We start from the raw sequence: 57,671 nt of genomic DNA, 5'->3' as shown, positions 1-57,671 counted from the left end.
ATGAAGACTCACCAGTTTACTGGAATTCCGGTGGCACACGCCTGCCTGATCCAGCCAGGGGCGACGACGGTGTCGTAAATAGGGGAATAGGGTAAGCAGTCCGGCAACGAGTTGGAGGAATGGCATGGCGGCTGCAACGCCGGGGAAGCGTGGCCGTCAGGGTGAATGACAATTCGGCGTTCCATAAAGCAACAAATGCTATAGAGCACGCTTAAAAGTTGCTTAGATTAATCTTTTTGAATTGCAATGGATGAGGATTGATACCAGAATCGGGATATTGCCCAACGCCAATTTTCCGAGAGTTTGCCGTGTCCGTTTCGTCCCGCCTCCGCAACCTTGCCGCCGTCCTGACCGCAGTACTGTCGTGTGCCATGCTGGCACCGTCCGCCGGGGCGCAGCAGCTGCCGCTCGATTCGCGCCTGAACGAGCAGATCGTGATGGTGCCCGCGGGGCCGCGGATGAACGTGAAGCTCGAGACCACGCTGTACAAGCCTGCCGGCGCCGGTCCGTTCCCGCTGCTGATCATCAACCACGGCAAGTCGCCGGGCAATCCGCGCGCGCAGTCGCGCGACCGTTTCGTCTACATGGCCACCCAGTTCGTGCGGCGCGGCTATGCGGTGATGGTGCCGATGCGCACGGGCTTCGCGCACTCGGGCGGCACGTATTCCGACTTCGGCTGCAACATGAAGGCCAACGGTTACCAGCAGGCCGGCGACATCGCCGACGTGGTGGCCTATGCGCGCGAGCAGGCGTACATCGACCCGGACCGCATCGTCATCGCGGGGCAGTCGTATGGCGGGCTGGCCAGCGTTGCGCTGTCCACGCAGGACCTGCCGGGCGTGCGCGGCATCATGAACTTCGCCGGCGGCCTGAAGGTGCACGGTGGCAGCTGCGACTGGCAGCAGTCGCTGGTGGGCGCGTTCGCCGAGTTCGGCCGCAAGAACCGCATCGAAACGCTGTGGATGTATGGCGCCAACGACAGCTATTTCGGCCCCGCGCTGGTGAACCGCATGTACGACGCGTTTGCCGCGAACGGCGGCAAGGTGCAACTGGTGGCCTACGGCCCGTTCAAGCACGATGCGCACACGATGCTGGGCAGCCGCGACGGCCAGCAGGTATGGCTGCCGGAAGTGGAACGCTTCCTGCGCCAGGTGGGCATGCCGACCGATCAGGTGTATGCCGTGGCCGAGCCGGCGCCGCAGCCGCGCACCAATTACGCATCGCTCGACGACGTGGCGGCCGTGCCGTTCCTGCCCGAAAAGGGGCGCCAGCAGTACAAGGCGTTCCTGACCAAGCAGACGCCGCGCGCATTCGCCGTGTCGTCGTCCGGCGCGTGGGGCTGGGCCGAGGAAGGCGAAATGCCGAACGAACGCGCCCTGGCCGCCTGCCAGGCCGCCAGCCGCGAACCGTGCAGGCTGTATTCGGTCGATGACTATGTGGTGTGGGGCGAAGTGACCGAGCAGCCGAAGGACACCATGACCGGCCGGACGGAGTAATTCACCAGCTGAGTTCGTGTTGTCGGACTACAGTCCGACAACACGAGCTCGACCGTCAGCCGCGCGAGGGAATGGCCTTCCGCGCGCTCCGATCGTAATGGCTGAGCCCGTGTCCCGGTGCCAGGCAGTCGGACTGCAGTCCGACAACACGGGCTGGACCGCAGTCGCAGCGGTGCGCGGCGGCCGAGTGTCATGCTGCTACCATGGCAACATGTGTGGACGATTCGATCAAAACGACATCGCGCGGCGCTATGTTGCCGCGTTCGGCTGGGCCGACGCCGTCTATGACAGCGAAGCCCGCCCGACCTTCAACGCGGCCCCCGGCACCTACCGGCCGGTGCTGCATCTCGTCGACGGCAAGCTGCATGTCGACGACCTGCACTGGGGCTACCGGGCCTCGTGGGCGGCGGAAAAGCTGCCCGTCAGCGTGAACGCGCGCCTCGAGAAACTCACCAGCAGCTACTGGAGCCGCCTGATGAAGGGCGGCCGCGCCGTGGTGCCCGCGAGCGGCTGGTATGAATGGACCGGCGCAAAGGGCAAGCGCCAGCCCTGGCACATCCACCGCAAGGACCGCGAGCCGCTGTTCATGCTGGCCCTGGCCGATTTCCGCCCGCTGCGCGACGGCAACCCGGAGAACAAGGCCGAATCCGGCTTCGTGCTGGTGACGGCCGATGCCGAGGGCGGCATGGTCGACGTGCACGACCGGCGCCCGGTGGTGCTGAGCGCGGCCGATGCGGCCACGTGGCTGGATCCGGACCTGCCGCGCGAACAGGCCGAGATGCTGGCGCGGCAGATGGCGCTCGGTCCGGAAGCGTTCGAGTGGTACCGCGTTACCACCGATGTGAATTACGCGGGGCGCGACGGCGAGCACCTGGCCGCGCCCCTGTCCGACGAGGGCGATGAATGAGCGGCAAGGCGAAGGCGGGACATGTCACGGTGCGCGGCGCGCGCGAGCACAACCTCAAGAATGTCGACCTGGAGATCCCGCGCGACGCGCTCGTCGTGTTCACGGGCGTGTCCGGCTCCGGCAAGTCGTCGCTGGCGTTCGGCACGCTGTATGCCGAGGCGCAGCGGCGCTATCTCGAATCCGTGTCGCCGTATGCACGGCGGCTGTTCCACCAGATGCCGGTGCCGCAGGTGGACGAGATCGAAGGATTGCCGCCCGCCGTCGCCCTGCAGCAGCAGCGCGGCACGCCCACCACGCGCTCCTCGGTCGGCAGCGTGACCACGCTGTCGAACTCCCTGCGCATGCTGTACTCGCGGGCCGGCAACTATCCGCCCGGCCAGGAACTGCTGTACGCCGAATCGTTCTCGCCGAACACGCCGGAAGGCGCCTGCCCGCAATGCCACGGGCTGGGCCGCGTGTACGAAGCCACCGAAGCCTCGATGGTGCCGGACGATTCGCTGACGATCCGCGAGCGCGCCGTCGCCGCATGGCCCACGGCATGGCACGGCCAGAACCTGCGCGACATCCTCGTCACGATGGGCTACGACGTCGATACGCCGTGGCGCGACCTGCCGAGGAAAACGCGCGACTGGATCCTGTTCACCGACGAGCAGCCCACCGTGCCGGTGTATGCCGGCCTCACGCCGGAGGAAACGAAGCGCGCGCTGAAGCGCAAGGAAACGCCGAGCTACCAGGGCACGTTCACCGGCGCGCGCAAGTATGTGCTGCAAACCTTCGCCAACACGGAAAGCGCGTCGATGAAGAAACGCGTGGCACGCTACATGGTCAGCACCGAATGCCCGGCCTGCCGCGGCCGGCGGCTGCGGCCCGAGGCGCTCTCGGTCACGTTCGCCGGGCAGGACATCACGGAGCTGGCGCAACTGCCGCTGCAAAGGCTGGCCCGCACCATGGCGCCGTATGCCGACGGCACCGCGAAGGTGGGCGCGAAGGAAAAGGCCGCGCACCCGGAAAAACTGATCGTCACGCAGCGCATCGCGCAGGACGTGATGGCGCGGCTCGACGTGCTGCTGGACCTGGGCCTGGGATACCTGGCGCTGGACCGCGGCACGCCCACGCTGTCGCCGGGCGAGCTGCAGCGGCTGCGGCTGGCCACGCAGGTGCGCTCGAACCTGTTCGGCGTGGTCTACGTGCTGGACGAACCGTCGGCCGGCCTGCACCCGGCCGACACGGTGGCGCTGCTGCGCGCAATGGACCGGCTGAAGGCGGGGGGCAATTCGCTGTTCGTCGTCGAGCACTCGCTGGACGTGATCCGCCATGCCGACTGGCTCGTGGACGTGGGGCCGGCGGCAGGCGAGGGCGGCGGCCACGTGCTGTACAGCGGCGACCCCGCCGGCCTGCGGGCCGTGGAAGCATCGCAGACGAGGCGCTACCTGTTTCCCGCATCCGCGCCAGCGGCGCGCGAACCGCGTGCGCCGCAGGGCTGGCTGAAGCTGGCCGGCGTCACGCGCAACAACCTGCACCGGCTGTCGTGCGATTTCCCGCTCGGCGTGTTCAGCACCGTGACGGGCGTTTCCGGGTCGGGCAAGTCGAGCCTCGTCAGCCAGGTGCTCGTCGACCTGGTGGTGCGCGCGCTGGGCCATGAACCGGAAACCGAAGCGGAGGAAGGCGACGAGCTGGAACAGCAGGCCCCGGCCACCCTCGAGGGCAGGATCACCGCCGGCCTGGAAGGCATCCGCCGCCTGGTGCGCGTCGACCAGAAGCCGATCGGCCGCACGCCGCGCTCCAACCTCGCCACCTACACGGGCCTGTTCGATCACGTGCGCAAGCTGTTCGCCGAAACGAAGACGGCGAAATCGCGCCGCTACGATGCCGGCCGCTTCTCGTTCAATGTGGCCAAGGGCCGCTGCGACAATTGCGAGGGCGAAGGTTTCGTGATGGTGGAGCTGCTGTTCCTGCCCAGCGTGTATGCGCCTTGCCCGGTGTGCGGCGGCGCGCGCTACAACGCGAAGACGCTGGAAGTGACGTACCGCGACCGCAACGTGGCCGAGGTGCTGGCGATGACGGTCGACGCGGCCTGGGAATTCTTTGCCGAGGAACCGGCGCTGCGCCGCGCGCTGGACGTGCTGCGCGACGTCGGCCTCGGCTACCTGCGGCTGGGCCAGCCCGCCACCGAACTGTCCGGCGGCGAGGCACAGCGCATCAAGCTGGCCACGGAGCTGCAGCGCGCGAGTCGCGGCAGCATGCTGTATGTCCTCGACGAGCCGACGACGGGGCTGCACCCGGCCGACGTGGAACGGCTGGTCGCGCAACTGCACAAGCTCGTCGATGCCGGCAACACGGTGATCGCCGTCGAACACGACATGCGCGTGGTGGCGGCCAGCGACTGGGTCATCGACATCGGCCCGGGCGCCGGCGAGGAGGGCGGCCGTATCGTGGCCGCGGGCGTGCCGGCGGCGGTGGCCGCGGCGGCGGACAGCCGCACGGCCCCTTACCTGCGCAACTTCCTGAAGAACCGTCACAGCCAGCCGTGAGCGGCCGCATAGGCCGCCACGGCCAGCGCCGCGCTGGCCCAGATCATCGGCCGCACGGCGCCTCGCATGCTGTACGCCAGCACGGCGCTGGCACGGTGCAGCCGCACCAGCGCCACCACGGCCAGCAGGTTCTGGGCCGCCACCACGAGGTTCAGCAGCATGGCGGCGGCCAGGCACCAGGCCGCCGTATCGGCACGGCGGTGCGCGTCGCCTGCTGCCAGTTCATCGCTGGCCAGCGCCACCAGCGCGCCATGCGCCACGGCGAGCACCAGCCCGTACAAGGTCGTGTTCACGAAACGAGGCTGGAAGTGGCGGGCGCGAAATTGCGGCACGAGCGCGAGCACATGCAGCGCGATCGCCAGGATCACGCCCATGCGCAGCGGTCCCGCAATCTCGGTCAGCAGGGTGGCATTCATTGCGGTCACTCCCCGGTGCCCCGGATTGTTCCAGCGTGGCGCGGCTTGCGACGTGATATCGCAACGAAATATCGCGCAACGTAACATCGCGCAACGTAACATCGCGCAACGTAATTTCGCGCAACGTAATATCGCGCGACGCGATATCGCATGACGTGATGCCGCAATTCGATGCCGCAAGGAGCTTGACGCCGAAGCGCCGCATTCGCCGGGACGGGGCGCTCAAACCGGCTGGGTCGCATGCGTTCGACCATAACGGCGATCACGAACGGTCGGCGCACGATAGCGCCTATTCGCGTTGTCGAGCCGTGCACGTTTGATCGAGATCATGCTTGCTCATTCCAACACACGTAGCCTTGTCACTCGCGCCACATTAGGTGGTGTGATTCCCGGATCACCCCGTATTTTCCGGTCATTCTTTTGGCTCACTTACTATAAAGAGGCAACCATGTTTCCTTTTTCCCAGAGTATTACGCCCGCTGCCAAGAACCACGTCCAGGCCCAGGTTGCGTACTTCAACGACTTTTCCCGTTCGGTGTTCCAGTTGGCCCAGCAGATCAACGAAGTGAACCTGCAACTGGCCCAGACGTGGCTGGAGGACCTGGCTTCCACCAGCCAGGCCGTGATCACGGCGGGCAAGCCGACCGAGGTGTTCGCAGTCACGGCCTCGCGTGCGCAACCGGTGGCGGACCGGTTCAGGGCTTACCAGCAACAACTGTCGAAGATCACGGCGGAAGGCCAGACCAGGCTGATTCGCGTGGCGGGCGAGCATGCTGATGAAACGGCCCGTGCCGCGCGCGAGTTCACCGACGAAGTCACGCGCGTGACGTCCGAGGAAACCGAGCGCACGCTGCGCCAGCAGCACGACACGATGCGCCAGCTGGCCAACCCGCTGGACAGCATGGTGGACAGCGCCACCCGCCAGGCCCGCGCCGCGATGGGCAACGGCCTGGACCTGGCCAACCAGGCCGCGCAGGCTGCCCAGGCCGCCACGCGAACCGCCGCCGGCCAGCAGCCGCGCAAGGAAGGACATCCGTCCTGAGCCGCTAAACCTGGCGGCGCACGCCGCCGCTTTGGTACGCCGGCACTCCCATGCGACACGCCGGCACGCCGGGCGCTACACTCGCGGTTCTATCGATGAGCATGGAGCGTCCGGATGGGAGACTGGATCGATTTATTGCAGTGGCCGGCCATGGCCGCATCGCTGCTGGCGGCGTGGCTGGTGGCGTCGCAGCGGCCGGGCCGGCGCCTGGCCGGTTTCATTGTTTTCCTGGTCAGTAACGCGATGTGGATCACCTGGGGCGTGCATGACGATGCCCGGGCATTGATCGCGTTAAACTGCTGCCTTGCCGCCACCAATGTCCGTGGCATCGTCAAGAACCGCAACGCACAGGAAAATTCATGACCGACCCCTTGCACACCGTTTGCCCCCACTGCGACGCCGTCAACCGCGTGCCGCCGGAACGGCTCGGCGAAGCGCCCACGTGCGGCAAGTGCCAGGCTTCGCTGTTTACCGGGCAGCCGGTCGACCTGTCCGGCGCAAGGTTCCTGAAGCATATCGAACGCAGCGACCTCCCCGTGCTGGTGGATTTCTGGGCGCCATGGTGCGGTCCATGCCGCAGCATGGCGCCGTTCTATGCCCAGGCCGCCCGGCAGCTGGAGCCGCGGGTGCGCGTGACGAAGGTGGACACGGAAGCGAACCAGGACATCGGCGCGCGCTTCGGCATCCGCAGCATTCCCACGCTGGCGCTGTTCCACGCCGGGCGCGAAGTGGCACGCCAGCCCGGCGCGATGGACACGAGCGGTATCCTGGCGTGGGTGCAACGGCACCTGCCGCACTAAGCGAGCACTGATGGGTATTTAGTAAATTAAAAAGTTTACATATTGTCGGGTTCGCCGTATAGTCGGCGCATGAACCATCTTCTCCTGCTCACGGCGGCTTGCCTGCTGGCGCTGCTGTCGACCGTCGGCGCTTCGCTGCCGTATCCGATCCTGCCGCCGTTGTTCGCCTCGGGTGCCGCGAACGGCCTCAACGCGTTCCTGGGCCTGCCACCGAAGCTGCTGTTCGGCATCGCGCTGGCCATCAATCCCGTTGGCCTGCTGATCGGTGCCACCTTGCTGGGGCCGTTGTCGGACCGCTACGGCCGCCGCCCCCTGCTGCTCGGCACCGCGTTCGGCGCCGCCGCCGGCCATGCGCTGACGGCATACGCGCTGGTGCTGGAATCGTATCCGCTGTTCATCGTGGCGCGCTTCGCGACCGGCCTGCTGGAAGGCAACGGCTCGATCTGCCGCGCGCTGATCGCGGAAAAATTCACGGGGGCCGAGCGGGCACGCGGCCTGTCGCTAGTGAACGGCGCCTTCCACCTGGGCTGGCTGGTGGGGCCGATGCTGGCCGGCCTCACGCTCGGCTTCGGCATCGTGGTGCCGTTTGCCGCCGCGATCGGCGCGCTGCTGCTGGCCGGGCTGCTGGCGGCGCTGGCGCTGCCGCGCGAGCCGGCGTCGCAGGAAACCACGTCGCTGTGGCAGGTGGCACGGCACCGCCATGCGCTGAACCTGCTGCGCCATGGCGAGCCCCGCACGCTGTTCTTCATCCAGCTGGCGGGTTTTTGCGGCGTGGCCGCGTTCTACGAGTTCTATCCGCTGTGGCTGGTCGAAGAGGGCCACTACGATGCGGCCCGCATCGCGCTGATCAACATGGCCATGTGCGGCATCATGACCGCCGCGTCGGTGGTGGCGGGGCGCATGATGGGCCAGTGCTCGGGCGCGGAGTCGCTGCGCATGGCCGGCTGGTTTGCCTGGGGCATCGCGCTCGCGGTCGGCTGCGTGGCGGCCGGCAATCTGTGGATGGGGCTGGCGGCGATCACGCTGTTCGGCATCCCGAACGCCTTTTTCAACGCGACCGTGCAGCCATGGGCCGCGGAGCGTTTCGCCGAACACGGACAGGGCGCAGTGATGGGCCTGATGTCGACGACGTTCTGCCTGGCCACGATCCTGATGGCGCTCGTCGGTGCCGTGCTGGTCCTGGTCGATACCCGTCTCGTGCTGGCGGTGGGCGCCGCGGCGAGCCTGTGGGCCGGCTGGCGCCTGCATGGCTGGCGCCGCGAGCTGGCACCGGCCTTGGGCACCATTCGTTGAAAGGAATTCATTGATGAACACGTCCGAGCGCATCCTCTTCCTGCTCAAGACGCGCGGGCCGAAAACGGCGCAGCAGCTGGCCGACCTGCTGGAACTGACGTCGATGGGCGCACGGCGCCACCTCGAGGCGGCCGAGGAAAAAGGGCTCGTGGCCTTCGAGGACGTGGCCGAGAAAGTAGGGCGCCCGGCGCGGCGCTGGCTGCTGACCGATGCCGGCCACGCCCGCTTCCCGGACCGCCATGCCGATCTCACCGTGGCGCTGATCGACCAGGTGCGCACGCTGTTCGGCGACGAGGCGATGGACCGGCTGATCGTCTCCCGCGAAGCCGCCAGCGAAGCGTTCTATCGCGACACGATCGGCACCGCCACCGCCATGTCCGAGCGGGTGGCGGCGCTGGCCCATGCGCGCGACGTGGAAGGCTACATGGCCGAGGTGGAAACGCAGCCGGACGGCAGCCTGCTGCTGGTGGAAAACCACTGCCCGATCTGCGCCGCCGCCCGCAGCTGCCAGCAATTCTGCCGCTCCGAGCTCGACGTGTTCCAGCGCGTGCTGGGCCCCGGCTGCAATGTGGAGCGCACCGAACACCAGCTCGCCGGCGCACGGCGCTGCGCCTACCGCATCGTGCCGGCGTAATTGCGGCAAGGCCCCGTTACGCTGCGCCCGAATTCCGTCCCGTCGTGTACAGTAGTAAAAACACAACGGAGGATCACCATGCCACTGGAAGATGAGGAACGCCGCAGGTTCGTGGCGGAAGTCTGGAAACGCTACGAGGAAGTGCAGAACTGGGCCATCGCCAACTGGCCCGACACCGAACACCGGCTGTCGACGAGCGATTTCGTCGAAGGCCGCAAGGAAATCCTCGGCCTTGGGCTGCCGCCCGAGCAGAAGCTGAAGCAGGAGCCGCAACGGTCCGGCGATCCGGCCGCGCCGGAGCCGGAAGATGGCGGCCCGCAATACCTGGATGTGACGCCGGCCCCGTGGCCGTAACGATTGCGTGAGGGCGCTGGCCGGATCAACCGGATCACCCGCGCCGTGCGGGAATCCAGCACAGCAGGCTGACCACTAAACAGCCCCGCAGTTCCCCTTATTGCCGCCGTGGGGGGGGCTGGGCCGGATCACCCGCGCCGTGCGGGAATCCAGCACAGCAGGCTGACCACCAGGCAGCCCCGCAGTTCCCCTTACTGCCGCCGTAGGGGGGCTGGGCCGGATCACCCGCGCCGTGCGGGAATCCAGCACAGCAGGCTGACCACCAGGCAGCCCAGCACCCCACAGGCCAGCTTGAACGCGCTGTCGAACAGCAGCGGCGCAACGAGTCCCGACACGAGCGCGAACAGCGTCATCTGGATGAACGACTGCAGGGAGGCGGCCAGGCCGCTGTTGTCGGGGAACAGGTTCATTGCCAGCAGCGACAGCGGCGGCATCGCCAGCGCCAGTGCCAGCGAATAGAAGAACAGCGGCAGCACGGCCCACGGTACCTCGGCCGGGAAGAAATACGTGTACGCCACGTTGGCCAACGCGGCGGCGGCCATGCCGCCGTAGCTCATCCAGACCAGCTGCGCCTGCGTGCGGGAGCGCGCCAGCTTGCCCGACAGGCCCGAGCCCACCACCATGCCCGCCACCAGCGGAATGAACAGCCAGCCGAACGCCGTTTCCGGCAGGTGCAGGATGTTCATGATGAAGTAGGCTGCCGAGCCGATATACAGTGCGAAGCCGCCGAACGCCACGCCCAGCGCGGCCGACAGCAGCAGGAAGCGGCGGTGGCGCAGCACCTTCAGGTAATTCGCCGCGATCGGTTTCAGTTCGAACGGATGGCGTTTTTCGTGCGGCAGGCTTTCCGGCAGCCAGCGCCACACGGCCACGAACATCACCACGCCGAACAGTGCCAGGAACCAGAAGATCGAGCGCCAGCCCATCGACACCTGCAGCCAGCCGCCGATGATCGGCGCGAGCGCGGGCGCCAGCCCGAACACCATCATGATGTGGCCGAGGATCTTCTGCGCATCGGCGCCTTCGAAGCGGTCCTGCACGATCGCGCGGCCGACCACCGTGCCGGCGCCGGACGACAGGCCCTGCAGCACGCGGCAGAGCAGCAGGAAGCCCAGCGAGCCGGCCAGCGCGCCGCCCACCGAGGCGATGACATAGGCCACCAGCGACCACAGGATCACCGGCCGGCGGCCGAGCGTGTCCGACAGCGTGCCGTAGAACAGCATCATGAACGCGAAGCAGAACAGGAACAGCGACAGGGTCTGCTGGATCGCGATCGGCGTGGCGCCGAACTCGGCGGCGATCGCGGGGAACGAAGGCAGGTAGGTATCGATGGCCAGCGGCCCCACCATCGTCAAGCCGGCCAGCAGCACCGTCAGCAGGATATTCATGGAAAGAGTATCGTTATTGTTTTTCGGGCGCGTATTGTACGCCAGCCCTGCGATGGTTGCCGCGCCCGCCGCACAGGCCCCGACCGCATGGCCGGTCATATCGATATGCGCTGATTGCATAACCGGGCCGCCGCGGATTTTCGTAGAATGCGCGTGCGCGCGACCTGCGCGCCACATGAGTAGATGAAGAACATGACTATCGATACCTTCGACGGCACCGGCGTGAAGCCCGCCCATTGGGACCTGGATGCCGTGGTTGCGGCGCTGCGCGTTTCGCGCGAGGCCACCCACAACATCCGCCACCAGCGCCGCGTGCGCGAGCTGCCATCGCGCGAGGCGCTGACCACCATCGTCAACGGCCTGTCCGCCGTGCTGTTCCCCACCCACTACGGACGGCCGAACCTGACGGACGAGAGCATCGATTATTTCGTCGGCGACACGCTCAATACCACGCTGAACCGGCTGACGGAACAGGTGCGCCGTGGCCTGCAGTTCGCCGACGATGCCGACCTGGCCGAGGAAACGCTGACCCAGAAGGCGCACGACATCACCCGCGCCTTCGCCGCCAGCCTGCCGGAAATCCGCGGTTTGCTGGTGTCGGACGTGCAGGCCGCCTACGCGGGCGACCCGGCGGCCACGTCCATCGCCGAGATCATGCTGTGCTATCCGGGCACGATCGCGATCCTGTACTACCGGCTGGCGCACCAGCTGCACAAGCTCGGCTCGCCGTTCCTGGCGCGCATGATCTGCGACATCAGCCACTCGCTGACGGGCGTCGACATCCACCCGGGCGCGCGGATCGGCGCCAGCTTCTTCATCGACCACGGCACCGGCGTCGTGATCGGCGAAACGGCGATCCTCGGCGAGCGCGTGCGGCTGTACCAGCACGTGACGCTGGGCGCGAAACGCTTCCCGACCGATGCGTCGGGCATGCTCATCAAGGGCACGCCGCGCCACCCGATCGTCGAGGACGACGTGGTGATCTACGCCGGCGCCACCGTGCTGGGCCGCATCACGATCGGCGCCGGCTCCACCATCGGCGGCAACGTGTGGCTGACACAGAGCGTGCCGCCGCACAGCAACGTATCGCAGGCGCAGACGCGCAGCGACTGAGGCGCCGCTACTCGGGCACTTCGCCATCCTTCAGCGCCAGGTCGCCGCGCTCATAGGCGGCCAGTATTTCCTTCGCGGCGGCCAGGTCGCGCTCGTGCACGAGCACGCGCGCGCCGCCCATCGCGGGCGAGATCAGCTGGTCGACCTGGGAATGGTGGTCGTCGGCCACGGTGGCGGCGATGCCCGCGGCATGCAGGCAGCCGCGCAGCACATGGGCCTCGGTGGGATCGAGGCAGCGTGCCGCGATCGTGTAGTCGTCCTTGACCTCGTCCTTGAGGCCATCCTTGAGGTCATACTTGATATCGTCCATCGTCGTCTCCTGTTTCCACCGATTATGGACGATGGCACCGCGAATGGGCGCTACCGTGCGCGCGCAGCGCAGGGATGAGGAAGACGTGGCCAGTATGGCGCCCGCTCTGCCGGGACGTCCAGGAAGAAAAGCACGCTTCCATATGCGGGAAAATCATGCCCGGAAAATCACATATCGAAGTGCGAAAGGATTCGTTCTGAGATAAGGGATGCTGCCGTAGCCTTGCAATCACCGAATTGTCAAGACAAGGCGAAACCACATGAGCATCCTCCTGATTTCCGGCAGCCCCGCCGTTCCTTCCACCTCCAGCCGCCTGCTGCACCATATCGGCGACAAGCTGGCCGCCCACGGCTACCGCACCACGCGACTCAACGTGCGCGACCTGCCTGCGCAGGCATTGCTGGCGGCCGACAACACGGACGCCGTGGTGCGCGCCGCGCTGGCCGAAGTGGCCGATGCCCATGCGGTGATCGTCGCCACCCCTGTCTACAAGGCGGCATATTCCGGCGTGCTGAAAGCCTTCCTGGACCTGCTGCCGCAGAACGGCCTGGCCGGCAAGATCGTGCTGCCGGTGGCGACGGGCGGCAGCCAGTCGCACCTGCTGGCGCTGGACTATGCGCTGCGCCCCGTGCTGCATGCGCTCGAAGCGGACCAGGTACTGACCAGCATCTATGCCACGTCGCAGCAGGTGCAATGGAGCGAGCACGAAGGCGTGCTGCTGGCACCGGAGATCGCCGTGCGGGTGGCCGCCGGTGTGGCCACGCTGGACCGGGCACTGGGCTACAGAACCGCGGCTGAGGAAGCGGCGCGCGCCCCGGTGCGTTCGCTGCAGGATCACCCGTACGTGTCGCAGGCCGCATGATGACGGCACCGCAAGAACGCACGGTCCGCCGCCGCACGCTTGCTTTGCTCGTGGCCGCGGCCTTCGGGGCCACGGCTGCCGGATTCGCGCCGCTGGCCCAGGCGCAAGAGAACAAGGAACCGCGAAAGGTACTGCGCATCGGTTACCAGAAATACGGCACGCTCACGCTGCTGAAGGGGCGCGGCACGCTGGAAAAACGCCTGGCGCCGCAAGGCGTGACGGTGCGGTGGACGGAATTCCCGGCCGGCCCGCAACTGCTCGAAGGCCTGAATGTGGGCAGCATCGATTTCGGCACCGTGGGCGAGGCGCCACCGATCTTCGCGCAGGCCGCGGGCGCCGCACTGGTCTATGTGGGCAACGAGCCGCCGTCGCCGCACAGCGAGGCGATCATCGTCCAAAAAGATTCCAAGCTTGCGAGCGTCGCCCAGCTGAAGGGCAAGCGCGTGGCGCTGAACAAGGGCTCCAACGTGCACTACCTGCTGCTGCGGGCGCTGGAACAGGCCGGCGTGGCCTACAAGGATGTCCAGCCCGTCTACCTGCCGCCGGCCGACGCGCGCGCCGCGTTCGAGCGCGGCTCGGTGGACGCATGGGTGATCTGGGATCCGTTCTTTGCCGCGGCGCAGAAGCAGCTTGGCGCCCGCGTGCTGGTCGACGGCAAGGGACTGGTCGCCAACCACCAGTTCTACCTGGCCTCGCGCGGCTGGGCACGGGACAACGCGGCACTGCAGAAGGTGCTGCTGGAGGAGATCGCCAAGGTCGACGACTGGGGCCGCGACAACGCCAGGGAAGTGTCGGCGATCCTGTCCGCCCAGACCGGGCTCGATCCGGCCGTCGTCGAACTGGCCGCTTCGCGCTACAGCTATGGCGTGAAGCCCGTGTCGAACGAAGTGCTGCGCGAGCAGCAGAAGATCGCCGATGCCTTTGCAGCCCTGAAGCTGATCCCGAAACCCATCGCCATCAAGGATGCCGTGCTGGCATCGGCAAAGTAACCATCTTTACGGAGTATTCATGTCTTTGAATCTGTTCTGGTTCATTCCCACCCACGGCGACAGCCGTTACCTTGGCACGTCGAAAGGCGCGCGCGCCGTCGATGCCGACTACCTCCGGCAGGTGGCCGTGGCGGCCGACACGCTGGGCTACGACGGCGTGCTCCTGCCCACCGGGCGCTCGTGCGAGGATGCCTGGGTAGTCGCATCCTCGCTCATTCACGCGACGAAGAACCTCAAGTTCCTCGTCGCCGTCAGGCCCGGGTTGTCCACGCCCGGCCTGGCGGTGCGGATGGCCGCCACGTTCGACCGGCTGTCGAACGGGCGCCTCCTGATCAACGTCGTTACCGGCGGCGACCCCGCCGAACTGGCCGCCGATGGCCTGACCGCCGATCACGCCGAACGCTACGAGATCTCGGATGAATTCATCCGCATCTGGCGCGGCGCGCTGTCCGGCGAGGGCGGCGATGCCGGCTTCGACTTCGACGGCAAGCACCTGCAAGTGAAAGGCGCAAAAACGCTGTACCCGGCCGTACAGAAACCGTACCCGCCGCTGTACTTCGGCGGTTCGTCGGAAGCGGCGCACGAGCTGGCGGCCGAGCAGATGGACGTGTACCTGACGTGGGGCGAGCCGCCTGCCGCGGTGGCCGACAAGATCGCCGACATCCGCCGCCGCGCCGCGGCGCATGGCCGCACCGTGAAGTTCGGCATTCGCCTGCACGTGATCGTGCGCGAAACGAACGAGGAAGCATGGCAGGCGGCCGACAAGCTGATCTCGCACTTGGACGACGAAGTGATCGCCAAGGCGCAGGCCTCGTTTGCCCGCATGGATTCGGAGGGCCAGCGCCGCATGGCCGCGCTGCACGGCGGCCGGCGCGACAAGCTCGAAGTGTCGCCGAACCTGTGGGCCGGCGTGGGCCTGGTGCGCGGCGGTGCCGGCACGGCGCTGGTGGGCGATGCCGAAACGGTGGCAGCGCGCATCCGCGAATACCAGGAGTTGGGCATCGAGACGTTCATCTTCTCCGGCTACCCGCACCTGGAAGAGTCGTACCGCTTCGCCGAACTCGTGTTCCCGCTCCTCAAGGATGGGAAACTGCGGGGCAAGGAGCAGGGCGAGGTGTCGATCACGGGGCCGTTCGGCGAGGTGATGGCCACCGACATTGTGCCGAAGAAGGCGGCGTGAGATGACCAGCGCCGCGATTGCCTCCGCGCCCGCCGCTCCGGCGCGACCGGGTGCCTGGCCGCGCGTGCAGGCGGCGCTGGCCCCGTGGCTGCTGCCGATCTTCCTGCTGCTGGCATGGGAAATCTCGGCCCGCACCGGCTGGCTGTCGACCCGGATCCTGCCCGAGCCGCTGGCCGTGGCCACCGCGTTCTGGACGTTGGCCGCATCCGGCGAGCTGTGGGAACACCTGCGTACGAGCCTGTGGCGCGCCATGTCCGGCTTTGCGGTGGGCGCCGGCCTCGGGCTGGCCCTGGGCCTGCTGACGGGCAGCTTCCGCCGCGCCGAAACGCTGCTCGACACCACGCTGCAAATGGTGCGCAACATCCCGGCCCTCGCCCTGATCCCGCTGGTGATCCTGTGGTTCGGCATCGATGAAACGGCCAAGCTGTTCCTGCTGGCGGTGGGCGTGTTCTTCCCGGTCTACCTGAACACGTTCCACGGCATCCGCGCCACCGATGCGGGCCTGATCGAGATGGCGAAGTCCTATGGCCTGAAGGGCTGGCCGCTGTACCGCGACGTGATCCTGCCGGGCGCGCTGCCGTCGATCCTCGTCGGCGTGCGTTTCTCGCTGGGCCTCGTGTGGGTGCTGCTGATCGTGGCGGAAACGATTTCCGCGCAGGCCGGCATCGGCTACATGACGATGAACGCCCGCGAATTCCTGCAGACGGACGTGGTGCTGGTGGGGATCCTGCTGTACGCGATCCTTGGCAAGGTAGCCGACCTCGTTGCCCGTGCGCTGGAGCGCCGCCTGCTCCGCTGGAATCCGGGTTACAGCTGAACCTTCATTCGAGAGACCAAGATGCTGCATGCAACGTTACCTATCGATACCGAACCGTTTGCCTTCACGCCCGAGCCGGTGGAAGCTTCGCCCGCGCGGCGGCCATTGGCGCGGCAGGGCGTGGGCGTCCGCCTCGAAGGGTTGACGAAATCGTTCGGCCAGCGCCGCGTGCTCGATGGCGTCGGGCTGGAACTGAAGGCCGGCGAATTCGTGGCCATCGTCGGCCGCAGCGGCTGCGGCAAGAGCACGCTGCTGCGTACGATCGCCGGGCTGGACGCCGTCGACAGCGGCCGCGTGGCCGTGGGCAATGGCGTCCGGCAGGGGGAAGCTCCGCTGCGCATGATGTTCCAGGAAGCGCGGCTGCTGCCGTGGAAGACGGTGCTGGAAAACGTCGCGCTGGGATTGCAGAATGGATTGCACGCGGCCGCCGGCGCGCTCGCCGCCGTGGGCCTTGCGGACCGCGCCGATGCGTGGCCGGCGCAATTGTCCGGCGGCCAGCGGCAGCGCGTGGCGCTGGCCCGCGCCCTGGTGCATGAACCGTCGCTGCTGCTGCTCGACGAACCGCTGGGCGCCCTGGACGCGCTGACCCGCATCGAGATGCAGCAGCTGATCGAATCGCTGTGGCGCCAGCGCGGTTTCACCGCCGTGCTGGTGACGCACGACGTGCAGGAAGCGGTGGCGCTGGCCGACCGCGTGCTGCTGATCGAAGAGGGCCGCATCACCCTCGACCTCGCCGTCGACCTGCCGCGTCCGCGCCATCGCGGCAACCCCGCCTTCGCCGCGCTCGAGGAAAAGCTGCTGGACCGCTTGCTGGCGCGCTGATCCGCCACGGATTCCAACATCTTTTTAGTGTCGAGCTCGTGTTGTCGGACTATAGTCCGACTGCCAGGCACCGGGACACGGGCTCTGCCATTGCACTTCGCAGCAATGAGCGACCCGGATTCTGACCTCTTTTTAATGTTGAGCTTGTGTTGTCGGACTATAGTCCGACTGCCAGGCACCGGGACACGGGCTCATCGGGAATTCCCAGGCTGCATAGGCCATCCCGGTAACTTCCGCCTTTCCCCTTTGGCAGATAGGAAGCCGGCCCCGCGCGGGCTATGATGGTTTCCATTCCGGCGGGCGCCGCACTATCGATAATTTCGATAGCACAAGGGTAAATTTTCCGTTTTACACTACTCCCGGCCGCGGACATAATGCCGCATCGATAACTGATGATTAACCACCGGAGAGTACAAATGAAAAACCTGATCGCCCTCGCACTGGCCGCCGGCTTCTCGACCGCCGCACTGGCCGCGCCGGAAACCTATGTGATCGACGACTCGCACACGTTCGCGCGCTTCTCGTACACCCACCTCGGTTTCTCGACGCAGGAAAGCCGCTTCGACAAGACAAAGGGCAAGATCACCATCGACCGTGCCGCCAAGACCGGCTCGACCGAGATCACGATCGACACCAAGTCCGTCAACACGGGCAACGACACGTTCAACAGCCACATCAAGGGCGCCGACTTCTTCGACGTGGAGAAATTCCCGACCATCACGTTCAAGTCGACGAAGTTCAATTTCAGCGGCGACAGCCTGGCCTCGGTTGACGGCAACCTGACCATCAAGGGCATCACCAAGCCGGTGAACCTGAAGGTCACGTCGTTCAAGTGCCAGCCGCACCCGATGGCGAAGAAGGATGCCTGCGGCGCGAATGCCACCGCCACCATCAAGCGCTCCGAATTCAACGCCGGCAAGTATGCGCCGAACGTCAGCGACGAAATCACGCTGACGATGTCGGTCGAAGCGATCAAGGAGTAATCCCCGGCAAGGCCAGCGGGCAGCGGTCGCCCGGCAGTTTTTTAGTTCCAACCAAAGGAAAAAAGCATGAAGCGACTGATGCTCGCTGCCGCCATCGCGGCGGCAGGGACCAACACATCCATGGCAACCGACCTGATCGTCACCAATGCCAAGGTGGCGACGATGGTGAAGGAAGGGCAGTTCGTCCAGGCCGTGGCGATCGACAACGGCAGGATCTCGGCCGTGGGCACGAATGCCCAGGTGCTGAAGAAGAAAACCGCCAACACGCAGGTGATCGATGCGGGCGGCCGCACGGTGATTCCCGGCCTGAACGACTCGCATCTGCACATCATCCGCGAAGGCCTGAACTACAACGCCGAGCTGCGCTGGGATGGCGTGACGTCGCTGAAACGCGCGCTGGAAATGCTGAAGGAGCAGGCGGCCCGCACGCCGGAAGGCCAGTGGATCAAGGTGGTCGGCGGCTGGAACGAATACCAGTTCGAGGAAAAGCGCCTGCCCACGCTGGCCGAAATCAACGAGGCCGTGCCGGACAGGCCGGTGTTCCTGCTGTACCTGTACGGCCTGGGTTTCCTGAACCAGAAGGGCATCCAGGTCCTTGGCTACGACAAGGACACGCGGTACAAGGAAGGCGTCGTCGAACTGGGCGCGGATGGCAAGCCGACAGGGCTGCTGATCGCGAAGCCCAATGCGCTGATCCTGTATTCCACGCTGGCGAAGACGGGCATGCTGCCGCGCGACCAGCAGATCAATTCCACGCAGCAGTACTACCGCGAACTGAACCGGCTGGGCATCACCAGCGCGATCGACGCGGGCGGCGGCGGCCAGGCCTACCCGGACGACTATGCCGTCAGCCTCGAACTGGCAAAGGATGGCAAGCTCACGGTGCGCACGTCGTATTACCTGTTCGCGCAAAAGCCGGGCAAGGAGCTGGAAGACTACCAGCGCTGGCTCACGCAGACCAAGCCGGACAAGAACGATCACCTGTTCTACGCGAACGGCTACAACACCGAAGGCGGCGGCGAAAACCTCGTGTGGAGCGCGGCCGATTTCGAGAACTTCCTGGAACCGCGTCCGGACATGCCGGAGCACATGGAAGGCGAGCTGGAAGCGGTGCTGAAGCTGCTGGTGAAGAACCGCTGGCCGTTCCGCATCCACGCCACCTATGGCGAATCGATCGAACGCGACCTGGCCGTCATCGAAAAAGTCGACAGGGAGCTGGGGCTGAAGGGACTGCGCTGGTTCTTCGACCACGCCGAAACGATCTCGGACGCGCAATTGGCCAGGGTGCAGAAGCTCGGTGGCGGCATCGCCGTGCAGAACCGCATGTACTTCCAGGGCGAGGCGTACTGGAAGCGTTACGGCGCGCAGACGCGCCAGATGCCGCCGATCCGCACGATGCTGAAGATGGGCATTCCGGTCGGGCTGGGCACCGATGGCACCCGCGTGTCCAGCTATGGTCCGTGGCCGTCGGTCTACTGGGCGGTCTCCGGCAAGACGGCCGGCGGGCTGCAGATCTGGCAGGACAAGGACCGCCTGTCGCGGCACGAGGCGCTGCAGCTGATGACCCGGGGCAGTGCGTGGATGAGCGGCGAGGAAAAGCTGAAAGGCACGCTGGCCGTCGGCCAGTACGCGGACCTGGTGATCCTGCCGCAGGATTACTTCACCATGCCCGTCGACGGCATCCGCAACCTGGAAGCGGCGCTGACGATCGTGAACGGCAAGGTAGTGTATGCAAACGATACGTTCGGCAAACTCGCGCCGCCGGCACCGAACGTGCTGCCCGAGTGGAGCCCCGTGAAGTTCTACGGCGGCTACCAGAATCAATAACGTGAACCGGAGGGAAAGATGCTGAAACGCTTCATCGGAACCTCCACGCCGGATGCGGGCCTGCTGTTCGCCCGCCTGGCGGGGGCCGCGCTGCTGCTGTGGGTGCATGGCCTGCCGAAGCTGCTGCACTGGCAGCAGGAACTCGCGCACATCGACGACCCGCTGAACATGGGGCGCGGCGTCACGCTGGCCTGCGCGCTGTTCGCCGAGGTGGCATGCCCGCTCCTCATCGCGGCGGGATTGTTCACGCGGCTGGCCTGCCTGCCCGTGCTGTTCCTGCTCGGCGTGTCGATGGTGCTCGTGCATCCCGACTGGTCGATCGAGCAGGGCCAGTTCGGCTGGCTGCTGCTGATCGTGTTCGGCACGATCGCGCTGGCCGGCGCGGGGCGCTGGTCGCTGGACCGCCGGCTGGCGTCGGCCTGACGGCTACAGCCAGCCCAGCGCGCCCAGCAGGGCTCCCGCCGCCAGCAGCCACAGCAGGTGAATGCGGGTGCGCCAGATCACCAGCGCCGCCGTCACCGACACCGCGTACAGCGGCCAGTCGGTGGCGACGTTGCCGTTCGCGCTGCCGAGGACGATGCCGGTCGATACCAGCATCGCGATCACGAGGGGCGCCATGCCCTGCTTGAATGCGCGCACGAGGCGCAACTCGCGGTTGCGGTGGCCCCAGTTCGCTGCCAGCAGCATCAGCACGCTGGACGGGAGCAAGGCGCCGACCATCGTCACCACCACGCCCAGTGCCGCGGCGGCATAGCTGCCCGCGTTCATGCCCACGTTCCACCCCATCAGCGCCACGAACAGCACGTTCGGGCCGGGCGCCGCCTGGGCGATGGCGATCGAATCGTTGAACTGCGTTTGCGTCAGCCAGCCATGCTGCTCGACGAGGTAGCGGTGCATTTCCGCCGTGGTGGCGATCGTGCCGCCCACCGACATCAGCGATATCACGAGGTAATGGACGAACAGGTCGAGCCAGTCGTGCCACGCCAGGACAATCTGGATTTCGCCATTCATGGCTTCAGCCTGTGCCAGGTCAGCACGCAGCCGGTGCCGCCCAGCACGAGCAGGGCGGCCAGCATCGGTATGCGCACCACGACGAGGCCGATGACGCCCAGTGCCGCCAGGGGCAGCGTGATGGCCAGCGGCAGCGGGTGCTTGCGCAGCGTGGCCGCGAGCTTGATGCCGGTGGCGACGATCATGCCGGCCGCCACCGCGGCCATGCCACGCAGCGCGCCGGCAACGCGGGGATCGCTGGAATAATGGGAATAGACGGAGCCGAGCGTCAGCACCACGAGAGCCGGCACCAGCAGCAGGCCCAGCAGGGCAACGGCGGCGCCGCGCAAGCCGAAGAACCGGCTGCCGATGACGAGCGACAGGTTGCACACATTCGGCCCGGGCATGGTCTGTGCCACGGCCCATTCCTCGATGAAGTCGTCGTGCGTCATCCAGCGTCGCCGCTCGACGATTTCGCGCTGCACCACGGGCAGCACACCGCCGAAGCCCTGCAAAGCCAGCACGGTGAAAGCAATGAACAGTTCCGTCAGGGAGCGGGGGCGGGTCGGTGCATCGGTCATGGGGCGCTATTATCCGCGCCCTGTTGCCGTGTGTCCACGCGCTCCGTTGGCCAGAAGCGGCCTGTGCCGGGATTGGCAGCTTCAGCCGCCGCCGATGCCTTCCTGGATCACACCGCTGCCGCCGCAATTTTGGCAAGACTTGCCATCCTCCAGCCTGCCCGTGCCATGGCAGGCGGGGCAGACGTCTTCGCCGCTGCCGGGGGTGCCGGGTACCGCTTCGTCGCCGGGATTCAATGGTTCGCTCATGATGGTCTCCTTGGAAGAAGCCGCAGCATAGCGCGCCATGGCCGCGTGAACTGCGAGGCATCTAACACTGGCGACATTCGGTGCGGGGCGGCGCGCCGCGCCATGCGGGACAACGGCGGGTCGACTGCCGGGTTATGCACAAAAACCGGGAAAAAGAATCATCGAGAACTTTTTTGCACAGTGTGATGCCAATTCACCGATGGGCTCGCAAGTGCTTGATTTTATTGAGGGCCGGGTTTGCCTTTTGAACGGGCAGTTTAAGGAAAGTGGCGTCGTTACTGGCTTCTTGGGTTGTCAAGGGTGTCTTATCAACAAAGTTATCCCCAATCCGTGTGGATATTCGAAAAAACGCTTCAGAATCCACCACTTAGCTTGGCCTCGCAGAATGAAGCCGGCTATCGGGATGTCCATGTGGCGACGTGACTGGCCGGATGATGGCTGTATGCCTATACAGTTCCGTCCGCTGTGCCATCCGTGGCGAACCGGCCGTCCACCGTGAATTGTCCTGGCTCGGCGCCGGGACTGACGTGCAGGTGCACCGGCACGGCGGGTTCGCCCAGCCTGAGTTCGCCGCTCCAGCCCTGCCCGGCACGCAACGCGGCAAGTACTTCCCCGGCCGATTCGTGCACCGACCGCAATGCTGCCTCGGCGCGGGCAATGCGCTGCTCCGCTTCATGCAGGCTGTGGTAGCTGCGCAGCGATGCGATCACGGTCGTGAAGAGCTTGCGTGTCGTCAGGTCGGTCTTGCACCAGAAATCGTTGATATCGTAGTCCAGGATGATGCTGTGTTCCAGCGCCTGGCCGGGCTGGCCCGTCCGAAGGACCACGCGCACGAGCGGGTTGCCCAGCTCGTCGCGGATGCGCCGCGCCACCTTCAGGCCCGCATCGGCCGTCTCCATGATCACATCGAGCAGCACGAGCGCCGTGTCGTCATGGCTGCGCAGCACGGCCAGCGCTTCCTCGCTGCTGTAGGCATGCAGGAAGCACAGGCGCCGGCCCATGAAGTGTGCATTGCTGAGAGAGAATTTGGTGACGACGTGCACGTCGACATCGTCGTCGACAATCAGCACTTTCCAGGGCAACGGCCCGGCCGGCGCCTGGGTTTCCGGGGCCGCCATGTCGTCTTCTATCATCCAGCCTTCGCTGGCTTCATCCGTATTGACTTGCATGATTCACTCGCTGCGACGTGCATTAGACTACCTGACGGTGACACTATTCCTCAACGGCATTTTTGTCAAAGGTTGCGCCTGCAACGGCAACCAGGCGACAGGAGGAGGGTGCCTGCGAATATTTTTTTCGGCCGGCGGTCGGAGGTTCCCGCGGTTACCGAACCCATCTGTAAGTGCTTGATTTCACAAGACGAAAAATTTGCCTCAAGAACGGGCATTTTGTTGAAACCCGCACCAGTACTGAGTCTCCGGCTTGTCAAGCCCCGCTTGTCCACATCGTTATCCACAACTGAAGTGGATAAGTACAAAATAAGCTTTAAAAACTGCCTGTTAGCAAGGTTCTCTCAAGTGATGCTTCTGTTTAAGCTCAGCAATTCTTCCAGGAAGCGTTCGGCAGCCAGTCCGGGCGGCCATGGTTCCCAGGGCTTTCCACCATAGATCGGGTGCAGCGGATCCTCCGCCAGCGGCCGCATGCGGATCTTCAATGTGCGGCGCACTTCGTCCGGCGACCAGCCGACAGCGTGCACCGCCTCGCTGGCAGCCGCAAGGCGATCGGCGCGCTTGTGCGCGAGGTAGGCGGCCGGCGTCCATGTCGGCAAGCCGTAACGCAGGAATACGGCCTGTTCCAGCCGTTGCGTCAGGTCGCGGAATGCGCTACCGAGAAAGGGCTTCAGGACGGAGATGCAATCGAAGCCCAGCAGGCCTTCTTCCGCATCGTGCAGCAGCTCGCGCAGCGCGATGAGCGGATCGAGCGGCGCCGGTACCGCATTGCGCCGCAATTGCAGCACCGTCAGCGAATGCTGGGCCACCGACAGCGGCAGTGGCCAGGCCGAATGGCCGCCCCAGCGGTAGGTGCGCGCCAGGCCCAGGGCCAGGTCGGCATCCTCCCAATCCAGCGGGGTGGGGTCGAGCAGATCGAGACGCTTGCCGGATGGCATGCGAACCCAGGCACGGGTACCGGGGCGCGCAACCACCGGGCCGGCCGTCAGTCCCGATATTGCGCGGGGAGGCGAGGGATCGTTGCCCCGGTTGTCGTGCCGAATGACATCTTGCTGGCCGGCGCCATGCCCGTCGGCGCCGTTCTGATTGCATTTCATGGCGCTATCGTACCGCTTCCGGCGCCGCCGGGCGAGCCGGCAGTACGAAGCGGATCTCCAGCGCGTCCTGCACGGCCATTGCGCCGCCCATCACGGAAAAGGGCGTGATGCCGAAATCGGTCTGTTTCAGCACCAGCGTGCCGTGCGCCGTGATGGCTTGCGGGGTGGCGTCGACCGTTGCGGGCACGGTGTACCGGCGCGTGACACCGTGCAGCGTGATGTCCGCCTGCAAGGCGCCGGCGGCACCGGTCCGCTGTGCGCGCACTTCGATGAACGGATGGTTTTCCGCATCGAGCACTTTGGTCAGCATGTTGACGCGGGTGCCGGCGATGGCGTCGGCCGAAGGCTGTGTCGCCAGCCCGGCTTCGCGGCGCAGCGCCGCTTCATCGACCGTCATGCCGTCGAGGCGAAAGCGCAGCGCGGCCCGGCCGGCAGCCGGATCGACGTGGCCATCGATGCGGCGCGCCGCCACCACGTGGTCGTGGCCGAGCCGGGCCAGCGCGCCGCCACGGCGCACCGTTACCGCGATCAGCGCACCGTCGGTGATGGTCCATACCGGGCCGGACGCCCGGCCGGCGAGCAGGTCGGCGAAGGGATCGGCTGCCTGCACGGGCGCGGAGGAAGGTGCGGACGAAGCCGAGGAGGGGGGCGAAGCGGGCGCAGGAGGGGCCGGACCCCGCACCGGGGCACAGGCGGCCAGCAGCAGGCACGCCGCGATGCACCGCCGGCGCAGTGCGGTGGCGATGCCGGCGATTATTTCCAGTCTCCCGCGAAGTGCGATGTCATGGCCGTGTCATGTCGATGTGAGAAGATGGCCTCGCTCTTTCAAATCTCTCCCGATTTGAATCCTTTCACCCGCGTCGCTGACGCGGGTTTTTTTTGCCTGCGTTTCGTCGAGCCGGAACTGGCGCACGATGCGCGCCAGGCCCGCCGCTTCCTCCTGCATCGTGGCCGCCGCGGCCGCGGCTTCCTCGACCAGTGCCGCGTTCTGCTGCGTTACCTGGTCCATGTGCGTGATCGCCGTGTTGACCTGCTCGATGCCGGCCGACTGTTCGTCGCTGGCGGTGCGGATCTCGGCCATGATGTTCGTGACGCGGCGCACGCTGTCCACCACTTCCTGCATCGTGGCGCCGGCCTGTTCGACGAGCTTGCTGCCCGCTTCCACCTGGCCGACCGAGTTGCCGATCAACGCCTTGATCTCGTGCGCGGCGGCGGCGCTGCGTTGCGCCAGCGTGCGCACTTCGCCGGCCACGACCGCGAACCCGCGGCCCTGCTCGCCGGCGCGCGCCGCTTCCACCGCCGCGTTCAGCGCCAGGATATTGGTCTGGAATGCGATACCGTCGATGACGCCGATGATGTCGACGATCTTGCGCGCCGATGCATCGATCGAACCCATCGTATCGACCACTTGCGACACGACGTTGCCGCCCCGCGCCGCCACTTCGGAAGCGCTCTGCGCCAGCTGGTTGGCCTGGCGCGCGTTTTCCGCATTCTGGCGCACGGTGGCGGTCAGTTCTTCCATCGAGCTGGCCGTTTCTTCCAGGTTGCCGGCCTGTTGCTCGGTACGTTCCGACAAGTCCTGGTTGCCGCTGGCGATCTCGCCGGAGGCATGGGCGATCTGGTCCGCACCGCTGCGCACCTGGCCCACCACGGCGGACAGGCTGGCGCTGATGCCGTTCATCGCGCGCGTCATGCGGGCAATCTCGTCATCGCCGTCGACGACCAGTTGCACGGTCAGGTCGCCGGCGGCGATCTGCGTGGCGGCCTGTTCGACCTGGCGCAGCGGCTGGGTGATGTAGCGACGCACGCCGAAGAACATCACGGCCGAGAAGCCCAGCAATGCTGCCACGCCGGCCCCGATGTACCAGTTGCGCAGCTTCGTTGCCTCGGCCGTGATTTCCGAGCGATACGCGCCGCCGGCAATGACCCAGTTCCAGTCCTTGAACGTGGAATAGGCCACGATCTTTTCACGGGGCGTCGTTTCGTCCGGGTTCAGCCATGGATAGGTGATCAGGCCGTCCTTCTTTTCCAGGATCTCGCGGATGAACGGGCGCCCGTCGGAATCCTTCGAATCGAGGATCACCTCGCCTTCAAGCTTGGGGTGCACGACCAGCTTGCCGTAGTTGGCACCGGGCGTGGCATCGAGCACGTAGAAATAACCGGTGGTACCCACCTTGATCGACTTGATCCGCTCCTTCAGCGTGGCCATTTCCTTCGACACGTCGACGCCCACGTACAGCACGCCCACCACCTTGCCGGCGGCATCGCGCACCGGATCATAGCGGGTAATGAACTGCTTGCCGAACAGCGTGGCCAGGCCGGTGTAGCTCTGGCCGGAGCGCAGCACGGCATAGCCGGGGTGCTTGTGGTCGAGGGCCGTGCCGACCGCGCGGCTGCCGTCTTCCTTCTTGGTGGTGGTCGACACGCGGATGAAATCGTCGCCGGAAGCGACGAACACGGTGGCGCCGCCGCCGCTCGCCGCGGTGAAGCGGTCGGGAATCGTGAAATCATTGTTCAGCACCGCGTCGCCGAGCTTCAGCGCCGGCGTGCTGCGGCCGCCAACCTCGACGGCAGCTGCCGGATCCAGCGAGAAATCGCCCTTGAACTCGGCCGCCAGCACTCTTGCAAAGGCATTGACTTCGCTGGTGACGGCGGTATTGAACAGATCCACCATATTCTTCACGCCCGCCAGTTCCTGCTGCGTGGCGGAAACCGCGCGTTCTTCGAGCATCCGCGATGTGCTCATGCTGATGAGCGTGATCAGGGCCGCAAGCGTAATGGAGAGCAGGCCGAACGTCATCGCCGTGATGCGTGTGCCGACGCTCCAGTTGCGCAAATTGAATGTGGTGGTCTTTGTCATGGAAAGATCGGGTCGAAGGGTGAATCTCACATCAGCCAAGGCTGGTCCTTTCCCATTATCGGCGTGCCTTGGGGAAACTTAAATAAAGATCGTCATCCGTGTGTCTTGCCAGCAACTACGTACTAACCCGTAGGGAATGCCGTGCCTGAAATATTGATGAAGTTTCTTTAATGAAGTTCTAAGCCTGATAGAAACGTTCGATGGCAAAGTGTACCTGTACCGCGCAATTGCTGTTGCGCGGCAGGTTGCCGGATTCCTCAATCCGGCACGATTTCGCGGCCGCGGCAATTGTCGGTTATTCGATCACCCGATCGTCCGATATTTGCGCGGCAAGCACGATTCAATCCCCGCGCTCTCGACAGAAAGCGTTTTAACCGGTCCCCTCCTCAGATTGCGGCCGGTTTTTTTTTGCCTGTGCATTTCCGGCAATCGGTTAATGACGGATATGTCGTGCCATATTCTTGCAACATTGTCACGCAATGCGCTTGTACCACGATTGCCCCGCGATCAGCTGGCAATAATTTCCGGCATGGCGCTCGTCGGCATCCAGTTCGCGATCGATACCGAGCACGCCGAGCACGGCAAGGCTGTCGTGGAACAGGTGCAGCACGCGCTGGCGCAGCAGCGGGCCGAAATCGGGGAGGGCGCGGCGGCACAGGATCAGCTGGAATTCGTTGAACGAGGAATCGGTGACGAGATTGTATTGCGCCCAGACGATGCGGCTGCGCAGCTGCGGCACGGGCACGAGCCGGCCCTGCTCGAGCTGGAAATACTCGGACAGCCGGCCGCTGCCGCCGGCCCGCTCGTAACAGCGCTGGTAATCTCCCATCTTTTCCAGCGGGATGGATGCGTTCAATGCTTCGTCCAGCAGTTCGTCGCTCGATACCGTCGCATGGATCTCCGTGCGCCACAGCAGCTGGCGCTCGGCCAGCAGCACGGCCGCCGTCCACGCCTGCTCGGCGCCGGCACAGTCGGCCAGCCACACCTTCGGCAGCGGCGCGCCGGGCAGGCATTGCTCGGCCACGGCGAGCAGCTGCACCGCTTCGTCGCGATCGTCGAACATCGATGCCGGCGCCACGCCCAGCGCACGCAGCAGCGCGCTCGACGCGGCCCCGTCATGCAATACGCGGTCCTGCAGCTGCGAGATCGTGCGCAGGCCGCGCCGCGCCATGAGGCCATGCAGCTTGCGCTTGACGGCGCCCCGGTCGTGGTTGCGGAAGTCGAAGCCGAGGCGCTGCGCCACCGCCTCCAGCAGCAGCGACAATTCCAGTGTTTCCACTTCCGGTTCCGGCACGTGCCGGCGCTCGATGAACGCGCCATCGGGAACCCCGGCATGCGCGCGGGCGTGCGACCGGAGGTATGCCTTGTTCTGCGCCGACATCAGTGCAACCACACGCGCATGAGCGACAGCAGCTGGGCCACGTCCACCGGCTTGGTGATGTAGTCGGAGGCGCCGGCCGCGATGCACTTGTCGCGGTCGCCCTTCATGGCCTTCGCCGTCAGCGTAATGATCGGCAGCGACTTGAATTTCGGGATGCGGCGGATCGCCCGCATCGTGTCGTAGCCATCCATCTCCGGCATCATGATGTCCATCAGCACGATCTCGATCGTCGGATCGCGCTCCAGCACCTCGATGCCGTCGCGGCCGTTTTCGGCGAACGATACCTGCATCTGCTCCCGTTCCAGCAGCGAGGACAGGGCGAAGATGTTGCGCAAGTCGTCATCGACGATCAGCACCTTGCGCCCGGCCAGGCCCGAATCCTGCGCGTGCACCTGTTCGAGCATGCGGCGCTGCGGTTCCGGCAGGCTGGCATGCGAACGGTGCAGGAACAGCGCCGTCTCGTCCAGCAGGCGCTCGGGGGAGCGGGCATCCTTGATGACGATGGTCTTGGCGTAGCGCTTCAGCTTGGCCACTTCGCGGCGGTTCAGGTCCTTGGCGGTGTTGATGACCACCGGCAGGTCGCGCAGCGTCAGGTCCTTGCCGATGATGTCGAGCAGGTCGAAGCCGGAAATGTCGGGCAGCGTCAGGTCCAGCACCATGCAGTCGAAATGGCTGGTGCGCAGTGCCGCCAGCGCTTCCTTGCCGGTACCGACCGCGGTGATGTCCACGTCGGTGGCGCCGATCAGCGCCACGATCGCATCGCGCTGGCCTCCCTCGTCATCGACGACGAGCAGGCTGCGCTTGCCGCCCAGCAGGAACTTCTGGATCCGCGCGAACTGCTCGGTCAACGCTTCCTTGCTGACGGGCTTGTTCATGAACGACATCGCGCCGGAACGCAGCGCCCGCTCGCGCTCGCGCGACGCCGACATCACGTGCACGGGGATGTGCCGCGTGCCGGGATCGCGCTTGAGGCGGTCCAGCACCGTGAAGCCGTCGATGTCGGGCAGGTCGAGGTCGAGCAGGATCGCCGACGGCACGTAGTCGCGTGCCAGCGACAGGGCCGAATCGCCCTGCACGGTGACGATGCCCTTGAAATTCTTTTCGCGGGCAAATTCCAGCACGATCTTGGCGAAGCGCTCGTCGTCCTCGATGATCAGCACCGATGGATCGCCCGGCGCCGTCAGGCCCCGGTCATCCAGCGTGGCGCCGTAGGTCTCGCTGTCCGCATCCGTGTCGCCCGTCGCCAGGCTGGCCGGGTCGGTCGCGAATTCGTCGGCCGGTGGCGCCGAGTAGATCACCTTCGGCGGCATCGGCACGGCGCGCAGCGCGGCGGGGCGCGGCTGGTCGATGGCAACGAAGCCGGCGCGGTTGTAAGGCAGGTACAGGGTGAAGGTGGAGCCGCTGCCGACCGTCGACTCCACGCGGATCTCGCCGCCCAGCAGGCGCGCCAGCTCGCGCGAGATCGACAGGCCCAGGCCCGTGCCGCCATACTTGCGGGCGGTGGAGCCGTCGGCCTGCTGGAATGCTTCGAAGATCAGCTGCAGCTTGTCCGAAGCGATGCCGACGCCGGTATCCTTCACGGAAAACGCGAGCACCGCGTCGGCACTGGCCAGACTCGGATTGTCGGCACTCCAGCCATGCTCGACCAGGCCGATATCGAGCGACACCTGGCCGTGCGAGGTGAACTTGAACGCATTCGACAGCAAGTTCTTCAGTACCTGCTGCAGGCGCGTCGTGTCCGTCATCAGCGAGGCGGGCAGGTTGTCGCGCAAACCCACGGTAAAGCCGAGATGCTTGGCTTCGGCCATGTGGCGGAACGTGCGGTCCACGTAGTTGCGCAGGTTGGCGAAGCGGTATTCGGACACGTCCAGCGTGACAGTACCCGATTCGATCTTGGACAGGTCGAGGATGTCGTTGATCAGCGTGAGCAGGTCGGAGCCGGAGCCGTGGATCGTCTTCGCGAATTCCACCTGCTTGCCCGACAGGTTGCCGTCCGGGTTGTCGCCCAGCTGCTGCGCCAGGATCAGCAGGGAGTTCAGCGGCGTGCGCAGTTCGTGCGACATATTGGCCAGGAACTCGGACTTGTATTTCGACGACAGCGCCAGCTGCGTGGCCTTTTCCTCCAGCGCCAGCTTGGCCTGCTCCACCTCGCGGTTCTTGCGTTCCACCTCGATGTTCTGCTCGGACAGCAGGCGCGCCTTTTCCGCCAGTTCCTGGTTGGTCTGCTGCAGTTCCTGCGCGAGCGACTGCGACTGCGTCAGCAGGGACTCCGTGCGGCTGTTCGCCTCGATCGTGTTCAGCACCACGCCGATCGATTCCATCAGCTGGTCGAGGAAGGACAGGTGGGTTTCGGTGAACCGGTCCAGCGAGGCGATTTCAATCACCGCCTTGACCTGCTGCTCGAACAGGATCGGCAGCACGACGATATTCGTCGGCGGCGCCGACCCCAGGCCGCTGGAAACGACGATGTAGTCGCGCGGCACATCCGTCAGCCAGATGCGCACCTTTTCCAGCGCGCACTGGCCCACCAGGCCTTCACCCGGCAGGAACGACGTGGGCACCTTGCGGCTGGAGCGATAGCCATAGCTGGCAATCATGCGCAGTCGCGCGTCGTCCATCTGCGAATCCATCATGTAGAACACGCCGTGGTGCGCCGACACGAGCGGCGCCAGTTCCGAGAGGATCAGCTTCGTCACGGCCTGCAGGTCGCGCTGGCCCTGCAGCAGGCGCGTGAAGCGCGCCAGGTTGGTCTTCAGCCAGTCCTGCTGCGCGTTCTTCTGCGTGGTTTCCTTCAGGTTGCGGATCATCTCGTTGATGTTGTCCTTCAGGTACGAGACTTCGCCGCGCGCTTCCACCTGGATGGAACGCGACAGGTCGCCGCGCGTCACGGCCGTCGCCACTTCGCCGATCGCGCGCATCTGGTTCGTCAGGTTCGCCGCCAGCTGGTTCACGTTCTCGGTCAGGTCCTTCCACGTGCCGGCCACGCCGGGCACGTTGGCCTGGCCACCCAGCTTGCCTTCGGTGCCCACCTCGCGGGCCACGCGCGTCACTTCGGAGGCGAACGACGACAGCTGGTCCACCATCACGTTGATCGTGTCCTTCAGTTCCAGGATCTCGCCCTTCACGTCCACCGTGATCTTCTTCGACAGGTCGCCGCGCGCCACGGCGGTGGTCACGGCAGCGATGTTCCTCACCTGGCCCGTCAGGTTCGACGCCATGAAGTTCACGTTGTCGGTCAAATCCTTCCATGTGCCGCCCACGCCGGGCACGTAGGCCTGGCCACCCAGCTTGCCTTCGGTACCGACTTCACGCGCCACGCGGGTGACCTCGGAGGCAAAGGAAGACAGCTGGTCGACCATCACGTTGATGGTGTTCTTCAGCTCCAGGATCTCGCCCTTCACGTCCACCGTGATCTTCTTGGACAGGTCGCCGTTCGCCACGGCCGTCGTCACCTCGGCGATGTTCCTCACCTGGCCCGTCAGGTTGCCGGCCAGCTGGTTCACGTTTTCCGTCAGGTCCTTCCACGTGCCCGCCACGCCGGGCACGTTGGCCTGGCCACCCAGCTTGCCTTCGGTGCCCACCTCGCGCGCCACGCGCGTCACTTCCGATGCAAAGGAGTTCAGCTGGTCGACCATCACGTTGATGGTGTTCTTCAGTTCGAGGATCTCGCCCTTCACGTCGACCGTGATCTTCTTCGACAGGTCGCCGTTCGCCACGGCCGTCGTCACGTCCGCGATGTTCCTCACCTGGCCGGTCAGGTTGCCCGCCATGGAGTTCACCGAGTCGGTCAGGTCCTTCCACGTGCCGGCCACGCCCTTCACCTGCGCCTGGCCACCGAGCTTGCCTTCGGTGCCGACTTCGCGCGCCACGCGCGTCACCTCGGAAGCAAACGAAGACAACTGGTCGACCATCACGTTGATCGTGTTCTTCAGTTCGAGGATCTCGCCCTTCACGTCCACCGTGATCTTCTTCGACAGGTCGCCGTTCGCCACGGCGGTGGTCACGGCCGCGATATTCCTCACCTGGCCCGTCAGGTTCGATGCCATGAAGTTCACGTTGTCGGTCAGGTCCTTCCACGTCCCGCCCACGCCGGGCACGTAGGCCTGGCCGCCCAGCTTGCCTTCGGTACCGACCTCGCGGGCCACGCGCGTCACTTCGGAGGCAAAGGAACGCAGCTGGTCCACCATCACGTTGATGGTGTCCTTCAGCTGCAGGATCTCGCCGCGCACGTCCACCGTGATCTTCTTGGACAGGTCGCCGTTCGCCACCGCCGTGGTCACCTCGGCGATATTGCGCACCTGGGACGTGAGGTTGCCGGCCATCGAGTTCACCGAGTCCGTCAGGTCCTTCCATGTGCCGGCCACGCCCTTCACCTGCGCCTGGCCGCCCAGCTTGCCTTCGGTGCCGACTTCGCGCGCCACGCGCGTCACCTCGGACGAGAACGACAGCAACTGTTCCACCATCGTGTTGGCGGTGGTGGCGGCACGCAGGTATTGGCCCTTCAGCGGGTGGCCGTCGACCTCCAGCGCCATCGTCTGCGACAGGTCGCCCTTGGCCACGGCGCCGATCACGCGCGCCATCTCGGTGGTGGGGCGCACCAGGTCGTCGATCAGCGTGTTGGTCGCGCTGATGATCGTGGCCCAGCCGCCGGACACGTTGCTGACGGAGGCGCGCTGCGTCAGGCGGCCTTCGCGGCCCACCACGCGCGACACGTCGGTGACCGACTTCACGATGCGGTCGTTGGTGTCGATGATGTCATTCAGCGTATCGGCGATCTTGCCGGAAACGCCGGTCCAGTCCGACGGCATGCGCGCCGAGAAATCGCCTTTTTTCAGTGCCATCAGGGTTTGCAGGATCAGCTTCAGATCCAGTTCCTCGGGCAGTTCGGTCATGTCGTTCATCGACCAGTCCTTCTTGTCATCGGGATTATTGTTCAAGTAAATCGGTCAGGCGCAGCGCCGGCAGGGCCTGTGCCAGTTCGGTCGCGGTGCGCGGCACGCAGAACAGGGCGCCCTGCCAGCTGTCGCAGCCCAGCGTCGCCAGCACGGCCAGCTGGTGGGCATGGTCGACACCGGTCGCAGCCACGTTCATCGACAGTGCCCGGGCCAGGTGCACGATGGCGGCCACCAGGTCGGTGCCGCCGGCATCGTCGCCGATATTGCGCACGAACGTGCTGTCGATCTTCAGGATGTCGAGCCCCAGCTTCTTGCAGGCGGCCAGGCTGGTGCCGGCGTGGCCGAAGTCGTCCAGCGCCAGCAGCACGCCGCCGCCCTGCAACTGGCGCAGCACCGGCTCGATCGCCGCATGGTGCGCGGCCAGCAGCGTTTCGCAGATGTCCAGCACGATCGCGCCGGCGGGCAGGGCATGCCGGCGCACTTCGGCCAGCAGGCGGGCGGGCAGGTCCGGTCCCAGCGCCGGCGCGGCCAGGTTCAAGGCCACCCTGGCCGTGGCCAGCGGTGATGTGGACTGCGGTGATGTGGACTGCGGCGTGGCGCCGACGCGCCACGCGGCCGCCTGCGCGCAGACCGTCGCCATCACCCAGGAGTCGACGCGCTCGAGCAGGCCGCGGTCCTGCACCATCGGCAGGAAATCGGGGGCGTCGATGCGGCCCAGCCGCGGATGGTGCCACACCAGCAGCGCCTCCACGCCGCACACGCGGCCGCCGGCCAGGTCCACCTGTGGCTGGTACAGCAGCGCGAGTTCGTCGTGGACCAGCGCATGGCGCAACTCGCCCGTCCATTGTTCGCGCGCATGTTCGCGGCGGTTCATCTCTTCGTGGAAGAAACGGATGTTGCCGCCCTGGCTGGCACCCTTGCCGACGTGGCTTTCCCGCTCTTCCTTCGCGCGGTACATCGCCAGGTCGGCGCTTTTCATCAGCGCGCGGGCGCTGGCGCCATCGTGCGGGTAGATGGCGATGCCGATGCTCGTGGAGGTGTGCACCCGGTGCCCGCCGATCGAGAAGGGCCGCGCATGTGCGTTGGCGATCTTGCGCGCGACACGCGCCGCGTTCTCGCCGGGGGCCTTGCCTTCGATGAGTACCACGAATTCGTCGCCGCCCAGCCGCGCCACCACGTCCGAGGCGCGCACTGCGGCCGACAGCCGCGCCGCCACCTGCCGCAGCAGCTCGTCGCCGACATCGTGGCCGAAGCCATCGTTGATCTGCTTGAAATCGTCCAGGTCGAGGAACAGCAGCGCGAACTGGCTGCGCCGGCGATCGCTCGACGCCACCGCGTGTTCCAGGTGCTGGATCAGCGAGCGGCGGTTGACGAGGCCGGTCAGCGCATCCCGGGTCGACAGCTCGTGGGCGCGCTGCTCGGCCTGTTTACGCTCGGCCACCTCCAGCTCCAGGTCGCGATTGGCCTGCTCCAGGTCCTGCAGCCGCTGCGAGCGCAGTTCGGCATTGATGCGGCGCGTTTCCTCGGCATGGGCCTGCAGCTGCAGGTGCTTGCGGGTGAGGTCGACGAAGGTGCGCACCTTGGCCCGCACCACCTGGGGAACGAGCGGCGCGCACAGGTAGTCGGCCGCTCCCTGCTCGTAGGCGCGCAGCCGCTGCGCCTCGTCGCCGGCCGAGGCGGTGACGAAGACATGCGGCACCGTGGCCGAACGGGGATGCGAACGGATCTCGGCGGCTGTCTCGAAGCCATCCATGCCGAGCATCTCCACGCCGAGGAGAATCAGGGCGAAATCATGGCGCAGCACTTCGCGCAGCGCCTCGTGGCCGGACCGGGCCTTGACGAGCTCGTAACCGAACCCGTCGGCATCGACGCCCAGCAGGCTCTCCAGCGCCAGCAGGCTGGCGGGATCGTCGTTTACGAGAAGGACTTTGGGAATATGCACAAGGACGTTACCCGGTTTGTCTTGCTTGTAGTTTTGTTGTCGTAAAAGATACGCTTGTGCGGGCGCCAGTCAAGCAGATTCATCCGCGGCCCGGATGGGAATATAGCAAAAACGAAATTGCAGCAGGAAACTATCGAGCATGGGCACCAGGGGCGGCTGGCGTGGCCGGGGGCGGAGCGCCTGCGGACGCGGGCTCGCGGCCGCACCGCTGGCCGATGCAGGGAGTGCCGGGAGCGGCGAGAACGCTTGGTCCATGTCTCGGCATTGTTGCATTTGGGGACAAAAATGGGACAGACGTGCACGGATGCCGGGTGCAGCATCCGGTACTTGTGTTCTCTTTCTGTGCCCGGAGGAACGGTATGCCCAACTCGCTGCGAGCGCTGGCAATGGCCATGGTTGTGACGCTGTGTTCCGGTTGCCTGTCGGATCGGGCTTATCACAACGACCTGGCCAGCACGCCCGCCACGCCGGTCGATACGGATACGGACGGCAGGTATATGCTGGCCCATGTCGAATTCGATGACCAGGGCTGGTTTCACGACGTGCGGCAGCGGCAGGCGTTGTTCGAGACACTGCATGGGCAGAAAGCGCGCAACCAATCCATGCTGATCGTTACGTACACGCATGGCTGGAAGCACAATGCGGGTGCGAACGACACGAATCTGCGCGATTTTCGCAAGCTGCTCGAGGAGCTGGCGGCGATCGAGCGTAAGCGGCGGCCGAACGACACCCGTACCGTCGTGGGCGTGTATGTCGGATGGCGTGGCGCCAGCGTGTCAGTGCCGTTCGTGGACAACCTTACTTTCTGGACGCGCAAAGCCGCTGCCGAGCGTATAGGGCAGCGCTCCGTGAAACAGCTTTTCTTCGAACTCAACCAGTTCCGCACGGTGGCCAATGGCTGGGACATTCCCGACCAGCTGGCGCGGGACGATGAAACGCAGCTGATCTTCGTCGGTCACAGCTTCGGTGGCCTGATTACCTATCACGCGCTCTATTCGGCAATTCTGGAACGCGGCCTGCAGGTCGACAAGTCCGGCCGGTACCGGCCGGCGAAAAGCGTTGGCGACTTTGTCTTGCTGGTCAATCCGGCGTTCGAAGGCGCGGACTACGAGCCGATCTGGCAGGCGGCCCGGTCGCGCGGCTGCTTTCCACCGGCGCAGAAACCGGTCATGGCGATCATCACGTCCAGTGCGGATGCGGCAACGCGCGTGGCATTCCCCCTCGGGCGCCTGTACACCTACCTGCAGTCGGCGCCGTTGCCGGGCGAGCGGGAGGCCGTCCTGCACACGGTGGGGCACCTCGACCGCTACCGCACGCACCGCCTGGTCGACTCGCCTGCCGGGGAAACAGGGCCAGCGCCCGATGACGCGGCGCCGCCCAACGTCGAACCCGTCACGAAAATTCTCGATCTGCAATTGGTAAAGACAGACAATGCCGTGCCCATGCGCATGCCGTATCTGGTGATCCAGGCAGGGCCGGGGCTGATTGCCGATCACAGCGACTTCTGGAACGAACGCTTCCGCAAGTTCTCCGTCCGTTTCATCACGACCCAGATCCTTTCACTGAAGATCAAGGGCGAGGAAACACGGGGGCGTCCACCGGGACTGGAACGTGACGATTGCCCGGGTGTTATTGGCAAGACACCACGGTGACTTATCAGTGTATTGCGGGTGGACCTGTTGGGGTCGTATGGTAACCTGCGGCTCCTCCTTGCAAAGGGTGGTTAGAAACAATCAGCAAGGATCGCGTAACTAATCTCGCCGGATTGGATCATTGGACAATGGATCAGCGCTTGCTAACCGAAATGGCGGATCTGCTGGGTTCCGACGGCACGAACTACTCGGTTTTCCTCAGGACTTACTCGAGCGCCACTAAAGACGGGGACGATATTGACGAAATCGTCAAAGAGCTGGTCGGTCACGATGTGATCGTCGGGGATGTTATTGATTTGAATACTGCGGAGGTACTGGATGCGCTTCGCCAGGCTCTTGGTTATGTTGGCGACGAGTCTGACGGACCAGGCGCGAAAACCCTCGCGTCGGAGGATTTCGCTGGCCTGTTGAATACTGTTCTTGAAAGTGTTTCGCAGCTGGGCGAAACAAGCCATCGGATAAAATCGTTTCGATTCGAGCAGGGACATCCGGCCTATCCGGTCTTTTGGGATTTCGCGTTTCTCTTTCGACGAAACACCGGCCATGTAATGCTCGTCGGGTGCAGTTCGGACTAGGTGCTTTCGGGGGAGCCGTCGTCCACTGGACAGCATGAATCGCTCTGCGGTGATCGCTCAGCAGGCGCTCGCAGCTGCCAACGACTGCATGGTTGCTTCCGCGCTACGTCAACTGCGCCAGCAGGAACGCATACGTCAGCGCCCACATCTTCGCCTGCTGGTCGTTGTTGGCGGCGCCGGCATGGCCGCCCTCGGTGTTTTCCCAGTACAGCACGTCGTGCCCCTGTTCGCGCATCTTCGCCACCATCTTGCGGGCGTGGCCAGGGTGCACGCGGTCGTCGCGGGTCGACGTCGTGAACAGCACGCGCGGGTAGTGCTTGTCGGGGAAGACGTTGTGGTACGGCGAATAATCGGCGATGTATTGCCACTGCGCGGGATCGTCCGGGTCGCCGTATTCGCCCATCCAAGAAGCACCGGCCAGCAGCTTGCTGTAGCGGCGCATGTCCAGCAGCGGTACCTGGCAGACGACGGCGTTGAACAGGTCCGGGCGCTGCGTCAGCGCGGCGCCCACCAGCAGGCCGCCATTGCTGCCGCCCATGATGCCCAGGTGGCGCGGGCTCGTGATCCGGCGCTTGATCAGGTCTTGCGCGACGGCGATGAAGTCGTCGAAGGCGCGCTGGCGGTTTTCCTTCAGCGCGGCCTGGTGCCAGCGCGGGCCGAACTCGCCGCCGCCGCGGATATTGGCCAGCACGTACACGCCGCCGTGCGCCAGCCATGCCGCGCCGGTAACGCCGCTGTAGAACGGCTTCAGCGAGATCTCGAAGCCGCCGTAGCCATACAGCACGGCGGGATTGCTGCCGTCGGCCTTCGTGTCCTTGCGCTGGACGACGAAGTAGGGCACCTGCGTGCCGTCCTTCGATGGCGCGTGGAATTGCCGTACTTCGTAAGGGGAGGCGTCGAAGAAGCCGGGCAGCGATTTCAGCGGCGTGCGTTCGTCGCTGCCGGCGCGGGCGAGGTACACCGTGGTCGGTGTCAGGAAATCGGTCACGGTCAGGAAGTAGTCGTCGGACGCGATCGCGTCGAGCGGCGCCACTTCCAGTGTGCTGAATGATGACTGCGAGGCGGCTGGCGCATCGACATCGCGGCGCTGCCAGCGGCCATCGGCGTGGCGCAGCTCGACGAGCCGGTTCTTCACGTTGTCGAGCACGTTCAGCAGCAGGGCCGAACGGGTCGATGCCACGCCGTCCAGCGATGTCGTCGGCGTCGGCGTGAACAGCACCTCGAACTGGCGTTCGCCCGCCATGAAGCGGCGGAAGTCCGTGGCCAGCAGCGCGCCCTGCGGATAGGTCCGGCCGGCGGTGGTCCAGTCCGAGCGCAGGTCGATGACCAGCTGGTCGCGCACGGTGTAGGCGCGGGCATCGTCCGGCTTGTCCACCTTCACCAGCCGGTCGCCTTCGCGCAGGAACAGCTCGCTGCTGTAGAAGCCGACCTGGCGCATCACGAACTGGAACGCGTGGCCGGGCGTGAAGTCGCGCCAGGCGCCCACGCCCAGGTCCGTCGGCAGCGCTTCGTACACGGTGCGGGCGGCGGCCAGCGGCGTGCCGCGCCGCCATTCCTTCACGATGCGCGCGTAGCCGGACGACGTCATCGAGCCGGGGCCGAAATCGGTGGCCACGAACAGCGTGTCGGCATCGATCCATGCCGTATCCGTCTTGGCTTCGGGCAGGTTGAAGCCATCGGCGACGAAGCTGCGCGACGGCATGTCGAATTCGCGCACCACGACCGCGTCGCCGCCGCCGCGCGACAGCGACAGCAGGAAGCGCTCGCCCTTCGGGTACAGCGACGATACGCCGCTCCACACCCAGTTCTCGTTTTCGTCGGCGGCCAGCCTGTCGATATCGAGCACGGTATCCCATTGCGGATCCGGCAGGCGGTACTGTTCCGGGGTGGTGCGCCGCCAGATGCCGCGCACGTGATCGGCATCGCGCCAGAAGTTGTACAGGTAGTCGCCATGCTTGCGCACGAACGGGATGCGCTCGTGCGAGTTCAGGATGGTTTTCAGGCGGTCGTGGATGCCGGCGTAGCGCGGCCCCGCTTCGAGCTCGCCGAGCGCCACGTCGTTCTGCCGACGTACCCACGCCAGCTGGCGTTCGCCGCCCACGTCTTCGAGCCACGCGTGCGGATCATCGGAAAGCGGGGCGGCGGGAGGGGACGAAGGCATGCTGGCTCCTGGATCGGCGGAAGCCGTACTCTACACGATGGCTGCCGTCCTTCGCATCCGTGTGGCAAATGTCGCGCCGTGCTGTCACAATCGCAACTCGTCATCGTTCTGGGAGTTTCCATGCGCATCGCCACCTTCAACATCAACGGCATCGGTGCCCGCCTGCCGGCCCTGCTGCAATGGCTGGAAGAAGCGCAGCCGGACGTGGCCTGCCTGCAGGAGCTGAAAGCGCCGCAGGAAAAGTTTCCCGCCGCGGCCATCGAAGCGGCCGGCTATGGCGTGATCTGGCACGGGCAGAAAAGCTGGAACGGCGTGGCGATCCTGGCGCGCGGCACGCAGCCGGTCGAAGTGGGGCGGGGCCTGGCGGGCGATCCGTCGGACGAGCAGAGCCGCTACATCGAGGCGGTAGTCAACGATGTCGTAATCGCCGGCCTGTATCTGCCGAACGGCAACCCGGCCCCCGGCCCGAAGTTCGACTACAAATTGAGCTGGATGGAGCGGCTGATCCTGCGCGGCGAGCAACTGCTGGCAACGGGCGCGCCGGTCGTGATGGCCGGCGACTTCAACGTGATTCCCACCGACCTCGACGTGTACAAGCCGGAGCGCTGGCTCGACGATGCGCTGTTCCGCCCCGAAACGCGCGAAGCGTTCGAGCGCCTGATGGCGCAGGGCTGGACCGACTCGCTGCGCACGCTGCACCCGGGCGAGAAGATCTACACGTTCTGGGATTATTTCCGCAACGCGTTCGGGCGCGATGCCGGCATCCGCATCGACCACTTGCTGCTGAGCCCATCGCTGGCGCCGGCGCTGAGGGCGGCCGGGGTCGACAAGGACGTGCGGGGGCGCGAAAAGCCGAGCGACCATGCGCCCACGTGGATCGAGCTGGATCCGAAGAAGATTCCCAAGGCGCCGAAGGTCAAGGCACAGGATATGCCCTGAGGGGCACTCCTATGTTTGCCGGGCGCGGCGATGTGGGCGGGATCGATATTCCCTGCCTGCCACCACGCCTGGCGTTATCTCAAGCCAGTGCTTCCTTTGCCGCTTCTTCCGGCGTCAACCCGTCATAGAACTGGTCGGTAAACCACTCGACCTGTTCCTCGATATGGTCCTGCGCCTCCCGGACGGTTGCGCCGCCAGCCACCAGGAAGCCTTCCACTTCGATACACCACTGGATGAACGCCAGCGTTTCCTCGTCCAGTTCTTCTTTCTTGGCCATACCATTACCTCTTCCGTTGCATTTTCGGTGAAACGGTGCCATGCACCGTGCCCGATTTTACCGTAGCACCGGAAGCGGCCGGCATTCAGCGGCCCGCGCTGGCCGACGCATTGAACAGTTCATCGAACGGTTCGTCGAACAGCCCGGGCCCCTGCCAGCGTGGCAGCCCCGGCTGGCTGGCCATCGCCACGGCGGCATGGCCGAAGCCGAGGCTGCGCGCCAGGCGCGGGAAGGCGCGGCAATAGACGGCCTGGACGCCGGCCAGCCGCGCCAGTTGCCGGTACTCGACCACCATGCCCGGCGGCACCATCGCAAGGATCGCTGCCACGCGGACACGCCAGTCGTCATCCCACGCGGGCAGTATCGTGGGTGCGATGGCGACGTGATCGCCCGCCGCGATGGCACCGCCGCGCACCACCCTGGCCAGCATGCCGCGCGCGCGGCCGATGGCGGACGCGATGCCCGGCCGACGGGCATCGAGGTAGCCGCAGGCTTCGCACGCGAACGTGAGCCGCAGCACGGCTTCGCCGCCCACGCGCAGCAGGGTGCCGGAAACGAACGTCGACGTATCCACGTCGAGCAGCAGGTTTTCGCGTAACGCGTGCGGCGGCAAGCCGTGGCGCGCGTAGGCCGGGGTGCCGGCCAGCAGTACCTGGCGTGGCGACAATGCATCCGCGTGCATGTCGCCAGTCAGGCCCAGGCCGGCAATGGCGACCGCCGCGTCGACGGCGACGGGCGCCGTGCGCGGGGCAGGGCGCAGTGCGATGGCTTGCACGCACCCGATGACGGCATCGGGCTGGGCGGCAGGGGAGGCCTGCGTGATCGGGGAGCGCGGCTCGGCCACGGTGGAAATGGGGAGCGTGGTACGGGTAACGGAATGGGGACGCATGGGCATTCCAACGAGTGTATCAGGGGTGCCCTGGGGGCGGCGACTGCGCTTCCTGCTGCGTTACGCGGATGGGGGCGGACCACAGCGTGCTGCCATCGTCCTGCGTCAGCCGTGCATAGAAGTAATGCGTGCCCAGGGCTGGCGCGGTACTGCACGGCCAGGTGCAGCGTGCCCCGGTTGACGATGCGTTCGCCCATCACGTGGCCGTTGGCGGTGAGGACCAGCGATGCCGACTTGTCCGTCGTGGCGAACACGCGCCGGGTGGCGACCGCTTCGAGCAGCGTGCCGGCCGTTAACGGCGTGCCGCGCGGCAGCAGCACGCCGGTGCGGTTGGGCGCGGACGCGCCCCAGTTCGTGCAATGGTTATCCTGGTTGCTGGAAAATGCCACGTGCCAGCCTGCATCCAGCGCCCGCTGGCACAGGGCTTCATAGGAACTCATCCGGGTTTCGCCTTCGTCGATGCGGCCTGAAAAAGCGGAACTGTTCATCACTTCGCACAGCGCCATGGCGGTGTCGCCTTCGGCAACGTGGCCGAGCGGCTTGCCGGCCACGGTGAATTGCCGCTCGCCGGGATGGTTGAACTGCCCGAGCCAGCCGCGGCGGCCCATCAGCGAGTACAGGGCGGCGTAATCGTTCTTGCTCGTGAACGTGTCGCCGATCAATTCTCCCTGGCTGTCGCGCTCCCAGCCGAGCAGCTCCGGGCTGTTCAGGATGTTCAGGTGGCCGCCTTTCGAGATCACGCCCCACTCGAGGCCGTAGAGTGCAACGAAGCCCGGATGCGCCGCCGTGAATGCTTCGGCCAGGGCCAGCCCGCTGCGGTACAGTGCGCGGGCCCGTTCCGGATCGGCCTGTGGATCGCTGCCTTCCTCACCGTCGAACATATGGTTGTGTTCGGAAGCCAGCAGGAAGTCGAGCCCGTGGGCATGGGCAAACGCGTAGGCATCGGCCGGGCCGGCCGCCATCGTGCCGGGATGGCTGCCGCTCCGGCAGCCGGCGACCGGCACGCCGCCGTCGCTATGGCCCGTATGGCTGTGCAGGTTGCCCAGGTAGATATCCCATGCGGGCGCCACGGCAGCCATTGCCGGTTGCACGCGCAACGGCGCCAGCGGCAAGCCGGCACCGACGACGATGTGCCGCTCCTGCCGGATGGCGGCGCCGGGTTCGCCGCGCGGCGCGGCGGTCATGCGCAGCCGGTAGATGCCGGGTGCGATGCGGCCAGGATGCCACGCGATCGTGCGCTGCCCGGTGCCATCGTGCAGCGGCTCGTTGCCGCGCCAGCGCCGGACACCGCGCCCGGTTGGCGCCAGCAAGTCCAGCCGCCAGTCGATCCGCTTGCCCTGCCGGGCGCCGGGATGGTGAAATGACAGGACGATATGGCGTGCCGTGCTGCCGCCGTGCCGGTAAGGAACCTCCAGCCAGGCCGACAGCTCGTCGTGGTCGGCCGGTTCGGCGCGTTGCGCGGCCGCCGGCGGCCCGGCCAACAATGCCGCCAGCAGGCATGGCAATATTTGCAACATCCATCGGGACAGCCGTCGCGGCGCGCGCGCCGGTAGTATTGTCGCTGCGATTGTCGCCGCGATTGTCGCCGCGACTGCCGCTGCGGTTGCCGCGGCGATCGCCATTGCGGAAAAGAGACAGCGCCCGGACAGGGCATGACGGACCATCGCGCACATGGGAACCTCCTGCTTTCCCCGTTTGACGGGGCCACGGCAGAGCAGTTCCACGGGTTCGCTTGCGCATTGTCAGGAACGCAGTCGCGGTGACGGGGCAGCACCATTCAAGGTATGCTGCTGTATTGCAAGAAGTACCCACTGAAAGTCAATGCGCAAAAACGGCGAATCCAGGAAGTTACCCGCGGCATCCCGTCTCCTGCAATGGGGCATCGGGCTGGCCTTGGCAGCCGCCGTGGGGCTGGCGCTCTATGCGGCCACCATGAAATCGGTGCACGACGATGCGCGCATGCGCTTCGATAATGCCGCCCGCGCCACGCAATACAGCATCGGCGCCAGCGTGAAGGCGTATTCGGATGTGCTGCGCGGCATGGTGGCGCTGTTCCAGGCGAGTGACCGGCTGTCGCGCCAGGAATTCAGCCTGTACGTGGCCAGCCTCGACGTGCCGCGCCATTTCCCGGCCATCGAACTGATCAATTATGCGCCGGACGTGCGCCATGAGGAGCGTGCCGCCTTCGTGGCGGCCGTGCGTGCCGACCGCGGCGTGGACCCGGCCGGCTACCCGGCATTCGACATCCGCCCGCCCGGCCAGCGCCCGCGCTATGCGCCGCTGACGTGGCTGGAACCGATGCTGAAGGAAAAGATGGGTGTCGACATCGCGGCCAACCCGGCCATCGCCCATGCGATGGACCTGTCGCGCGATACCGGCCAGATCAGTGCTTCCGGCCAACCCGTCAAGGTGAAGGATCCCGTACCGCACATCGGCCTCGGCATGCGCCTGCCCGTGTACCGGCGCGGCATGCCGGTCGGCGACGTGGCGGGCCGCCGCGCCGCCTACCTGGGCTCGGTGGGCATCGGCTTTTCCGTGTCGGCGCTCGTGCAGGGGGCGATCGACGAGATGGCCGACCGCAAGGTGCGCCTGATCCTGTATTCCGACGGCAACACCGACCCGGACCGGCGCCGCCTGGAAATCGAGCCGGACGACCGCCTGCTGTTCAACGACACCGGCTCGCTCGACGCGCCCGCCACGCTGCCGGGCGATGTCGACGATATATTCGTCGCCGTGCTGCCGATCGACTTCAACGGGGCGCTGTGGAAGGCCCGCTTCTATACGCGCAAGGTCGACATGATCAGCGGCTTCGACCGCCACCTGCCGTGGGTTGCGCTCGTTATTGGCTCGGCGGGCACGATGCTGCTGTACAGCTATGTGTTCATGCTGACGTCGCAACGCCGCAACGCGCAGGAGCAGCGCCGCCTGCTCGACAGCGTGCTGGACAACGTGGACGCCCATGTCTACATGAAGGATGGCGAACGCCGCTACATCTATGTCAACGCGCGGATGGCGCAGGTGATGGGCCGGCCGGCCGAGCAGATCGTCGGGCGCACGGACAGCGACGTGCTGCCCAAGCGCGAAGCCGCCCGGGCCTGGCTGGAAGACCGGCAGGTGCTGGCCGACGGCATCAAGCGCAGCAGCGAAGGCCATTTCACGGATGCGCAGGGCAACGAACGGCACCTGTGGACGGTCAAGGCCGCTGTCGAGCTGGAGCGCGGGCCCGCCGTGATCGCCCTGTCCACCGACGTGACCGAGCTGCATGAACTGAAGGAGGCCGCCCAGGCCGCCAGCCGCGCCAAGAGCGATTTCCTGTCGAACATGAGCCACGAGATCCGCACGCCGATGAACAGCGTGATCGGCATGGCGCACCTGGCGCTGAAATCCGTGGCCGACCCCAAGCAGCGCGACTACCTGCAAAAGATCTACCACTCGGGCCAGCACCTGCTGGGCATCATCAACACCATCCTCGATTTTTCCAAGATCGAGGCGGGCAAGCTCGACCTGGAAATGCTGGATTTCCCGCTCGATGCGCTGTTCGGCAATATTTCCACCCAGCTGGGCGAGACGGCGGCCCGGCGCGGCCTGGAACTGGTGTTCGAGGCCTGGCCGAACGTGCCGGCGCAGTTGCGCGGCGACCCGCTGCGCCTCGAACAGGTGCTGCTCAACTTCACCAGCAATGCGATCAAGTTTTCCGAGCACGGTACCGTGTTCCTGCGCGCCCGCGTCGTCGAGGAGCGCGACAACCGGCTGATGGTGCGCTTCGACGTGCAGGACCGGGGCATCGGCATGACGCCGGCCCAGGTGGACGGCCTGTTCCAGTCGTTCCACCAGGCCGACACGTCGACCACGCGCAAGTACGGCGGCACCGGCCTCGGGCTCGTGATCAGCAAGCAGCTGGCCGAGCTGATGGGCGGCACCGTGGGCGTCGAGAGCACGCCCGGGCTGGGCAGCACGTTCTGGTTCACGGCGCAGCTGGAGCGGGGCGCCGAGCCGCTGTCCGCGGCGAGCGAACCGGCCCTGCAGGAAGAGCTGCTGGCACCGTTGCGCGGTGCCGCCATCCTGCTTGTCGAGGACAATGTGTTCAGCCAGCAGGTGGGCCAGGAACTGATCGAGGATTCCGGCGCCACCGTGGTGATCGCCAACAATGGCCAGGAAGCGCTGGACCTGCTGGAGAAGGGCCACTTCGACTGCGTGCTGATGGACGTGCAGATGCCGGTGATGGATGGCTTTGAAGCCACGCGCCGGATCCGGCGCCATGCCACGCTGTCCGGCATGCTGGTGATCGCCATGACGGCCAATGCCGGCCGCGAGGACCAGCTGCGCTGCCAGGAAGCGGGCATGGACGATTTCCTCACCAAGCCGATCGTGCCGAACCTGCTGTTCTCCACGCTGTCCAAGTGGCTGAGCCAGCGCGCTGCGGACGGGCGCACGGCGCAGGTGCGCACGGTGACGGGGAACGCCTCCGCCAACGTCCCGGCAAGCACCGGCACCGCATCGTCATCGTCATCGTCATCGTCATCGTCATCGTCATCGTCATCGCCTCCGCCGGCCCGCCGCGCCACCGACGTGCTGCCCGCGGTCGCCGCGCACGAACCGGCGCTGTTCGACCTGAGCGTGCTGGGGCAAACGTTCGGCAACAAGGCCGACAAGATGCGCAAGTACGCGGTGATGTTCCACGGATCCGCGCGCGACGGCATGACTGAGATCGATGCGGCACTGGCCGCGCACGACCTGAAACGGCTGGCCGAGCTGGGGCATCGCATCAAGTCGTCGGCACGCGCCGTCGGTGCCCTCGGTTTTGCCGAACTGTGCGTTGCGCTGGAGCGGGTCAAGCCCGGCGACGACCCGGCGCAGGCGGCCCGCATCGTGGCCCACATGGGGCCGATGCTGGACCGGCTGCAACGCTACATCGATGTCGAACTGGAGCCGCTGCTGCGCGAACTGGGCAACGATCCCGGCTGAATGCAGCCAATAGCACCCCAGGAATCCTTGTGCGCGCCGGAGGGTGTTGCATATAGGTATTTAAAGATGCGGCCGGGAATTCGGGACGCAGCTGGGCCGCATCGGGGATAATACGCCCTCGACTAGCAAGAACTCATCATGGCAACAGGCATCGCCCCCGGTTTACTGATTCTGCACGGCAACCAGCTCGAACAGCTGCGCGGTGCCGTCTTCCAATGGCTGCGTAACAATCCGCTGGCGCCGCTGGAGTCGGACGTGATGCTGGTGCAGTCGAACGGCGTGGCCGAATGGCTCAAGATCGCGCTGGCCGAGGAAGCGGGCGTGTGCGCCGCCACCCGGGTGGCGCTGCCGGCGCGCTTCCTGTGGGAAGCCTACCGCGCCATGCTGGGCCGCGACCGCGTGCCGCGCACGTCGGCGTTCGACAAGGGGCCGCTCACGTGGCGGCTGATGCGCCTGCTGCCGGCGCTGCTGCGCGAGGATGCGTTCGAGCCGCTGCGGCACTTCCTGAAAGGCGGCTGCCAGGAACGGCGGCTGCAGCTCGCCGAGCGGCTGTCCGACCTGTTCGACCAGTACCAGGTGTACCGCGCCGACTGGCTCGAGGACTGGGCGGCGGGGCGCGACCAGATGTGCTGCCCGCGCGGCGTGCATTATCCGTTGCCGGAAGGCCAGCGCTGGCAGGCCGCGCTGTGGCGCGCCATCATCGCCAGCGTGCCGGATGAAGAGCGCACGCTGGGCCGCGCCGGCGTGCACACGGAATTCATTCGCGCCGTCGAAGGCGGCGCGCAGCCGGTAGCGCGGCTGCCCCGCCGGGTTGTCCTGTTCGGTGTATCGGCACTGCCTTACCAGACCTTGCAGGCGCTGGCCGCACTGGCCCGCTTCACCCAGGTGATCGTGGCGGTGCCGAACCCGTGCCGCTTCTATTGGGGCGACATCATCGACGGCCGCGACCTGCTGCGCGCGGCGCGCCGCCGGCACCCCCAGCGCAACGGCGTCGACCTGGCGCAGGTGCCGATCGAGGCGCTGCACGCGCACAGCCACCCGCTGCTGGCGAGCTGGGGCCGGCAGGGGCGCGACTACATCCGCATGCTCGACGAATTCGACGAAGCCACCGGCGGCGAGGGCGGCCACCTGCGCGTGGACCTGTTCAGCGACGGCGACGGCGACACGCTGCTCGAACAGCTGCAGGGCGCGGTGCGCGACATGCTGCCGCTGTCCGAACACCATTTCCCGGTACCGGACGCGCAAGACCGTTCCATCGTGTTCCACATCGCCCACAGCGTGCAGCGCGAGGTGGAAGTGCTGCACGACCGCCTGCTGGCGCAATTCGCCGACACCCCCGGGCTGCGGCCGCGCGACATCGTCGTGATGGTGCCGGACATCGGCGTGTTCACGGCGGCCATCCACGCGGTGTTCGGCCAGTATAAAAAGGGTGACCCGCGCCATATCCCGTTCGAGATCGGCGACGTCAACGACCGCAGCGTCAATCCGCTGCTGGTGGCGCTGGAATGGCTGCTGCGCCTGCCGCAGCAGCGCTGCCGGCAAAGCGAGGTGCGCGACCTGCTGGACGTGCCGGCCGTGTCGCGGCGCTTCGGCCTGGTCGAGGACGACCTGCCGATCCTGGGCCGCTGGATCGAAGGCGCCCGCGTGCGCTGGGGGCTCGACCGCGAACACCGCGCCGGCCTGGGCCTGGGGCCGACCGGCGAACAGAACGCGTGGATCTTCGGCATCCGGCGCATGCTGCTCGGCTACGCCAGCGGCGCCGGCGGCGCGTTCGGCGACATCGAACCGTATGGCGAAGTGGGCGGCCTCGATGCCGCGCTGGCCGGCTCGCTGGCGCAACTGGTCGAAGCGCTGCTGGACTGGCGCGAGCGCCTGGCGCAGCCGCGCACGCCGTTCGAATGGGGCGAGCAGGCGCGCGCGCTGCTGGCCGCGTTCTTCGATGCGCGCGACGAGGCGGACCGGCTGACGATGAACGAGCTCGATGCAACGCTGAACGCGTGGCTGGAAACGTGCGACGGCGCCGGCTTCGACGAGCCGGTACCGCTGCAGGTGCTGCGCGAGGCGTGGCTGGGCGCGCTGGACGAGCCGTCGCTGGAACACCAGTTCGTGTCGGGTGGCGTCACGTTCTGCACGCTGATGCCGATGCGCGCGGTGCCGTTCCGCGTGGTGTGCCTGCTGGGCATGAACGACGGCGATTTCCCGCGCCGCGCAAGCCGTGCCGACTTCGACCTGCTGGCCCTGCCCGGCATGGCGCGCCCGGGCGACCGCTCGCGCCGCGACGACGACCGCTACCTGATGCTCGAAGCCGTGCTGGCCGCGCGCGATGTGCTGTACGTGAGCTGGTGCGGCCGCAATGCCCGCGACAACAGCGAACAGCCGCCTTCCGTGCTGGTGGCGCAGCTGACCGATTACCTGAAGGCGGGGTGGCACCTCGACCTGGCCGAGCGCACGGTCGAGCATGCGCTGCAGCCGTTCTCGCGGCGCTACTTCGAACAGGGCGGCCTGCTCACCTACGCGGCCGAATGGCGCTCCGCCCACGCCCAGGGCGACACGGCCGCATTGTCGACAGGCTTGCCGGCCGCCTTGCCGCCGTATGAACTCGATGAGCGCTTCCGCCTGAAGCTGGCCGGGCTGGCGGCGTTCCTGCGCCAGCCCGTGAAATACTTCTTTGGCCAGCGGCTCGGGGTGCGCTTCGCCGACTCGGCCCTCGTGGGCGAAGACGAGGAACCGTTCGTGCTCGATGCGCTGGACCGCTATTTCCTCGAAGACGAAATGCTGGACGACGATGGCGCCGAGGAAGAGGACGACGTGCGCGCCAGCCTCGTGGAGCGGGCGGCCCGCCTGCAGCGCGAAGGCGTGCTGCCCATCGGCGTCATCGGCGAGCGCGTGCGCGATGGGCTGATCGCGGCGCTGCTGCCCGTGCGGCGCGCCTGGCTGCAGCTGCGCGGCGCCTACCCGGAAGCGGCGCCGAAGCTGCCGGTCGGCCTGGAGCTGCATGGCGTGGTGCTGGAAGACTGGATCGACGGCCTGCGTGCCGACGGCGACGCCAAGGTGTGGCTGGCGCAGATGTCGTCGAAGGCGCTCGACAGGTCCGGCCAGCCCCGTGGCGACAAGCTGGTTGGCGCCTGGCTGCGCCAGCTGGCTGCCGCCGCGCAGGGAGAAACCATCACGGGCCTGCTGGTGGCGCGCGACGCCGTGCTGTCGATGCCGCCGCTGGAGCGGGAAGCCGCCCGCGGCACGCTGGAGGATCTTGTCGCCCTGTGGCGGCGCGGCATGGACGGGCCCCTGCCGGTGGCCAGCAAGACGGCGCTGGCGCTGGTGTCCGGCGGCGACCCGCGCGACACCTACGAGCACGGCTTCGACCGCCGCGGCGAGAAGGACGATCTCTGCCTTTACCGGCTGTGGCCCGAGTACGGCGACCTGGAAGCCGAGCCGGGCTTCATCGCGACCGCGCATGCGCTGTACGGACCGCTCGTGGACTGGCTGGCGACCGTGGAAGTGCAGCCGATCGAAGGAGGCGAGGCATGAGCCGCCTGCTCGACCCGATGACCTTCCCGCTGCACGGCACCCGCCTGATCGAGGCCAGTGCCGGCACCGGCAAGACGTGGACCATCGCCGCGCTGTACCTGCGCCTCGTGCTGGGCCATGGCGGCGACGACGCCTACGCGCGGCCGCTGCTGCCGGCAGACATTCTCGTCATGACCTTCACCCGTGCGGCGACGCGCGAGCTGTCGAACCGCATCCGCGAACGGCTCGTCGAGGCGGCCGGCTGCTTCCGCGGACAAATCGAGGATTGCGATCCCTACCTGGCGGGCCTGCTGGACGCTTATCCGGACGAGACACAGCGCCAGCAGGCGGCGCACCGGCTGATGCTGGCGGCCGAAACGATGGACGAGGCGGCGATCTTCACGATCGACGCGTGGTGCCAGCGCATGCTGCGCGAACATGCGTTCGACAGCGGCAGCCTGTTCGACGAGGAACTGATCAGCGACGAGGCGGCGCTGTTCGAGGATGCTGCGCACGACTACTGGCGCCAGCAGGTGTACCCGCTGCGCGAGCCGGCGCTCGGCGCGCTGCTCGAATGCTGGCCGGACGTGGAGCGGCTCAAGCGCGGCCTGCGCGAACTGGTCAAGCGTGCCGACGACGGCTGGCGTTCGGACGAGCCGCTGGGCGCGCTGGTCGGCCGTTCGCTGCGCGAGCGCGAGCAGCAGCTGGCGGCGCTGAAGTCGGGCTGGACCGACCGCCTGGCGCGCATGGAACTATGGCTGGAGCGGCAGAAAGCGGCCAAGCAGCTGGACGGCAAGCTGATGAAGTCGAACTGGCTGGCCGGCTGGTTCGGCAGCCTGCATGCATGGGCGGCGGATCCGGCGCTGGTCGATCCCGGGCTGTCGGTCTCCGGCTGGAAGCGGCTCGTGCCATCCGGGATCGCCGAGGCCTTCAAGGGCACCGATATTCCCGATGACTTCGCGGCGCTCGAAACGCTGAAGGAAGCGCTGGACGCCTGCGAGCCGCTGTCGCACCGCCTGTACCGCCACGCCGCCGGCGTCATTGCCGCGCGCATGGCGGAGCTGAAGGCGCGCGAACGCCAGTTCGGCTTCGCCGACATGCTGGTGCGGCTGCAGAAGGCGCTGGAAGGCGAGAACGGCGAAGCGCTGCGCCAGCGCATCACCGAACAGTACCCGGTGGCGATGGTCGACGAATTCCAGGATACGGCGCCGTCGCAGTACCGCATCTTCGACCTGCTGTACCGGGTGGCCGACGACGACCCGGCGTTCGGCCTGTTCCTGATCGGCGATCCGAAGCAGTCGATCTACGGCTTCCGCGGCGCCGACATCCACAGCTACCTGGCCGCGCGCCGCGCCACCGCAGGCCGGCACTACCAGCTGGGCACGAACTACCGTTCCACGCGCGACGTGGTGGAGGCGGTCAACCGCATCTTCCTGCACGCGGAACGGGGCGCCGGCGGCAGCGGCTTCGCACAGGGCGCCTTCCGCTTCCGGCGCGGTACGGTCAACCCGTTGCCGTTCGATGCCGTCGATGCCAAGGGACATGGCGAGCGCCTGGTCGGCGTCGATGGGCAGCTGCAGGCCCTGACCGTGTCGTGCAGCGAAGTGCCGGACCTGAAGGCCGATGGTTACCGCGAATTCTTCGCCAGCCACTGCGCCGAGCACATCGTGCAGCTGCTGAACGATCCGCGTACCGGCTTCGAACAGCCCGATGGCAGGTTCGCACGCCTGGAACCGGCCGATATCGCGATCCTGGTGCGGGACAGGAAAGAGGCGGGAGCGATCCGCCGCGCCCTGCAGCAGCGGCGCGTGCCGAGCGTGTACCTGTCTGACAAGGATTCGGTGCTGGCGTCCGACGAGGCCAGGGACGTGCTGCGCTGGCTGGCAGCGCTGGCCAATCCGCTCGACGGCGCGCTGGCCCGGGCCGCGCTGGCGACGCGCACCGCCAACCTCCCGCTGGCCGAACTGGCGCGCCTGTCGTCGGACGAACTGGCGTGGGAGACCCGCGTCGAACAGCTCAAGAGCCTGCACACGATCTGGCAGCGCCAGGGCGTGCTGGCGATGCTGCGGCGCTTCATCCATGAGCTGGGCCTGCCGGCCGCGCTGCTGGCGCCCGGCAACGTGGGCGGCGAGCGCAGCCTGACGAACCTGCTGCACCTGGCCGAGCTGCTGCAGACGGCCAGCCGCCAGCTCGATGGCGAGCAGGCGCTGATCCGCTGGATGGCCGAGCAGGTCGAAGGCGAGGGCGCCATGGGCGACGAGCAGGTGCTGCGGCTGGAATCGGATGCGGAACTGGTCAAGGTGGTGACCGTGCACAAGTCCAAGGGGCTGGAATATCCGCTCGTGTACCTGCCGTTCGCCGTCACGGCGCGCAAGGTCGACAAGCGCAATCGCAGCTTCTTCGAATACACCGATGCCGATGGGGTGCGGCGCATCGACATGGCGCTGTCCGAGGACGCGCAGGCGGCCGTGGAGGCGGCGCGCATCGAGGAAGACCTGCGGCTGCTGTACGTGGCGCTTACGCGCGCGCGCCATTTCCTGTGGCTGGGCGTGGCCGCGCTGCCGGCCCGCAAGGAAGGCAGCAACGTGCTGCACGAATCGGCGCTGGGCTACCTGCTCACCGGCGGCGCGCCGTTGCCGGCGGACAGCCTGCAGGAACGCTGGCGGGAGCTGGCCGGCGACTGCGGCGCGATCGGCATCGCCTCGCTGTGCCATCCCGGGCGGCCGACCATGCTCGACCGGGTGGAAGAGCAGGAGCCGCTGGCCAGCCCCGAGCCTTATCGCGCGCAGTTCGAACGCAACTGGTCGGTGGGCAGTTTCACGTCGCTGGCGCGCGGCACGCAGGCCGCGCCGCGCCGCGCGCTCGAGGAAACGCTGCTGGAAGGCGAGGGTGCCGATGTGGCGGCCGGCCGGGTGGACGACGCGCCCTGGCATCGGTTCCCGCGCGGTTCCGTTCCCGGCAACTTCCTGCACGAACAGCTGGAATGGCTGGCGCAGGAAGGTTTCGGCTGCATCGACGATGCCAACTGCGAAGTGCGCATGGGCCGCCGTATCGAGCGGGCCGGCTGGGGCCACCGCGTCGACGACGCGATCGCCTGGCTGCGCGCTGCCGTGACGACGGTGCTGCCGCCGCTCGGCGCCGCGCTGCGCGACATCGGCACCGTGATGCCGGAGATGGAGTTCTGGTTCCCCAGCGAGCACCTGGCCACCGGCGCGCTCGATGCGGTGTGCCGCCGCCACCTGCTCGGTGGCGTGCCCCGGCCACCGCTGCCGCAGCGCGCGCTGCACGGCATGCTGAAAGGCTTCTCGGACCTCGTGTTCGAGCACGAGGGCCGCTACTGGGTGCTGGACTACAAGTCGAATGCGCTGGGCGGCAACGATGCGGCCTATCATGCGAAGGCGCTGGCGCTGGGCATGGCCGAACACCGCTACGACGTGCAGGGCGCCATCTACCTGCTGGCGCTGCACCGGCTGCTGGCGAGCAGGCTGGGCGACGCGTACGACCCGGCCGAACAGCTGGGCGGCGCCATCTTCTTCTTCCTGCGCGGCATCGGCAACACGGCCACGCGCGGCTGCCACGTGCTGGAACCGGACCCGCAACTGCTCGATGAACTGGACGAGCTGCTGCAACGCGGCGCGCAAGATGAAGGACCCCTCGATGACTGACCCGAAGTTTGCACACCCCGCGCTGTTCGACACGATCGACGCGCTGACCGAGAACGGCAAGCTGCGGCGGCTGGCGGGCGCGTTTGCCCGTTTCGTGGCCACGCTGGGCCATGCGCCGCCGCCATTGCTGCTGGCCTGCGTGCTGCTCTCCGAACTGGAAGGGCGCGGGCACAGCTGCCTCGTGCTGGCCGACCTGGCCGCCGACCCCTCGCCGCAGCTGGGCTGGCTGGATGGCGAATGGGCCTCGCTGCGCGCCGCCGCGGCGAAGGCGGGGAGTGCGCTGCCGAAGAACGTCAACGGCTGGCGCGCGGCGCTGCAGGGCTGCGAGCAGGTGTGGCCGGTGGGCGATCTGGATTTCAACCAGCCGCTCGTGCTCGACGGCGAGCGGCTGTACCTGCGCCGCTACTGGCGCGACGAGTCGACGGTGGCGGCATCCGTGCAGTCGCGCGCGGGCGCGGCGCATGCAGTGGATACGGCCGCGGTGCGGCGCTGGCTCGACAGGCTGTTCCCCCACGCGGCGCGCGAGGGCGGGCCGGACTGGCAGAAGATCGCCTGCGCCGCCGCGTTGCGCGGCCAGCTGGCCGTGATCACGGGCGGCCCCGGCACGGGCAAGACGTACACGGTGGCGCGGTTGCTGGCGCTGCTGTTCGCCACGGCCGGCACCGGGGCCCAGGCATTGCAGAATTTGCGTGTGGCCCTGGCCGCGCCGACCGGCAAGGCCGCGGCGCGCCTGAAACAGTCGATCGACGCGGCGCTGGACGAGCTGGCCGGCAAGCTGGGAGACGACCTGCCGCTGCGCGAACTGGCCGCGCGGATGGGCGGCGCGCGCACCCTGCACAGCCTGCTGGGCGCGCGGCCGGATACGCGCAGTTTCGCCCACAACGCCGGCAATCCGCTGGAAGTGGACGTGCTGATCGTCGACGAGGCATCGATGGTGCACCTGGAGATGATGGCGGCGCTGCTGGCCGCATTGCCGCCGCACGCGCGGCTCGTCCTGCTGGGCGACAAGGACCAGCTGGCGTCGGTGGAGGCGGGCGCCGTGCTGGGCGACCTGTGCGCACAGGCGGAAAGCGGCAACTACGATGCCGCCACGTGCGACTACGTGCTGGCCGCCACCGGCGAAACGATTCCCGCGGCATTCCGCGAGCGCGACGGCGGTCCGCTGGCACAGCGCATCGTGATGCTGCGCCAGAGCCGGCGCTTCGGCGGTCCGATCGGCAAGCTGGCGCTGGCCGTCAACCGCGGCGACGCCGATGCCGCGCGCGAGGTGCTGAAGGGAGAAAGCGATGGCCGGCTGCGCTGGATCGAAGGCGCGCGGCCGAACGACGTGCTGGCGCTCGCGGTCCAGGGCCGGCCCGGCGCCGGCGCCGGCTACCGCGATTACCTGGAGCTGATGCGTGCCGGGCCGGGCGGGGACTACGAGCGCTGGGTGCGCGACGTGCTGCACCGTTTCGAGCAGTTCCGGCTGCTGTGCGCCGTGCGCGAAGGCGAATGGGGCGTTTCCGGCCTGAACGAGGCCATCGAAGCGAAGCTGGAGGGCGCAAAGCTGATCCGCCGGCGCGGCGAATGGTATGTGGGCCGCCCCGTGATGGTGACCCGCAACGATTATGCGACGGGTGTCTACAACGGCGACATCGGGCTCACGCTGCCCGACCCGCAGCGCCCCGATTCGCTGCGGGTATGGTTCCCGGACGGCGAAGCGGTGCGCAGCGTGCTGGCGACGCGCCTGCGCAACGTGGAAACGGCGTTCGCGATGACGGTGCACAAATCGCAGGGTTCCGAGTTCCTGCACACGGCCATGGTGCTGCCGCCGCAGGCGAACGCCGTGCTGGCGCGCGAACTCGTCTACACCGGCATCACCCGCGCCCGCGAGTTCTTCACGCTCGTGTCGCCGAACGCCGCCGTGCTGGGGCAGGCGATCGCCGAGCGCACGCAGCGGGCCAGCGGGCTGCGGCAGGCACTGGGCACCTGAGCGGGGATCGCAAGACACCGATCGGCAAACCAGGGCGGGTTCGGATACCATTGCAAGGTTTTCAATGCTGTCCCGAATTCATCTTCCCTCAACCACATCGATCGATATGACCTCGTCCGCACAACCAGATAACAGCCTGCCACTCGACATGATCATCTTCGGGGGCATGGGCGACCTCGCCATGCGCAAGCTGCTGCCGGCCCTGTACATGGCCCACCTGCATGGCAACCTGCCCGCCGCGACCCGCATCATTTCCACGGGGCGCCAGGATTTCAACCGCGAGGCTTACCTGGCGTTCGTCGAGGAGCATTCGCGCTCGTTCATCTCGGACGGCAACTTCGCCGACGACGCCTGGCGCAGCTTCCTGCAGCGCCTGGAATTCGTGCGCGTCGACGTGCAGCAGGACGACCTGGCCGCCCTGGCGAAGGTGTCGCGCGCAGGGGCCATCCGGGTGTTCTACCTGTCCACGGCGCCGTCGCTGTTCACCACCATCTGCGAAAAGCTGTCCGCCGCCGGCCTGGTCGACGCCAATGCGCGGGTCGTGCTGGAAAAGCCGCTCGGCAGCGACCTGGCGTCGGCCGTGGAAATCAACGAGGCCGTCGGCAAGCATTTCGCGGAATCGCAGATCTACCGCATCGATCATTACCTGGGCAAGGAAACCGTGCAGAACCTGATGGTGCTGCGCTTCGGCAATTCGATCCTGGAACCGCTGTGGCGCGCGCCGAACATCACCAGCGTGCAGATCACGGTGGCCGAGGAAGTGGGCGTCGGCAGCCGGGCCGGCTTCTACGACGGCACGGGCGCCATGCGCGACATGGTGCAGAACCACCTGCTGCAGCTGCTGTGCATCGTCGCCATGGAGCCGCCGGCATCGCTGGCGCCCGACGCGGTGCGCGATGAAAAGCTCAAGGTGCTGCGTTCGCTGCGCCGCTTCAACCTGGCCGCCATCGCGCGCGACACGGTGCGCGGCCAGTACATCCGCGGCGCCAGCGGCAACCAGGCGGTGCCGGGCTACCTGGAGGAAAAGAACGTGCCGCCGGACAGCGGCACCGAGACGTTCGTGGCGCTGCGCACCTATGTCGACACGTGGCGCTGGTCCAAGGTGCCGTTCTACCTGCGCACCGGCAAGCGCATGGAGCGCCGTTCGTCCAAGATCGTCGTGGAATTCGCCAACCCGCCGTTCCCGTTGTTCCCGGAAACCCCGGGCGGCGTCGCCAACCGGCTGGTGATCGAACTGCAGCCGGAAGAGGCGATCAAGCTGCAGGTGATGGCCAAGCAGCCGGGCAGCGGTATGCACATGCAGCAGGTGGAACTGAACCTCGACCTGCATTCCGCGTTCACGCAGCGCCGCGCCGAAGCCTACGAGCGCCTGCTGATCGACGTGGTACGCGGCCGCCTTACCCACTTCATGCGCCGCGACGAACTGGAAGCGGCGTGGGAATGGGCCGATCCGATCATCGACGGCTGGAGCGCGCTGAACGAGAAGCCGCGCGCCTATGCCGCCGGCACGTGGGGCCCATCGGAATCGTTCGCGCTGCTGGCGCGCGACGGGTTCAGCTGGTTCGAATAAGGACGCACGGCATGCGTTGGCCAGGGCGAATTTTTATTTCTTTAATTGATCGACAATTTAATATTGACAACTTCTTGGATTGCGCTTAACTTAGTCGTATAGCAACTCTCATTAAAGAAGACCAATATATGAAACCGCATTCGATCGTTCTCGCGGCCGCCCTGGCTACCACCGTTGGCGCCGCCAGCGCCGAAAACTACGTCATCGACCTGAAAGGTGGCCCGGTCACCTGGTCCACCCACATCGATGTGTTCGCCAACAAGGGCGTATTCTCCGATACGTTCACGTTCACGAACTACACGGCGGCAGCCGGTGTCGCTAGCGTCGGCCTGATCAACATGTCCGACTTCGTTACCGACATCAACTTCACGAGCGTTACCCTGAACGGCGTGGATGCGGTCATCAACAACGGGTTCATATCGACTGCCGATCTCACCAACGTGGCCGTGACCGGCCCGCTGACGCTGGTCGTCAACGGTTTCGTTGCCGCGGCTCCGGGTGCTTCGGTTGGCTATGGCGGCAGCTTCACGGTATCGGCGGTACCGGAACCGGCCACGTACGGCATGCTGCTGGG

General features: G+C 66.6%; 44 protein-coding genes (1 of these 44 cut by a window edge). 27 read left to right on the top strand and 17 right to left on the bottom strand.

The window, feature by feature from the left end; translation table 11 throughout:
- Window positions 1–308 precede the first annotated feature (308 nt).
- From ACY65G_RS00500 to ACY65G_RS00490, 3 genes are all read left to right on the top strand, one after another.
- Window positions 309–1,496, top strand: coding sequence for an alpha/beta hydrolase family protein (locus ACY65G_RS00500; protein ID WP_464995419.1), 1,188 nt, complete (start codon window positions 309–311; stop codon window positions 1,494–1,496).
- Between the two features lie 211 nt (window positions 1,497–1,707).
- Entirely contained in the window at window positions 1,708–2,403 is a 696-nt protein-coding gene (locus ACY65G_RS00495) for an SOS response-associated peptidase (protein WP_464995418.1), read from the top strand.
- The gene (locus ACY65G_RS00490; RefSeq protein WP_464995417.1) at window positions 2,400–4,934 is read left to right on the top strand and encodes an excinuclease ABC subunit UvrA; all 2,535 of its coding nucleotides are present in this window, start codon (window positions 2,400–2,402) and stop codon (window positions 4,932–4,934) included. Before ACY65G_RS00495 ends, ACY65G_RS00490 begins: the two co-directional genes overlap by 4 nt.
- Here the strand turns inward: ACY65G_RS00490 and ACY65G_RS00485 are convergent.
- Window positions 4,919–5,350: a hypothetical protein gene (locus ACY65G_RS00485; RefSeq protein WP_464995416.1), complete on the bottom strand. Its 432-nt coding sequence runs from the start codon at window positions 5,348–5,350 to the stop codon at window positions 4,919–4,921. The genes ACY65G_RS00490 and ACY65G_RS00485 overlap by 16 nt on opposite strands.
- Before the next feature lie 448 nt (window positions 5,351–5,798).
- Here ACY65G_RS00485 and ACY65G_RS00480 point away from each other — a divergent pair, with 448 nt between their 5' ends.
- From ACY65G_RS00480 to ACY65G_RS00455, 6 genes are all read left to right on the top strand, one after another.
- Complete coding sequence (locus ACY65G_RS00480) at window positions 5,799–6,392, top strand: phasin family protein (protein ID WP_464995415.1); 594 nt, start codon at window positions 5,799–5,801, stop codon at window positions 6,390–6,392.
- Between the two features lie 114 nt (window positions 6,393–6,506).
- The gene (locus ACY65G_RS00475; RefSeq protein WP_464995414.1) at window positions 6,507–6,755 is read left to right on the top strand and encodes a hypothetical protein; all 249 of its coding nucleotides are present in this window, start codon (window positions 6,507–6,509) and stop codon (window positions 6,753–6,755) included.
- Window positions 6,752–7,192, top strand: coding sequence for a thioredoxin TrxC (gene trxC / locus ACY65G_RS00470; RefSeq protein WP_464995413.1), 441 nt, complete (start codon window positions 6,752–6,754; stop codon window positions 7,190–7,192). Before ACY65G_RS00475 ends, trxC begins: the two co-directional genes overlap by 4 nt.
- 69 nt (window positions 7,193–7,261) lie before the next feature.
- Window positions 7,262–8,485, top strand: a complete 1,224-nt coding sequence (locus tag ACY65G_RS00465; protein WP_464995412.1) for an MFS transporter — start codon at window positions 7,262–7,264, stop codon at window positions 8,483–8,485.
- A gap of 13 nt (window positions 8,486–8,498) precedes the next feature.
- On the top strand, window positions 8,499–9,119 hold the full coding sequence (locus tag ACY65G_RS00460) for a helix-turn-helix transcriptional regulator (RefSeq protein ID WP_464995411.1): 621 nt from the start codon (window positions 8,499–8,501) through the stop codon (window positions 9,117–9,119).
- A gap of 78 nt (window positions 9,120–9,197) precedes the next feature.
- Window positions 9,198–9,473, top strand: coding sequence for a hypothetical protein (locus ACY65G_RS00455; protein ID WP_464995410.1), 276 nt, complete (start codon window positions 9,198–9,200; stop codon window positions 9,471–9,473).
- Window positions 9,474–9,694: 221 nt separating this feature from the next.
- On the opposite strand, the gene ACY65G_RS00450 is transcribed toward ACY65G_RS00455, so the two are convergent.
- A complete protein-coding gene (locus ACY65G_RS00450) occupies window positions 9,695–10,861 on the bottom strand; it encodes a multidrug effflux MFS transporter (RefSeq protein ID WP_464995409.1) in 1,167 nt (388 codons plus the stop codon).
- A 192-nt stretch (window positions 10,862–11,053) separates the two neighbouring features.
- Between ACY65G_RS00450 and epsC the strand changes: the two genes are divergently transcribed.
- Window positions 11,054–11,974, top strand: a complete 921-nt coding sequence (gene epsC, locus ACY65G_RS00445) for a serine O-acetyltransferase EpsC (RefSeq protein ID WP_464995408.1) — start codon at window positions 11,054–11,056, stop codon at window positions 11,972–11,974.
- A gap of 7 nt (window positions 11,975–11,981) precedes the next feature.
- Here the strand turns inward: epsC and ACY65G_RS00440 are convergent, their stop codons facing one another.
- Window positions 11,982–12,284: a putative signal transducing protein gene (locus ACY65G_RS00440; RefSeq protein ID WP_464995407.1), complete on the bottom strand. Its 303-nt coding sequence runs from the start codon at window positions 12,282–12,284 to the stop codon at window positions 11,982–11,984.
- Between the two features lie 259 nt (window positions 12,285–12,543).
- Here ACY65G_RS00440 and ssuE point away from each other — a divergent pair, with 259 nt between their 5' ends.
- The 8 genes from ssuE to ACY65G_RS00400 all read left to right on the top strand — a co-directional run bounded on the left by ssuE (window position 12,544) and on the right by ACY65G_RS00400 (window position 20,187).
- Window positions 12,544–13,146 (top strand): NADPH-dependent FMN reductase, encoded by a 603-nt coding sequence (ssuE, locus tag ACY65G_RS00435; RefSeq protein ID WP_464995406.1) that lies wholly within the window; start codon window positions 12,544–12,546, stop codon window positions 13,144–13,146.
- Entirely contained in the window at window positions 13,143–14,135 is a 993-nt protein-coding gene (locus ACY65G_RS00430; RefSeq protein ID WP_464995405.1) for a sulfonate ABC transporter substrate-binding protein, read from the top strand. The genes ssuE and ACY65G_RS00430 overlap by 4 nt, the downstream gene beginning before the upstream one ends.
- Before the next feature lie 25 nt (window positions 14,136–14,160).
- Window positions 14,161–15,315, top strand: a complete 1,155-nt coding sequence (ssuD, locus tag ACY65G_RS00425) for an FMNH2-dependent alkanesulfonate monooxygenase (RefSeq protein WP_464995888.1) — start codon at window positions 14,161–14,163, stop codon at window positions 15,313–15,315.
- Window position 15,316: 1 nt separating this feature from the next.
- Window positions 15,317–16,132, top strand: coding sequence for an aliphatic sulfonate ABC transporter permease SsuC (ssuC, locus tag ACY65G_RS00420; RefSeq protein WP_464995404.1), 816 nt, complete (start codon window positions 15,317–15,319; stop codon window positions 16,130–16,132).
- 21 nt (window positions 16,133–16,153) lie between these two features.
- Complete coding sequence (locus tag ACY65G_RS00415) at window positions 16,154–16,954, top strand: ATP-binding cassette domain-containing protein (RefSeq protein ID WP_464995403.1); 801 nt, start codon at window positions 16,154–16,156, stop codon at window positions 16,952–16,954.
- 416 nt (window positions 16,955–17,370) lie between these two features.
- Window positions 17,371–17,937, top strand: a complete 567-nt coding sequence (locus ACY65G_RS00410) for a YceI family protein (RefSeq protein ID WP_464995402.1) — start codon at window positions 17,371–17,373, stop codon at window positions 17,935–17,937.
- 66 nt (window positions 17,938–18,003) lie between these two features.
- The gene (locus ACY65G_RS00405) at window positions 18,004–19,764 is read left to right on the top strand and encodes an amidohydrolase (protein ID WP_464995401.1); all 1,761 of its coding nucleotides are present in this window, start codon (window positions 18,004–18,006) and stop codon (window positions 19,762–19,764) included.
- A gap of 18 nt (window positions 19,765–19,782) precedes the next feature.
- On the top strand, window positions 19,783–20,187 hold the full coding sequence (locus ACY65G_RS00400) for a DoxX family protein (RefSeq protein WP_464995400.1): 405 nt from the start codon (window positions 19,783–19,785) through the stop codon (window positions 20,185–20,187).
- A 3-nt stretch (window positions 20,188–20,190) separates the two neighbouring features.
- Here the strand turns inward: ACY65G_RS00400 and ACY65G_RS00395 are convergent, their stop codons facing one another.
- From ACY65G_RS00395 to ACY65G_RS00350, 10 genes are all read right to left on the bottom strand, one after another.
- Window positions 20,191–20,775 (bottom strand): chromate transporter, encoded by a 585-nt coding sequence (locus ACY65G_RS00395; protein WP_464995399.1) that lies wholly within the window; start codon window positions 20,773–20,775, stop codon window positions 20,191–20,193.
- Window positions 20,772–21,335, bottom strand: a complete 564-nt coding sequence (locus tag ACY65G_RS00390) for a chromate transporter (protein ID WP_464995398.1) — start codon at window positions 21,333–21,335, stop codon at window positions 20,772–20,774. Before ACY65G_RS00390 ends, ACY65G_RS00395 begins: the two co-directional genes overlap by 4 nt.
- Window positions 21,336–21,416: 81 nt before the next feature.
- Window positions 21,417–21,581 carry a hypothetical protein gene (locus ACY65G_RS00385; protein ID WP_464995397.1) on the bottom strand — a complete coding sequence of 55 codons (165 nt, stop codon included), beginning with the start codon at window positions 21,579–21,581 and terminating at the stop codon, window positions 21,417–21,419.
- 446 nt (window positions 21,582–22,027) lie between these two features.
- Entirely contained in the window at window positions 22,028–22,750 is a 723-nt protein-coding gene (locus ACY65G_RS00380; RefSeq protein WP_464995396.1) for a response regulator, read from the bottom strand.
- A gap of 344 nt (window positions 22,751–23,094) precedes the next feature.
- Window positions 23,095–23,688 (bottom strand): phosphohydrolase, encoded by a 594-nt coding sequence (locus tag ACY65G_RS00375; protein WP_464995887.1) that lies wholly within the window; start codon window positions 23,686–23,688, stop codon window positions 23,095–23,097.
- A gap of 163 nt (window positions 23,689–23,851) precedes the next feature.
- Window positions 23,852–24,457 (bottom strand): YceI family protein, encoded by a 606-nt coding sequence (locus tag ACY65G_RS00370; protein ID WP_464995395.1) that lies wholly within the window; start codon window positions 24,455–24,457, stop codon window positions 23,852–23,854.
- Between the two features lie 183 nt (window positions 24,458–24,640).
- The gene (locus tag ACY65G_RS00365; protein WP_464995394.1) at window positions 24,641–26,707 is read right to left on the bottom strand and encodes a methyl-accepting chemotaxis protein; all 2,067 of its coding nucleotides are present in this window, start codon (window positions 26,705–26,707) and stop codon (window positions 24,641–24,643) included.
- Window positions 26,708–27,179: 472 nt separating this feature from the next.
- On the bottom strand, window positions 27,180–28,088 hold the full coding sequence (locus ACY65G_RS00360; RefSeq protein WP_464995393.1) for a CheR family methyltransferase: 909 nt from the start codon (window positions 28,086–28,088) through the stop codon (window positions 27,180–27,182).
- Window positions 28,088–32,989 (bottom strand): HAMP domain-containing protein, encoded by a 4,902-nt coding sequence (locus ACY65G_RS00355; protein WP_464995886.1) that lies wholly within the window; start codon window positions 32,987–32,989, stop codon window positions 28,088–28,090. Before ACY65G_RS00355 ends, ACY65G_RS00360 begins: the two co-directional genes overlap by 1 nt.
- Window positions 32,990–33,014: 25 nt before the next feature.
- Window positions 33,015–34,925, bottom strand: coding sequence for an EAL domain-containing response regulator (locus tag ACY65G_RS00350; protein ID WP_464995392.1), 1,911 nt, complete (start codon window positions 34,923–34,925; stop codon window positions 33,015–33,017).
- 359 nt (window positions 34,926–35,284) lie between these two features.
- Here ACY65G_RS00350 and ACY65G_RS00345 point away from each other — a divergent pair, with 359 nt between their 5' ends.
- Window positions 35,285–36,577 carry a hypothetical protein gene (locus tag ACY65G_RS00345; RefSeq protein WP_464995391.1) on the top strand — a complete coding sequence of 431 codons (1,293 nt, stop codon included), beginning with the start codon at window positions 35,285–35,287 and terminating at the stop codon, window positions 36,575–36,577.
- A gap of 128 nt (window positions 36,578–36,705) precedes the next feature.
- A complete protein-coding gene (locus ACY65G_RS00340; protein WP_464995390.1) occupies window positions 36,706–37,152 on the top strand; it encodes a hypothetical protein in 447 nt (148 codons plus the stop codon).
- Window positions 37,153–37,255: 103 nt separating this feature from the next.
- Here the strand turns inward: ACY65G_RS00340 and ACY65G_RS00335 are convergent, their stop codons facing one another.
- Window positions 37,256–39,313, bottom strand: a complete 2,058-nt coding sequence (locus ACY65G_RS00335; RefSeq protein ID WP_464995389.1) for a prolyl oligopeptidase family serine peptidase — start codon at window positions 39,311–39,313, stop codon at window positions 37,256–37,258.
- A 120-nt stretch (window positions 39,314–39,433) separates the two neighbouring features.
- Between ACY65G_RS00335 and xth the strand changes: the two genes are divergently transcribed.
- On the top strand, window positions 39,434–40,252 hold the full coding sequence (gene xth, locus ACY65G_RS00330; RefSeq protein WP_464995388.1) for an exodeoxyribonuclease III: 819 nt from the start codon (window positions 39,434–39,436) through the stop codon (window positions 40,250–40,252).
- Between the two features lie 79 nt (window positions 40,253–40,331).
- Here xth and ACY65G_RS00325 read toward each other — a convergent pair whose 3' ends face one another.
- The 3 genes from ACY65G_RS00325 to ACY65G_RS00315 form a co-directional block, all read right to left on the bottom strand.
- Window positions 40,332–40,529 (bottom strand): hypothetical protein, encoded by a 198-nt coding sequence (locus tag ACY65G_RS00325; RefSeq protein ID WP_130188722.1) that lies wholly within the window; start codon window positions 40,527–40,529, stop codon window positions 40,332–40,334.
- Between the two features lie 85 nt (window positions 40,530–40,614).
- A complete protein-coding gene (locus tag ACY65G_RS00320; protein ID WP_464995387.1) occupies window positions 40,615–41,304 on the bottom strand; it encodes an MOSC domain-containing protein in 690 nt (229 codons plus the stop codon).
- On the bottom strand, window positions 41,220–42,935 hold the full coding sequence (locus ACY65G_RS00315) for a CehA/McbA family metallohydrolase domain-containing protein (RefSeq protein ID WP_464995386.1): 1,716 nt from the start codon (window positions 42,933–42,935) through the stop codon (window positions 41,220–41,222). The genes ACY65G_RS00320 and ACY65G_RS00315 overlap by 85 nt, the downstream gene beginning before the upstream one ends.
- A 304-nt stretch (window positions 42,936–43,239) precedes the next feature.
- Here ACY65G_RS00315 and ACY65G_RS00310 point away from each other — a divergent pair, with 304 nt between their 5' ends.
- The 6 genes from ACY65G_RS00310 to ACY65G_RS00285 form a co-directional block, all read left to right on the top strand.
- Entirely contained in the window at window positions 43,240–46,383 is a 3,144-nt protein-coding gene (locus tag ACY65G_RS00310; protein WP_464995385.1) for a CHASE domain-containing protein, read from the top strand.
- A 138-nt stretch (window positions 46,384–46,521) separates the two neighbouring features.
- The gene (gene recC, locus ACY65G_RS00305; protein ID WP_464995384.1) at window positions 46,522–49,911 is read left to right on the top strand and encodes an exodeoxyribonuclease V subunit gamma; all 3,390 of its coding nucleotides are present in this window, start codon (window positions 46,522–46,524) and stop codon (window positions 49,909–49,911) included.
- Window positions 49,908–53,555 (top strand): exodeoxyribonuclease V subunit beta, encoded by a 3,648-nt coding sequence (recB, locus tag ACY65G_RS00300; protein ID WP_464995383.1) that lies wholly within the window; start codon window positions 49,908–49,910, stop codon window positions 53,553–53,555. The genes recC and recB overlap by 4 nt, the downstream gene beginning before the upstream one ends.
- Window positions 53,548–55,527 (top strand): exodeoxyribonuclease V subunit alpha, encoded by a 1,980-nt coding sequence (gene recD, locus ACY65G_RS00295; protein ID WP_464995382.1) that lies wholly within the window; start codon window positions 53,548–53,550, stop codon window positions 55,525–55,527. The genes recB and recD overlap by 8 nt, the downstream gene beginning before the upstream one ends.
- Window positions 55,528–55,633: 106 nt before the next feature.
- A complete protein-coding gene (gene zwf, locus ACY65G_RS00290; RefSeq protein ID WP_464995381.1) occupies window positions 55,634–57,097 on the top strand; it encodes a glucose-6-phosphate dehydrogenase in 1,464 nt (487 codons plus the stop codon).
- 128 nt (window positions 57,098–57,225) lie between these two features.
- Window positions 57,226–57,671, top strand: partial view of an FxDxF family PEP-CTERM protein gene (locus ACY65G_RS00285; RefSeq protein WP_464995380.1) — the 5' portion only. It continues 49 nt past the right edge of the window; only the first 446 of its 495 coding nucleotides appear in the window; its start codon is at window positions 57,226–57,228; its stop codon lies off the right edge, out of view.

The sequence above is a fragment of the Pseudoduganella sp. jia 12 genome, from assembly GCF_055502675.1.
This window is presented reverse-complemented; position numbering and strand designations above follow the sequence as displayed.

Coding starts and splice junctions, on each gene's coding strand:
- ACY65G_RS00495 (WP_464995418.1), top strand. CDS start 1,708: ATGTGTGGACGATTCGATCAAAACGACATCGCGCGGCGCTATGTTGCC.
- ACY65G_RS00490 (WP_464995417.1), top strand. CDS start 2,400: ATGAGCGGCAAGGCGAAGGCGGGACATGTCACGGTGCGCGGCGCGCGC.
- ACY65G_RS00485 (WP_464995416.1), bottom strand. CDS start 5,350: ATGAATGCCACCCTGCTGACCGAGATTGCGGGACCGCTGCGCATGGGC.
- ACY65G_RS00480 (WP_464995415.1), top strand. CDS start 5,799: ATGTTTCCTTTTTCCCAGAGTATTACGCCCGCTGCCAAGAACCACGTC.
- ACY65G_RS00475 (WP_464995414.1), top strand. CDS start 6,507: ATGGGAGACTGGATCGATTTATTGCAGTGGCCGGCCATGGCCGCATCG.
- trxC (WP_464995413.1), top strand. CDS start 6,752: ATGACCGACCCCTTGCACACCGTTTGCCCCCACTGCGACGCCGTCAAC.
- ACY65G_RS00465 (WP_464995412.1), top strand. CDS start 7,262: ATGAACCATCTTCTCCTGCTCACGGCGGCTTGCCTGCTGGCGCTGCTG.
- ACY65G_RS00460 (WP_464995411.1), top strand. CDS start 8,499: ATGAACACGTCCGAGCGCATCCTCTTCCTGCTCAAGACGCGCGGGCCG.
- ACY65G_RS00455 (WP_464995410.1), top strand. CDS start 9,198: ATGCCACTGGAAGATGAGGAACGCCGCAGGTTCGTGGCGGAAGTCTGG.
- ACY65G_RS00450 (WP_464995409.1), bottom strand. CDS start 10,861: ATGAATATCCTGCTGACGGTGCTGCTGGCCGGCTTGACGATGGTGGGG.
- epsC (WP_464995408.1), top strand. CDS start 11,054: ATGACTATCGATACCTTCGACGGCACCGGCGTGAAGCCCGCCCATTGG.
- ACY65G_RS00440 (WP_464995407.1), bottom strand. CDS start 12,284: ATGGACGATATCAAGTATGACCTCAAGGATGGCCTCAAGGACGAGGTC.
- ssuE (WP_464995406.1), top strand. CDS start 12,544: ATGAGCATCCTCCTGATTTCCGGCAGCCCCGCCGTTCCTTCCACCTCC.
- ACY65G_RS00430 (WP_464995405.1), top strand. CDS start 13,143: ATGATGACGGCACCGCAAGAACGCACGGTCCGCCGCCGCACGCTTGCT.
- ssuC (WP_464995404.1), top strand. CDS start 15,317: ATGACCAGCGCCGCGATTGCCTCCGCGCCCGCCGCTCCGGCGCGACCG.
- ACY65G_RS00415 (WP_464995403.1), top strand. CDS start 16,154: ATGCTGCATGCAACGTTACCTATCGATACCGAACCGTTTGCCTTCACG.
- ACY65G_RS00410 (WP_464995402.1), top strand. CDS start 17,371: ATGAAAAACCTGATCGCCCTCGCACTGGCCGCCGGCTTCTCGACCGCC.
- ACY65G_RS00405 (WP_464995401.1), top strand. CDS start 18,004: ATGAAGCGACTGATGCTCGCTGCCGCCATCGCGGCGGCAGGGACCAAC.
- ACY65G_RS00400 (WP_464995400.1), top strand. CDS start 19,783: ATGCTGAAACGCTTCATCGGAACCTCCACGCCGGATGCGGGCCTGCTG.
- ACY65G_RS00395 (WP_464995399.1), bottom strand. CDS start 20,775: ATGAATGGCGAAATCCAGATTGTCCTGGCGTGGCACGACTGGCTCGAC.
- ACY65G_RS00390 (WP_464995398.1), bottom strand. CDS start 21,335: ATGACCGATGCACCGACCCGCCCCCGCTCCCTGACGGAACTGTTCATT.
- ACY65G_RS00385 (WP_464995397.1), bottom strand. CDS start 21,581: ATGAGCGAACCATTGAATCCCGGCGACGAAGCGGTACCCGGCACCCCC.
- ACY65G_RS00380 (WP_464995396.1), bottom strand. CDS start 22,750: ATGCAAGTCAATACGGATGAAGCCAGCGAAGGCTGGATGATAGAAGAC.
- ACY65G_RS00375 (WP_464995887.1), bottom strand. CDS start 23,688: ATGCCATCCGGCAAGCGTCTCGATCTGCTCGACCCCACCCCGCTGGAT.
- ACY65G_RS00365 (WP_464995394.1), bottom strand. CDS start 26,707: ATGACAAAGACCACCACATTCAATTTGCGCAACTGGAGCGTCGGCACA.
- ACY65G_RS00360 (WP_464995393.1), bottom strand. CDS start 28,088: ATGTCGGCGCAGAACAAGGCATACCTCCGGTCGCACGCCCGCGCGCAT.
- ACY65G_RS00355 (WP_464995886.1), bottom strand. CDS start 32,989: ATGAACGACATGACCGAACTGCCCGAGGAACTGGATCTGAAGCTGATC.
- ACY65G_RS00345 (WP_464995391.1), top strand. CDS start 35,285: ATGCCCAACTCGCTGCGAGCGCTGGCAATGGCCATGGTTGTGACGCTG.
- ACY65G_RS00340 (WP_464995390.1), top strand. CDS start 36,706: ATGGATCAGCGCTTGCTAACCGAAATGGCGGATCTGCTGGGTTCCGAC.
- ACY65G_RS00335 (WP_464995389.1), bottom strand. CDS start 39,313: ATGCCTTCGTCCCCTCCCGCCGCCCCGCTTTCCGATGATCCGCACGCG.
- xth (WP_464995388.1), top strand. CDS start 39,434: ATGCGCATCGCCACCTTCAACATCAACGGCATCGGTGCCCGCCTGCCG.
- ACY65G_RS00325 (WP_130188722.1), bottom strand. CDS start 40,529: ATGGCCAAGAAAGAAGAACTGGACGAGGAAACGCTGGCGTTCATCCAG.
- ACY65G_RS00315 (WP_464995386.1), bottom strand. CDS start 42,935: ATGTTGCAAATATTGCCATGCCTGCTGGCGGCATTGTTGGCCGGGCCG.
- ACY65G_RS00310 (WP_464995385.1), top strand. CDS start 43,240: ATGCGCAAAAACGGCGAATCCAGGAAGTTACCCGCGGCATCCCGTCTC.
- recC (WP_464995384.1), top strand. CDS start 46,522: ATGGCAACAGGCATCGCCCCCGGTTTACTGATTCTGCACGGCAACCAG.
- recB (WP_464995383.1), top strand. CDS start 49,908: ATGAGCCGCCTGCTCGACCCGATGACCTTCCCGCTGCACGGCACCCGC.
- recD (WP_464995382.1), top strand. CDS start 53,548: ATGACTGACCCGAAGTTTGCACACCCCGCGCTGTTCGACACGATCGAC.
- zwf (WP_464995381.1), top strand. CDS start 55,634: ATGACCTCGTCCGCACAACCAGATAACAGCCTGCCACTCGACATGATC.